The organism is Psychrobacillus sp. PGGUH221 (assembly GCF_042055255.1).
Classification (GTDB): Bacteria; Bacillota; Bacilli; order Bacillales_A; family Planococcaceae; genus Psychrobacillus.
In genome coordinates, this window is the sequence record NZ_JAQMHQ010000005.1 from 57672 (window position 1) to 115342 (window position 57671).

58 protein-coding genes (2 of these 58 cut by a window edge) are annotated in these 57671 nt (G+C 36.1%); 21 read left to right on the forward strand and 37 right to left on the reverse strand.

Annotated features, from left to right (window positions below; translation table 11 throughout):
- The 3 genes from PGC35_RS09435 to PGC35_RS09445 all read right to left on the reverse strand — a co-directional run.
- Window positions 1-17 carry the start of a penicillin acylase family protein gene (locus PGC35_RS09435; protein ID WP_375218964.1) on the reverse strand. The gene continues 2341 nt to the left of window position 1, outside the view, so only the first 17 of its 2358 coding nucleotides appear in the window; the start codon lies at window positions 15-17; its stop codon lies beyond the left edge, outside the window.
- Window positions 18-125: 108 nt separating this feature from the next.
- Window positions 126-1046, reverse strand: a complete 921-nt coding sequence (murB, locus tag PGC35_RS09440) for a UDP-N-acetylmuramate dehydrogenase (RefSeq protein ID WP_375219166.1) — start codon at window positions 1044-1046, stop codon at window positions 126-128.
- A gap of 78 nt (window positions 1047-1124) precedes the next feature.
- Window positions 1125-1430 carry a winged helix-turn-helix transcriptional regulator gene (locus PGC35_RS09445; RefSeq protein ID WP_053592289.1) on the reverse strand — a complete coding sequence of 102 codons (306 nt, stop codon included), beginning with the start codon at window positions 1428-1430 and terminating at the stop codon, window positions 1125-1127.
- Between the two features lie 254 nt (window positions 1431-1684).
- Between PGC35_RS09445 and PGC35_RS09450 the strand changes: the two genes are divergently transcribed.
- The 6 genes from PGC35_RS09450 (at window position 1685) to PGC35_RS09475 (ending at window position 8239) form a co-directional block, all read left to right on the forward strand.
- Window positions 1685-2212 (forward strand): YceI family protein, encoded by a 528-nt coding sequence (locus PGC35_RS09450; protein WP_375218965.1) that lies wholly within the window; start codon window positions 1685-1687, stop codon window positions 2210-2212.
- 196 nt (window positions 2213-2408) lie between these two features.
- Window positions 2409-3596 (forward strand): hypothetical protein, encoded by a 1188-nt coding sequence (locus PGC35_RS09455; RefSeq protein WP_375218966.1) that lies wholly within the window; start codon window positions 2409-2411, stop codon window positions 3594-3596.
- Between the two features lie 16 nt (window positions 3597-3612).
- The gene (locus tag PGC35_RS09460) at window positions 3613-4848 is read left to right on the forward strand and encodes a Zn-dependent hydrolase (RefSeq protein WP_375218967.1); all 1236 of its coding nucleotides are present in this window, start codon (window positions 3613-3615) and stop codon (window positions 4846-4848) included.
- Window positions 4841-6016, forward strand: coding sequence for a M20 metallopeptidase family protein (locus PGC35_RS09465; protein WP_375218968.1), 1176 nt, complete (start codon window positions 4841-4843; stop codon window positions 6014-6016). Before PGC35_RS09460 ends, PGC35_RS09465 begins: the two co-directional genes overlap by 8 nt.
- A gap of 145 nt (window positions 6017-6161) precedes the next feature.
- Window positions 6162-6458, forward strand: coding sequence for a hypothetical protein (locus PGC35_RS09470; protein WP_375218969.1), 297 nt, complete (start codon window positions 6162-6164; stop codon window positions 6456-6458).
- A 59-nt stretch (window positions 6459-6517) separates the two neighbouring features.
- A complete protein-coding gene (locus PGC35_RS09475) occupies window positions 6518-8239 on the forward strand; it encodes an ABC transporter ATP-binding protein (RefSeq protein WP_375218970.1) in 1722 nt (573 codons plus the stop codon).
- A gap of 33 nt (window positions 8240-8272) precedes the next feature.
- On the opposite strand, the gene PGC35_RS09480 is transcribed toward PGC35_RS09475, so the two are convergent.
- Entirely contained in the window at window positions 8273-8515 is a 243-nt protein-coding gene (locus PGC35_RS09480) for a hypothetical protein (protein ID WP_375218971.1), read from the reverse strand.
- Between the two features lie 228 nt (window positions 8516-8743).
- Here PGC35_RS09480 and PGC35_RS09485 point away from each other — a divergent pair, with 228 nt between their 5' ends.
- Together PGC35_RS09485 and PGC35_RS09490 are read left to right on the forward strand one after the other, a co-directional pair.
- Entirely contained in the window at window positions 8744-10033 is a 1290-nt protein-coding gene (locus PGC35_RS09485; protein WP_375218972.1) for a helix-turn-helix domain-containing protein, read from the forward strand.
- On the forward strand, window positions 10030-10152 hold the full coding sequence (locus tag PGC35_RS09490) for a hypothetical protein (RefSeq protein WP_375218973.1): 123 nt from the start codon (window positions 10030-10032) through the stop codon (window positions 10150-10152). The genes PGC35_RS09485 and PGC35_RS09490 overlap by 4 nt, the downstream gene beginning before the upstream one ends.
- Before the next feature lie 39 nt (window positions 10153-10191).
- On the opposite strand, the gene PGC35_RS09495 is transcribed toward PGC35_RS09490, so the two are convergent.
- From PGC35_RS09495 to PGC35_RS09510, 4 genes are all read right to left on the reverse strand, one after another.
- Window positions 10192-10521 (reverse strand): DUF4288 domain-containing protein, encoded by a 330-nt coding sequence (locus tag PGC35_RS09495; protein WP_375218974.1) that lies wholly within the window; start codon window positions 10519-10521, stop codon window positions 10192-10194.
- Between the two features lie 121 nt (window positions 10522-10642).
- On the reverse strand, window positions 10643-12451 hold the full coding sequence (locus PGC35_RS09500) for an ABC transporter ATP-binding protein (RefSeq protein ID WP_375218975.1): 1809 nt from the start codon (window positions 12449-12451) through the stop codon (window positions 10643-10645).
- Window positions 12444-14186: an ABC transporter ATP-binding protein gene (locus PGC35_RS09505; protein ID WP_375218976.1), complete on the reverse strand. Its 1743-nt coding sequence runs from the start codon at window positions 14184-14186 to the stop codon at window positions 12444-12446. The genes PGC35_RS09500 and PGC35_RS09505 overlap by 8 nt, the downstream gene beginning before the upstream one ends.
- 108 nt (window positions 14187-14294) lie before the next feature.
- A complete protein-coding gene (locus PGC35_RS09510; protein WP_375218977.1) occupies window positions 14295-15827 on the reverse strand; it encodes an FAD-dependent oxidoreductase in 1533 nt (510 codons plus the stop codon).
- A gap of 99 nt (window positions 15828-15926) precedes the next feature.
- Between PGC35_RS09510 and PGC35_RS09515 the strand changes: the two genes are divergently transcribed.
- A complete protein-coding gene (locus tag PGC35_RS09515; protein ID WP_375218978.1) occupies window positions 15927-16283 on the forward strand; it encodes a DUF2500 domain-containing protein in 357 nt (118 codons plus the stop codon).
- Between the two features lie 140 nt (window positions 16284-16423).
- On the opposite strand, the gene PGC35_RS09520 is transcribed toward PGC35_RS09515, so the two are convergent.
- The 3 genes from PGC35_RS09520 to PGC35_RS09530 all read right to left on the reverse strand — a co-directional run bounded on the left by PGC35_RS09520 (window position 16424) and on the right by PGC35_RS09530 (window position 18871).
- Window positions 16424-17074, reverse strand: a complete 651-nt coding sequence (locus PGC35_RS09520; RefSeq protein ID WP_375218979.1) for a DsbA family oxidoreductase — start codon at window positions 17072-17074, stop codon at window positions 16424-16426.
- 376 nt (window positions 17075-17450) lie between these two features.
- Window positions 17451-18383 (reverse strand): manganese-dependent inorganic pyrophosphatase, encoded by a 933-nt coding sequence (locus PGC35_RS09525; RefSeq protein WP_375218980.1) that lies wholly within the window; start codon window positions 18381-18383, stop codon window positions 17451-17453.
- A 38-nt stretch (window positions 18384-18421) separates the two neighbouring features.
- On the reverse strand, window positions 18422-18871 hold the full coding sequence (locus PGC35_RS09530) for an Rrf2 family transcriptional regulator (RefSeq protein WP_053591618.1): 450 nt from the start codon (window positions 18869-18871) through the stop codon (window positions 18422-18424).
- 165 nt (window positions 18872-19036) lie between these two features.
- Here PGC35_RS09530 and hmpA point away from each other — a divergent pair, with 165 nt between their 5' ends.
- Together hmpA and PGC35_RS09540 are read left to right on the forward strand one after the other, a co-directional pair.
- Complete coding sequence (gene hmpA / locus PGC35_RS09535) at window positions 19037-20224, forward strand: NO-inducible flavohemoprotein (protein WP_375218981.1); 1188 nt, start codon at window positions 19037-19039, stop codon at window positions 20222-20224.
- 144 nt (window positions 20225-20368) lie between these two features.
- The gene (locus PGC35_RS09540; RefSeq protein WP_053591616.1) at window positions 20369-21169 is read left to right on the forward strand and encodes a GNAT family N-acetyltransferase; all 801 of its coding nucleotides are present in this window, start codon (window positions 20369-20371) and stop codon (window positions 21167-21169) included.
- Between the two features lie 81 nt (window positions 21170-21250).
- Here the strand turns inward: PGC35_RS09540 and PGC35_RS09545 are convergent, their stop codons facing one another.
- The 4 genes from PGC35_RS09545 to PGC35_RS09560 all read right to left on the reverse strand — a co-directional run bounded on the left by PGC35_RS09545 (window position 21251) and on the right by PGC35_RS09560 (window position 24964).
- Window positions 21251-21826, reverse strand: a complete 576-nt coding sequence (locus PGC35_RS09545) for a DNA-3-methyladenine glycosylase (protein ID WP_375219167.1) — start codon at window positions 21824-21826, stop codon at window positions 21251-21253.
- Window positions 21827-21836: 10 nt separating this feature from the next.
- A complete protein-coding gene (locus PGC35_RS09550; protein WP_375218982.1) occupies window positions 21837-23108 on the reverse strand; it encodes an acetyl-CoA hydrolase/transferase family protein in 1272 nt (423 codons plus the stop codon).
- A 17-nt stretch (window positions 23109-23125) separates the two neighbouring features.
- On the reverse strand, window positions 23126-23650 hold the full coding sequence (locus PGC35_RS09555; protein WP_375218983.1) for a DNA topology modulation protein: 525 nt from the start codon (window positions 23648-23650) through the stop codon (window positions 23126-23128).
- A 102-nt stretch (window positions 23651-23752) separates the two neighbouring features.
- The gene (locus tag PGC35_RS09560; RefSeq protein ID WP_375218984.1) at window positions 23753-24964 is read right to left on the reverse strand and encodes an MFS transporter; all 1212 of its coding nucleotides are present in this window, start codon (window positions 24962-24964) and stop codon (window positions 23753-23755) included.
- Window positions 24965-25138: 174 nt separating this feature from the next.
- On the opposite strand from PGC35_RS09560, the gene thrC reads away from it, so the two are divergent.
- Window positions 25139-26194, forward strand: coding sequence for a threonine synthase (gene thrC / locus PGC35_RS09565; RefSeq protein ID WP_375218985.1), 1056 nt, complete (start codon window positions 25139-25141; stop codon window positions 26192-26194).
- Window positions 26191-27114 carry a homoserine kinase gene (thrB, locus tag PGC35_RS09570; RefSeq protein WP_375218986.1) on the forward strand — a complete coding sequence of 308 codons (924 nt, stop codon included), beginning with the start codon at window positions 26191-26193 and terminating at the stop codon, window positions 27112-27114. Before thrC ends, thrB begins: the two co-directional genes overlap by 4 nt.
- 42 nt (window positions 27115-27156) lie before the next feature.
- On the opposite strand, the gene zupT is transcribed toward thrB, so the two are convergent.
- The 10 genes from zupT to PGC35_RS09620 all read right to left on the reverse strand — a co-directional run bounded on the left by zupT (window position 27157) and on the right by PGC35_RS09620 (window position 36456).
- Window positions 27157-27966, reverse strand: a complete 810-nt coding sequence (gene zupT, locus PGC35_RS09575; protein WP_056831147.1) for a zinc transporter ZupT — start codon at window positions 27964-27966, stop codon at window positions 27157-27159.
- An 87-nt stretch (window positions 27967-28053) separates the two neighbouring features.
- Complete coding sequence (locus PGC35_RS09580) at window positions 28054-28707, reverse strand: uracil-DNA glycosylase (protein WP_375218987.1); 654 nt, start codon at window positions 28705-28707, stop codon at window positions 28054-28056.
- A 68-nt stretch (window positions 28708-28775) separates the two neighbouring features.
- Entirely contained in the window at window positions 28776-29381 is a 606-nt protein-coding gene (locus PGC35_RS09585; RefSeq protein WP_375218988.1) for a phosphatase PAP2 family protein, read from the reverse strand.
- Window positions 29382-29552: 171 nt separating this feature from the next.
- Window positions 29553-29861, reverse strand: a complete 309-nt coding sequence (locus PGC35_RS09590) for an antibiotic biosynthesis monooxygenase (protein WP_375218989.1) — start codon at window positions 29859-29861, stop codon at window positions 29553-29555.
- A gap of 1 nt (window position 29862) precedes the next feature.
- Entirely contained in the window at window positions 29863-30852 is a 990-nt protein-coding gene (locus PGC35_RS09595) for a siderophore ABC transporter substrate-binding protein (RefSeq protein WP_053591606.1), read from the reverse strand.
- 21 nt (window positions 30853-30873) lie between these two features.
- Window positions 30874-31635: an iron ABC transporter ATP-binding protein gene (locus PGC35_RS09600; protein WP_375218990.1), complete on the reverse strand. Its 762-nt coding sequence runs from the start codon at window positions 31633-31635 to the stop codon at window positions 30874-30876.
- A complete protein-coding gene (locus PGC35_RS09605; protein ID WP_056830965.1) occupies window positions 31632-32585 on the reverse strand; it encodes an iron chelate uptake ABC transporter family permease subunit in 954 nt (317 codons plus the stop codon). Before PGC35_RS09605 ends, PGC35_RS09600 begins: the two co-directional genes overlap by 4 nt.
- On the reverse strand, window positions 32578-33528 hold the full coding sequence (locus tag PGC35_RS09610) for an ABC transporter permease (RefSeq protein WP_375218991.1): 951 nt from the start codon (window positions 33526-33528) through the stop codon (window positions 32578-32580). Before PGC35_RS09610 ends, PGC35_RS09605 begins: the two co-directional genes overlap by 8 nt.
- A gap of 521 nt (window positions 33529-34049) precedes the next feature.
- On the reverse strand, window positions 34050-34895 hold the full coding sequence (locus PGC35_RS09615; RefSeq protein ID WP_375218992.1) for a DUF6612 family protein: 846 nt from the start codon (window positions 34893-34895) through the stop codon (window positions 34050-34052).
- Between the two features lie 73 nt (window positions 34896-34968).
- Entirely contained in the window at window positions 34969-36456 is a 1488-nt protein-coding gene (locus PGC35_RS09620; protein WP_375218993.1) for a peptide MFS transporter, read from the reverse strand.
- A gap of 197 nt (window positions 36457-36653) precedes the next feature.
- On the opposite strand from PGC35_RS09620, the gene PGC35_RS09625 reads away from it, so the two are divergent.
- Window positions 36654-38372 (forward strand): ABC transporter ATP-binding protein, encoded by a 1719-nt coding sequence (locus tag PGC35_RS09625; protein WP_375218994.1) that lies wholly within the window; start codon window positions 36654-36656, stop codon window positions 38370-38372.
- Window positions 38373-38445: 73 nt separating this feature from the next.
- Here the strand turns inward: PGC35_RS09625 and hflX are convergent, their stop codons facing one another.
- The 4 genes from hflX to PGC35_RS09645 all read right to left on the reverse strand — a co-directional run bounded on the left by hflX (window position 38446) and on the right by PGC35_RS09645 (window position 43084).
- Window positions 38446-39717: a GTPase HflX gene (gene hflX / locus PGC35_RS09630; protein ID WP_375218995.1), complete on the reverse strand. Its 1272-nt coding sequence runs from the start codon at window positions 39715-39717 to the stop codon at window positions 38446-38448.
- Window positions 39718-39728: 11 nt separating this feature from the next.
- A complete protein-coding gene (locus PGC35_RS09635; protein ID WP_053591598.1) occupies window positions 39729-40475 on the reverse strand; it encodes a VOC family protein in 747 nt (248 codons plus the stop codon).
- Window positions 40476-40715: 240 nt separating this feature from the next.
- Window positions 40716-41132 (reverse strand): VOC family protein, encoded by a 417-nt coding sequence (locus PGC35_RS09640; protein ID WP_375218996.1) that lies wholly within the window; start codon window positions 41130-41132, stop codon window positions 40716-40718.
- Window positions 41133-41452: 320 nt separating this feature from the next.
- A complete protein-coding gene (locus PGC35_RS09645) occupies window positions 41453-43084 on the reverse strand; it encodes an AMP-binding protein (protein WP_375218997.1) in 1632 nt (543 codons plus the stop codon).
- Between the two features lie 406 nt (window positions 43085-43490).
- Between PGC35_RS09645 and nhaC the strand changes: the two genes are divergently transcribed.
- The gene (gene nhaC / locus PGC35_RS09650; protein WP_375218998.1) at window positions 43491-44888 is read left to right on the forward strand and encodes a Na+/H+ antiporter NhaC; all 1398 of its coding nucleotides are present in this window, start codon (window positions 43491-43493) and stop codon (window positions 44886-44888) included.
- A gap of 186 nt (window positions 44889-45074) precedes the next feature.
- A complete protein-coding gene (locus PGC35_RS09655; RefSeq protein ID WP_375218999.1) occupies window positions 45075-46238 on the forward strand; it encodes a class I SAM-dependent methyltransferase in 1164 nt (387 codons plus the stop codon).
- Between the two features lie 55 nt (window positions 46239-46293).
- Here the strand turns inward: PGC35_RS09655 and PGC35_RS09660 are convergent, their stop codons facing one another.
- The gene (locus tag PGC35_RS09660; protein WP_375219000.1) at window positions 46294-46473 is read right to left on the reverse strand and encodes a hypothetical protein; all 180 of its coding nucleotides are present in this window, start codon (window positions 46471-46473) and stop codon (window positions 46294-46296) included.
- 362 nt (window positions 46474-46835) lie between these two features.
- Here PGC35_RS09660 and PGC35_RS09665 point away from each other — a divergent pair, with 362 nt between their 5' ends.
- Window positions 46836-47099, forward strand: a complete 264-nt coding sequence (locus tag PGC35_RS09665) for a hypothetical protein (RefSeq protein WP_375219001.1) — start codon at window positions 46836-46838, stop codon at window positions 47097-47099.
- 33 nt (window positions 47100-47132) lie between these two features.
- On the opposite strand, the gene PGC35_RS09670 is transcribed toward PGC35_RS09665, so the two are convergent.
- The gene (locus PGC35_RS09670; protein ID WP_375219002.1) at window positions 47133-48434 is read right to left on the reverse strand and encodes an ABC transporter permease; all 1302 of its coding nucleotides are present in this window, start codon (window positions 48432-48434) and stop codon (window positions 47133-47135) included.
- Window positions 48424-49122 (reverse strand): ABC transporter ATP-binding protein, encoded by a 699-nt coding sequence (locus PGC35_RS09675; RefSeq protein ID WP_375219003.1) that lies wholly within the window; start codon window positions 49120-49122, stop codon window positions 48424-48426. The genes PGC35_RS09670 and PGC35_RS09675 overlap by 11 nt, the downstream gene beginning before the upstream one ends.
- Before the next feature lie 236 nt (window positions 49123-49358).
- Here PGC35_RS09675 and PGC35_RS09680 point away from each other — a divergent pair, with 236 nt between their 5' ends.
- A complete protein-coding gene (locus tag PGC35_RS09680; RefSeq protein WP_375219004.1) occupies window positions 49359-49856 on the forward strand; it encodes an RNA polymerase sigma factor SigV in 498 nt (165 codons plus the stop codon).
- Entirely contained in the window at window positions 49853-50725 is an 873-nt protein-coding gene (gene rsiV, locus PGC35_RS09685) for an anti-sigma-V factor RsiV (RefSeq protein ID WP_375219005.1), read from the forward strand. The genes PGC35_RS09680 and rsiV overlap by 4 nt, the downstream gene beginning before the upstream one ends.
- Window positions 50726-50925: 200 nt before the next feature.
- Here the strand turns inward: rsiV and PGC35_RS09690 are convergent, their stop codons facing one another.
- From PGC35_RS09690 to PGC35_RS09710, 5 genes are all read right to left on the reverse strand, one after another.
- Entirely contained in the window at window positions 50926-51417 is a 492-nt protein-coding gene (locus PGC35_RS09690; protein ID WP_375219006.1) for a PCYCGC motif-containing (lipo)protein, read from the reverse strand.
- A gap of 68 nt (window positions 51418-51485) precedes the next feature.
- Window positions 51486-52862, reverse strand: a complete 1377-nt coding sequence (fumC, locus tag PGC35_RS09695; protein ID WP_053591587.1) for a class II fumarate hydratase — start codon at window positions 52860-52862, stop codon at window positions 51486-51488.
- Window positions 52863-52878: 16 nt separating this feature from the next.
- Complete coding sequence (locus PGC35_RS09700) at window positions 52879-53814, reverse strand: HD domain-containing phosphohydrolase (protein ID WP_056830990.1); 936 nt, start codon at window positions 53812-53814, stop codon at window positions 52879-52881.
- Window positions 53815-54254: 440 nt separating this feature from the next.
- Window positions 54255-55808, reverse strand: coding sequence for a flotillin lipid rafts scaffold protein FloT (locus PGC35_RS09705; protein WP_371256544.1), 1554 nt, complete (start codon window positions 55806-55808; stop codon window positions 54255-54257).
- An 11-nt stretch (window positions 55809-55819) separates the two neighbouring features.
- On the reverse strand, window positions 55820-56338 hold the full coding sequence (locus PGC35_RS09710) for an NfeD family membrane protein (protein ID WP_375219007.1): 519 nt from the start codon (window positions 56336-56338) through the stop codon (window positions 55820-55822).
- Window positions 56339-56646: 308 nt separating this feature from the next.
- Between PGC35_RS09710 and PGC35_RS09715 the strand changes: the two genes are divergently transcribed.
- Entirely contained in the window at window positions 56647-57267 is a 621-nt protein-coding gene (locus PGC35_RS09715) for a DUF47 domain-containing protein (protein ID WP_053591585.1), read from the forward strand.
- Between the two features lie 12 nt (window positions 57268-57279).
- A protein-coding gene (locus PGC35_RS09720; protein WP_375219008.1) for an inorganic phosphate transporter crosses the window boundary here: on the forward strand, window positions 57280-57671 show its 5' end (the start). It continues 607 nt past the right edge of the window; 392 of the gene's 999 nt are visible here — the first part of the coding sequence; it begins with the start codon at window positions 57280-57282; the stop codon falls past the right edge of the window.

The window sequence follows — 57671 nt, forward strand, 5'->3', positions numbered from 1 at the left end:
TTCCACCTTTTCTTCACATTCGTACCCCCTTTTATTACATTACATTCATCGACATCCGTATTAAATTACCTTTATAACATAAAAAAAGACCCATGAATAAATATATTCATAGGTCACTATTTATATTATGCTTGTTTGTTTTCACCAACAATTTTTACTTCTAATTCTAACTCGACTCCAAAGTTCTCTTTTACCGCTTTCTTAACCATTTCAATTGTGCTTATATAGTCAGTAGCGGTTGCATTGTTCTTATTGACTATAAAACCAGCATGCTTTGTTGAAACTTCTGCCCCGCCGAAGCCTTTTCCTTGTAATCCGCTATCTTGGATAAGCTTTCCTGCGAAATAACCGGGAGGACGTTTGAATACACTTCCCGCAGAAGGATACTCAAGCGGTTGTTTGGATTCCCTTTGATATGTTAGGTCAGCTATTTTAGCATCAATTTCTTCTTGATTACCGGGTTTTAATTCAAATTCAGCCGATAAAACATAGTATCCTTTTTTTGTGATGATACTTTTACGGTAGCCAAGCTCTAATGCTTCTTTAGAAAGAACAAGTTTTTCTCCGGTAGGTGTGAGGACTGTAGATTGAACAATTACATCCTGAACTTCTCCACCGTAAGCACCAGCATTCATTGCCATTGCACCGCCAATCGATCCAGGAATTCCACAGGCAAACTCTAATCCTGTTAGTGATTCTTTGGCCACAGCTCTTGAAACGTCAATAATGTCCGCTCCACTTTCTGCAATTACTCTATTTCCATTAATCGTAATCTTATTTAGTTTTTCTAAGCGAAGAACAATCCCTCTAACTCCACCATCCCGGACGACCATGTTTGATCCGTTTCCAAGAAGTAATAAAGGGATATCATTTTTGAACGCATATTGAACAACAAATGCTGCTTGGTCTTCCGTTTCGGGAGTGACGAATAAGTCCGCAACCCCACCCATCCGTGTCATTGTATGCAAATTTAGTGCTTCATCTATTTTTACAGTTCTTGCATCTAGTTGTGTAGTTAAATCTTGAAACCATTTTTGTTTACTCAAAAAAGACAATCCTTTCTTCATATACAATTCACCTTTACATAGTATGCGTTTTAGCCACTAATATATCAAGCAAAATTGTTATAACCATTCTTTAGACCAGGTTTCTATTCCGCCAACTACATCTTTTAGGGCAAGACCTTTGTCTGTTAAGTTATATTCGACCCGCACTGGGACTTCTGAAAAGACAGTTCTTTCTACTATACCTTCTTTTTCAAGTTCTTTTAAACGCTCAGAAAGTAACCGCCCACTTATAGGAAGAGAAGATTCAATTTCATTAAATCGTTTCGCTCCATCTATTAGCTGGTAAACAATCAAAGCTGTCCATCTTTTCCCTATCAATTCCATTGCCTTCGATAATCGAGGGCATAATAATGATTCTTTCATCTGTTTCACCTCTATCATTTTCTATTATATTCTCCTCTAAGTAATTTGTAAAACAAAGTAATTTAATTACTTGACGTAACCATGGTATTATTTTAAAGTTAGTTACATAAAGTAACTTGTAGTTTAATTAACTTTTTAATGGGAACAGAATAATGTTGAATTTTTTGTTTATCTTGAAATAAAACATCTTGATTTCAAAACAAGTTTGTTTTATAATAAGTTTATCAAAAAACATTCCAAGGAGGAAATTTATAATGACAAAATTTAATCTTGACGCTGCACACTCTAGTATCGACTTTTCTGTGAAACACATGATGGTTTCCAAAGTAAAAGGTTCTTTCACAAATTTCACAGCTGACCTAGAAGGTACTGTTGAAGATTTAACTGGTGCAACTATCAGCTTCGATATCGATGTAAAATCAATTAACACAAATAACGAAGATCGTGATAACCACTTACGTTCAGGTGACTTCTTTGATACAGAAAAATACCCAAGTATTAAATTCGTTGCTACAGACATTAAAAAAACGGATGATGGTGAATATGACGTAACTGGTGATATGACAATTAAAGGTGTAACAAAACCAGTGACTTTCGAAGTAGAATACGGCGGTAAAGGAACTAACCCATGGGGCCAAGAAGTAGTAGCATTTTCTGCGGATACAAAAATTAACCGTAAAGATTTTGACCTAGTATGGAACCAAGCACTTGAAACTGGTGGCGTTCTTGTTGGTGAAGACATCAAAATCACTGTGGAACTAGAGTTAAACCCAGCTCAATAATCTATATACATCTTAAGCTATCCTAAAAAAACTAGGATAGCTTTTTTTGTTTCTTATAAAAACACTATAAATATGAAAACACATACATTTCCAAATTAAAAAACTGACTATTTTGGAATATATTATATACTTTATACTACAGTGATTATGTGCTATTGTATGGAGTATTCTATATTGTCAGAAAGGAAAGTTTATTATGCCTCAAATGCTAGCTTTAGTTTTGGTTGTCGGAATTTTATTTATCGGAGATCTTGTCTCTAATAGAACGAAGGCATGGATCCCTTCCGTTTTCGTTTCCGCCGTTCTATTTATTATTGGTTATTGGACTTTCTTTCCAAAAGAGATTGTTTCCATTGCTGGGGTACCTCCTGTAGTAGCAACAATGATGATTTATTTACTTATTACTAATATGGGTACTTTACTTTCCATTCAACAATTAAAGGAACAGTGGAAAACGATCTTAATTTCACTAGCTGGAATATTAGGTATTATCGCTGTTCTATTTAGTATAGGAACTTTATTATTTGATATTGAAACGGTTATTGTTGCAATCCCCCCTCTTGTTGGAGGATTGGTCTCCGCATTGATCATGTCCGAGGGAGCAGCAAATGCTGGATTAACAACATTATCTGTATTTGCAATTGTTATTTACGTTATGCAAGGCTTTGCTGGTTATCCACTTACATCTATCGCACTTAAGAAAGAAGGGAAATCACTTCTTGAAAAATTCCGTAAAGGAGAACTTACAATACAAGGACAAACCAACACTTCTTCAGATGAACCACAAGAAGAGCTGAAAATGTTCCGCAAAATGCCTGCAAAATATAACACAGATTACTTTAAGTTTTTCCGTTTAGCTTTGGTAGGTTTTCTTGCCTATCTTGTTTCAACTGTTTTAGAACCTATTGTATCCATTAGTCCGTATGTTCTTTGCTTATTATTCGGTATTATCGCATCAAGTATTGGTTTCTTAGAACGCCAAGTATTACAAAAAGCAAATGGTTTCGGCTTATGTATCATGGTTCTGATGCTTTTCGTTTTTGATGCTTTAAAGACAGCAACACCTTCGATGATTATGCAAATTTTATATCCACTTATTGGAACAATTATCCTTGGAGTAATCGGTATGTATATTTTCTCTTTACTTATGGGAAAAGTTCTAAAAGTGAGCAAAAATATGGCTTTTGCCATTTCGTTAACTGCACTTTACGGATTCCCTGCTGATTACATCATTACAAACGAAGTAATTAATTCTTTAACCCAGGATGAAAAAGAACGAGAAGCTTTAACTGCACATATGCTGCCACCTATGCTAGTCGGAGGATTCATCAGTGTTACCATCGTTTCTGTTATTCTCGCAGGTATTTTCGTAGGATTCTTATAAGATTAGGAGAGATAATATGGCAAATCAAGCTAGAATAGAAGAACATATTAAGCTACTAAGTCAATTTACGGCTACTCCAGGCGCAGGAGTCACAAGGCTTACCTATTCTAAAGAAGATCAAGAAGCTAGAAAATACATCATAGAGAAAATGACTGAATATGGGCTTATTGTTTCTGAAGACGGATTTGGTAACATTTTTGGAAAACTCGAAGGAACTCAGCCAGATGCCCCATCTATTATTGTCGGTTCCCATTTTGACTCTGTCCCAAATGGCGGAGCTTATGATGGTGCTGCAGGAGTGGTGGTCGGCTTAGAGGTAGCCGCACTCTTTCAAGAAACCGGTTGTAAGCCAGCCTATCCTCTCGAAATTATTGCTCTTGTCGAAGAAGAAGGCTCCCGTTTTGGTGGAGGGTTAATGGGTTCGAGAGGAATGATGGGTTTATTGACTAACGAAGAGTTTAAAAGTCTTGCTGATAAAGATGGGATACTTGCCGAAGATGCGATGATGAGCATTGGATTAGATCCTTCGAACGATAAAACTCGTGATCCAAAAACGATTAAAGCATTCTTAGAGCTTCATATCGAACAAGGTCCAATTTTAGAAGAAAAAAATATTCCAATTGGTATTGTGGAAGCAATCGTTGGTTTAACTCAATTAGAAGTTACCATCCAAGGGCAAGCAGGACATGCTGGTACAACACCGATGGAACGACGATCAGATGCACTTGTCACTGCCGCAGAAATCATTGCAGCTTTCCCTCAGCTTGCCTTCGAGGAAGGAAACGGTACGGTTATTACAACCGGGCAGTTACATGTATTTCCTAATGGATCAAATGTCATCCCAAACAAAGTAATTTTTTCGGTAGATATACGTTCAGCTAAAGAAGAACATGTTCATAGCGCAATGCAAAAAGTAGAGCAATTAATTGCCTCCAAAAATAGGATGGGTATCCTTACTTCCACTGAACAATTGCTTTATATTGCACCGAAAGAAATGAATGAAACAATTCAATCCACTTTTAAAGAAGTGAGCGACAAATTAGACATTCCTTATTGCACAATTAATAGCGGTGCTGGTCATGATGCGATGGTTTTATCTGATTTCACCGCTTGTGGGATGGTGTTTGTTCCAAGTAAAGATGGTCTAAGTCATTGCCCCGAGGAATGGTCTGATTCAAGCCACCTGGCTGCAGGAGCTAATATTTTGTTCCAAACAGCTTTACAATTAACGGAGGGAAATAATAATGATTAATTTAAAATTGAAAGACTCTATTACTAATTCTAAAGATGAATTAACTGCTCTACGCCGTAAATTACATAGTGAGCCAGAGTTATCTTTTGAAGAATTTAAAACGACAGCTTTCGTGTGTGAGTACTTAGATAAACTCGGAATTTCATATCGAAAAACTGAGCCTACAGGAGTTATTGCCGAAATTCAAGGAACTCCAGGCGGAAAAACCGTTGCTCTTCGCGGTGATATGGATGCACTCCCGGTTCAACAGCTTAATATCCATGTACCTTATGCTTCTAAAGTCGAAGGAAAAATGCATGCATGTGGACATGATGCGCACACTTCTATGCTACTAATCGCTGCAAAGGCTTTATCTCAAGTGAAAGATGAACTTCCTGGAAATGTACGCTTCCTATTCCAACCAGCTGAAGAAGCAGCTGCCGGAGCTAAAGCAATGGTTGACCAAGGCGCAATGGATGGAGTAGACAATGTTTTTGGTATTCATATTTGGTCTCAAATGCCAACAAACAAAGTTTCTTGTACACCAGGGCCTTCCTTTGCTGCTGCTGATATTTTTAAAGTGAAGTTTAAAGGACGCGGTGGGCATGGCGCTATACCAGAAGCTTGTATTGACGCGGCACTTGTTGCCTCATCATTTGTCATGAATGTGCAAACCGTTGTTTCTCGAACAATTGATCCACAAAGTCCAGCGGTTCTCACGGTAGGAAAAATGGTAGTAGGAACAAGATTTAACGTAATTGCTGAAAATGCTGAAATTGAAGGAACTGTACGTACGTTTCATCCAGATACTCGTAATCATATCGAAAAAAGCATTACACAATACGCTGAGAGTGTAGCTTCTATATACGGTGCTTCTGCTGAAGTAGAGTATATCCGAGGTACAGATGCCGTAGACAACGACAAAGAAAGCGCAGAACTTGTTCAACAGGTAGCTACTGAAGCTTTCGGTTCAGAAGTTATTTATAACGAAAAACCTACAATGGGTGGCGAGGATTTTTCTGCATTCCTTACAAAGGCTCCTGGTAGCTTTGCTCTTATAGGAAGTGGTAATCCAGAAAAAGATACAGAATGGGCTCATCACCATGGGAACTTTGATATCGATGAAGATGCACTCGTCACTGGTGCAGAACTATACGCTCAGTATGCTTGGGCTTTTTTAAAAAAGTAAGAAAATGTAAAACCAACATTCTAACTCAACTAAATTTCGTTCATTTTCCACTACTCTGAAATTATTCAGAGTAGTTTTTTAAATTTTGAAACTATCTTTTGAGATTTTCGTATATACTAAAGAAAATGGAAATGGAGTGATAATAATGGAAGATATTATTGGACTTGGAATTGGACTTATTGCAGTGGTGATGATTTTCTCGATACCACTTTCCGCAATATGGTCAACTCATTTACGCAAATCACAAAACATACGTGCACAAATTGTAAAAGACGAAATAGAGTTAGAGAAGATCAGATATGATAATTTTTTACTTGAAACGGAAAGAATGCGAATAGATTTACAGCAAAAACAAGCAAGTCTACTCGAAACTTCAGCGGATCCTTTAATCATAGAGTTACAAAAGCGTGCTCAAACCGAGTCAAAAGTTATATCTTCATAAAAATCGTGTCGAGATTATTTCGCACGTTTTTTTAATTGTTTAATGAAATGGAGCATACAATGCAAACATCTACAAAGGGATTTTTTCTACTTCTTAAAAGCCTTAGATGGCCAGTCAAAATAACAATTATAGCAGTGATCTTATCACTCATAAGTACCATTGTTGGGTTAATTGTACCTCTTGTGACGAAAAATCTAGTTGATACGCTAACTACAACCACTTTCAACTGGAAAATGATTGTCGGATTACTTGTAGTCTTTTTACTACAGGCTATTTCAGGTGGGTTCTCATTTTATTTGTTGTCCTATATAGGAGAATTTATCGTTGCGGATCTTCGAAAAAAGTTATGGAGTAAAGTACTTCATCTACCTGTCCCCTACTATGATCAAAATGAGAGTGGCGAAACGATGAGTCGTATTACGCAAGATACGTCTACTTTAAAGTCACTCATTACCGATCATTTGGTTAATTTTATAACAGGGATAATTACAATCATTGGCTCTATCATTATCTTGTTTTTTATTGATTGGAAAATGACGCTAATTATGCTTATTAGTGTTCCACTTAGCCTTGGCATTATCATGCCACTTGGCTCAATGATGCATAAGGTTTCCAAAGCTACACAAAAAGAGATGGCATCCTTTTCTGGCCTTCTCGGCCGAGTTCTCTCTGAAATTCGGCTAGTAAAATCCTATCGTGCCGAGAAAACAGAAACTACGAATGGAAATAATGCCATTCAAAATTTATATCAATTTGGTTTAAAGGAAGCAAAAATACAAGCATTCATCGCTCCGTTTATGACACTCATTATGATGGGAATATTAGTCGTTATTCTAGGCTATGGCGGAGTACAAGTATCTAAAGGAAGTTTGTCTGCAGGGGATTTAGTAGCCATCATCTTTTATTTAGTACAAATAATTGTTCCTTTTGCTCAAATGGCAACATTTTTCACCTCTTTCCAAAAAGCTGTCGGTGCTACCGATCGAATTCAAGAGATATCACAGATGAAAAGTGAAGCAGTTGAACAAGAGGCAAAACAACCGTTACAGGATGGTATAGTGGCATTTGAGGATGTACACTTTTCATATGGATTAGATAATAAAGTGATTAATGGCATTTCATTTGAAGCACGGCCCGGAACTGTAACTGCTTTTGTCGGTCCAAGTGGCGGTGGGAAAACTACTATATTTTCATTGTTAGAAAGGTTTTACGAGCCTACTTCAGGCACAATTTTGTTCAATCAGACACCTATAACCGACTTATCTTTGAATGCTTGGCGATCTAAAATTGGTTATGTATCACAGGAAAGCCCATTGATGAGCGGTACTATACTTTCAAACATAACGTACGGAATGACTATAGTTCCTTCAATGGATAAAATAATGGAAGCATCGGAAGCAGCAAACGCCTCCCTATTTATCGAAGAGCTTCCGGACAAATACGAGACACTTGTAGGAGAACGAGGCATGAAACTTTCAGGTGGCCAACGTCAACGAATTGCGATTGCCCGAGCACTTTTACATGATCCGAAAATATTATTACTAGACGAAGCAACCTCTAATTTGGATAGCGGCTCCGAAACTTTTGTACAAGAAGCTTTAGAACGTCTCATGGAAGGTCGAACTACTCTTATTATTGCGCACAGACTAGCAACCATCATGCATGCAGACCAAATATTCTTCCTAGAGCAAGGAAAAATTACTGGAGCAGGTACACATGAAGAGTTAATCGCTAAACATGATCTATACAAGGATTTCACTCATGGACAGGGGTTATCGTAAAATAGAAAGTCAATGAAGTCTATTTTGGATTTTTCACCATAGTTCCTTTGCTTTGGAGTAGAAAACCTCTAACGCTGTTTTAAATTCTTCCATCTTTTTAGCAGTTAGTGCTTCTCTACTTTTATTTTCTTCGAATTTTACTTGAATTGTATCGTTATTAAGATTATGTTCAGTCATATTATATGGTAGAGTTGTTAATAGAAACCAACACATGATGGAAAAAAGAAGCAAGAAAAATAGAAGTTTGCGAATCGAGATACTTAAATTTTTTCTCAAAAATTCACCGCCCATTTACTTTTATAATTTAAGTATTAACTAAAAACCCAAATAATTCCACAACAACTATTTGGGAAAGTTGATATGAAAATAGGGCGTTATTTGGTGTTTTTTATTCGCACTTTCCTATTCTCTAATTCTTCTGATTTCCAAATAATATTATGTTATTATTTATATTGTATTGGTTTTCTTTTTTCTTACTAGGTCCTATTGAGGAGGTGCTTGTGTATGGAAATAGGACAATTGATTAAATTAGAACGCCAAAGACAGAATATGAAGCAAGAATACTTAGCTTCTGGTATTTGTGTTCCTTCATACTTAAGTCGAATAGAAAATGGTTTAGTAATACCGAGTGAAGATATTCAGCAGCTCATCCTTATGCGTTTAAATATCCCGTTGGACTCTTTAAAGAGTGAAGTTAACCAAGAGAAATTGATACAATTTAAATCTCAATTTAAAACTGTCATTAACACTAGGAATAAGCAAAAAGCTCTAACTCTACAACAAGATATACATAACTATGTCGAGATTCATCCTTTCGAACCCAATAGATTGACACTTCTATTACTGGAAACTAGATTAATGCTTATGCTGCCAGATCAAACGAGCATAATCAAAAAGAACCTGGTTATATTAACTGGGTTTAAAAAGGAAATGGATCCCGAACAGTTATTTTATCTATATACGATTCAAGGAATAGTAGCTTATCAAAACAATCAATTCAGTCAAGCATCGGAGTTTTTCGCACAAGTATTTACTTTTATAAAAAGTTATCGTATGGAAGACTGGGAAATGGCCGAACTTTATTATATATCGAGCTTGTCGCTTCTATCTGAATCTCGATATATAATGGCAATTGATTATGTGAAGTCAGCCCTTTCCTATTTCAATCAAGAAATATTAATAGAACGTTCGATTGAATGCTTAATTATTTTAGGTATTGCTCAAAAAGATACTGGTGCCTTAAAAGAAGCATTAGCTACTTTTGAAAAAGCGAAAGAAATTAGTTTTAAAATAGATTCTTCTAGATTTACTGGTATGATCGAGCATAATTTAGGAACTTATCATTCCATATTGAAAAATCAAAAACAAGCACTATTTCATTTTCATAATAGTTTGGATGCGAAAATTAAACCAAATGACAAAATAGTTACTATTTTCTCCTTATTAATTGAGTATTTCAAAATAAATGATTTAGAAAATGCGAAAATTTGGTTAGAAAAAGGTATCAATTTATTAAATCTATTATCTGAAGAGAATAGAATTTTCTATTCGATGCATTTTGAATTATTTAGAGCACTAATTTTCAATACAGAAGATATTATAACTATTTTCAAAGGTGCTCTAGCCTATTTTGAAGATAATCAAGATTACAAGCATTGTTCTATCTATTGTAATGTTTTAGCAAAAAAATTAGCTAATGACAAACAATATAAACTAGCTACTATTTATTATGAACAAGGATTTAATTTTCATATAAAACAATCAAAAGTATCGAGTTGGGAGGAATTATTTTGAAAAAATTTATTTTAGGTGTGCTTTGCTGTATAGGTTTATTAACATTAACAGTTGGAAATGGTGATTATTTGGCATTAAAAGACAAACCGGAAATTACATCTATTAATCTTTACGTCTAATGTATAAAGGACCCAAGACTATTAAATCTTGGGTCCTTTCTAATTTCCATAATTACGTTCTAGACAAACTTCTTCATCCAGAATTATATGATGACTATATACTTCTCCAAACTCTAAACATTCTTCTATATTATCTACAAGTTCAAATACATCAAGAATCATTATTAACTTTATAGTGGTGGTTTCCCCAAATGCATTGGCATATGTCACGTCTTTAAAGTGTTGCTTCACTAATCCATCTACGTCCTCTAATTTATCCGCTCGGACAATATTGATCGTTTCTTCAAATGTTTTATTAGGCATCGATTCTGGTGAGGAGATATGTTCAAATAAAAGTTTTACAGAGTAAATGTTTGACAATAGAATCACCTCTTCTTTTAATTCTATTATTCTTTAATTTGAGCCAGAATGCCACAACTTTCATGTGGGAAAGTCACCTTCAAAAATGGTGTTTAAGTACCGGTTTACGTTACTACTTTCATGCACAATTTTACCTATTTAACTGACTTTCATAGAGTTCGTTATAAAAGCCTTTCTTTTGAAGTAACGCTTCATGGGTGCCATATTCTATGAGCTCCCCTTCATGGATAACGAGAATTTGGTTAGCATTTTCAATGGTTTTTAATCGGTGTGCGATAACAAAGCTAGTTCTCCCTTCCGATAAACGACTTAGTCCTTGCTGAATCGCAATTTCTGTACGTGTATCAATGCTAGAAGTTGCTTCATCTAGAATTAGAATATCCGAATCCGCTAGAATCGCACGAGCGATAGATAACAATTGACGTTGCCCCTGGCTTAAGCTTGAACCACCCGAAGTGATTTCCGTTTCATATTGGTCAGGTAAATGTTTTATAAATCCATGTGCAGATGCCATCTTAGCCGCATTTACGACTTCTTCATCAGTTGCTTCTAATCGACCATACCGAATATTTTCCATGATTGTGCCAGAAAATAGAAAAGTGTCCTGTAATACGATGCCAATTTTTTCACGTAGTGAACTAATTTTATAATCTTGAATTTTACGACCATCAATTTTAATTTCACCTGAATTTATATCATAAAATCGCATTAACAGATTGATAACAGTTGTTTTCCCTGAACCCGTTGGACCTACCAAAGCAATTTTCTCTCCTGCCCTTGCCCGAAAACTAATTTCCTTTAAAATTGGCTTTCCGTCCTCATAAGAAAAGTTCACATTCGAAAACTCGACCTCGCCTCTAAAGGAATTTACTTCAATAGCATCATTTTTGTCCGTTAGATCAGGTGCCTCATCCATAATTTCAAAAACTCGCTCTGCTCCTGCTATTGCAGACTGGAAAGTGTTTAATAGACTTGATAATTGATTGATAGGTCGAAAAAATTGACGAGAATATGTAACGAAAGCAGCAATTATCCCTACGGTTGCCATTTCTTGGACTGTCATTAAAGCTCCGATTCCAATGATTAACGCTAGTCCTAAGTTGTTTATAAAGTTATTAATTGGGCCGAGAAAGCCAGATACAGTATCCGCTGCTGTTGCAGACTGACGTAATCTTTCATTTACTAGTGCAAACTTTGTGAATGTTTTCTCCTCTTGTCCAAAGATGGTAATTACTTCATTTCCCGAAATAGCTTCTTCAACAAACCCGTTTAATTCACCCAAGTCTCGTTGTCTTCTAATGAAATTACTACCACTATACGTAATTATTTTTTTCGTCGTAATAATGATTAAAGGAATAATTGTTAGAGACACTAAGGCAAGCATCCAATTGAGCATAAACATGGCAATGGCAACACCCGACACCATTAATATCGATGAAAATATTTGTATAACGCTTTGGCTCAGTGCATTGTTTAAGCTTTCAATATCATTTGTAACTCGGCTCATTAAGTCACCATGTGTCCGTTTATCAAAAAAACGTAAAGACAGTGTTTGAAATTTCTCAAATAAATGTTGACGTAAAATTCGAATTGTCTTAAGAGACACTCGAACCATTAAGAATGTTTGTAGCCAAGTGAAGATAGATGCAGCAATATAAATCAATGCTAATAATAATAAAACACGAAGAGTCCCTTCCATATCCTTAGGAATGATATAGTCATCTATGGTGATTCCAATTAAATATGGAACGAGTAAATTCAAAATAGTTGAGATAATAACAAATATAATAGAAGCAATCATCGCAATCTTTTGCTTCTCCATATAGTTCCATATACGCTTAATGGTTCCCTTTTTATCCTTTGCTTTTTCTACTGGCCCGCTAAACCCTCTTGGACCACGTGCTCGGCCAATCGCGTCGTTTGGAGAAGCTTTATTCATAGGAAAGAACCTCCTTCCCATTTTGTGTTTCATAAATCCCTCTATAGACGTCGCTACTTGCTAACAATTCTTCATGTGTCCCACACGCCTCAATCGCTCCTTCATCAATCACCAGAATTTGATTTGCGTTGATAATGGAAGATACTTTCGAAGAAATGATGAACACAGTCGTATTGGAAAGATTTTGGTTTAATGCGTGTTGAACAGACGCTTCCGATAAAGCATCTATTGCGGATGTAGAATCATCTAATATCAATATTTTAGGCTTCCGAATGAAAGCACGTGTCATTGAAAGACGTTGCTTTTGTCCTCCTGATAAATTAGTCGCTCCTTGCATGAGCTCATAAGTAAACTGACCATCGAGTTTTTCAATAAACTCAGTAGCAGCTGCAGACCTTGCTGCTTCCTTCATCTCTTCTAGATTTGCTTCCTCTTTACCAAAGCGAAGATTTTCCTCAATTGTTCCAGAAAATAATGTTGCCTTTTGCTGCACAAAACCTATAGATTCTCTCAGTTTTCTAAGAGGATATTCTTTTATGTTTATTCCATCAATCAAAATCTCCCCAGAATCCGGATCATACAACCGTGGTATCAGTTTGACAAGTGTTGTTTTTCCGCTACCAGTAGAGCCAATAATACCAATTGTCTCCCCTGCCTTCGCTTGAAAGGAAATGTTTTTTAAAACATACTCACCGTTTTTACTATAACTAAAATTAACATGTCGGAACTCCACTTTTCCTTCCATTTCTAATAGCGAAGCAGGATTTACAGGCTCCCTAATATCTATTTCAGTATCAAGTACTTGTTGAATTCTATTTGATGAAGTAAAAGATTTCGTAATTTGCATCAAAACATGACTACTCGTCATTAGTCCGTTCATTATAATATTCAAGTAGTTAATAAAAGCTAGAATGACACCGACTTGGAGCGTACCTTCATTTACTTTAATTGCTCCCATCCACATCCCGAAAACGACACCGATATTTACTACAAAAAGCATAATAGGCATGAGTGTTAAAATTACTTGCTCAGCAGCCATGTTTCGCTTCGTTAATGTATCATTTACCTGTTTAAACGTGTTTGTTTCAAATTCTGATCGGCCAAATGCTTTAATTACCCTAATACCTGCGAAATTTTCTTGTAACTTCGTATTTACCGTGTCCATTGCTCTCTGTACTCTTACAAATAATTGACCAGATTTTGAAGAAAACCAATAAATTAAAACCATTAATATTGGTATTGCAACTAACAGCACCGGAAACAGTTCTCGAGCAGTAAACCATACAATAACGACTGCTCCGATGAACAGTAAGGGTCCACGCACAAAGATTCTTAACGTCATCATTAATGCTTGTTGAACTGCTGCCACATCATTCGTAACAATAGTTATTAATTTACCGGCACCAAATGAATCCATATTTTCACTTGAAAACTGCTCCGTTTTTTTGAATACATCTCGGCGAATGTCGGTTGCAAAATTTACAGATGCTTTAGCACTGTAAACCGTACTACCCACACCACCCATTAATCCTATAAATGCTGTAAACAGCATAAAGAATCCAAGTTTCATGACATATGCGTTGTCATTATTTGCAATTCCAACGTCAATAATATGTTGCATAATGGTAGGTTGTAATAAATCCATAGCTACTTCAATACACATTAAAAGTGGTCCAAGAACCGCAAACAGTGTATATGGCTTCACATATGGAAGTAATTTCATTAGGGATTTCATTCATTTTCTCTCCTTAACTATATCCCAATTTTAATAAAGATATCGCAGGAGAACAATCGTTTGTTTTAATAGAATTAAAAAAGCCTAGAGATTTTTCTCTAAGCTCGGTTATTCAATATTTTCTATTTTCTCTAACGGCTCGAATGCGGGACCTTCAATCACGTCACCCTTAAATGTGTATCGTGACCCATGACATGGACAGTCCCATGAAGTCTCTGCATTATTGAATACGACATCACAACCCATATGTGTGCATACTGGTTTAACTAAATATATCTCACCAGTGACATCCTTAAATGCTCCAACCTTCTTTCCGTCTAGTTTTACGATGTCTCCAGTACCAAGTTGTAAATCTTTAAATAAGACATCTATTTTTTCAGTCTTTCCTTTTACTAATTCTTTTGCGACGGCTGCATTATACTTGGCAAAACTAGCTATATCTTCTTTTTTCATTTTGGAACGGATTGGATTGTAAAGTTCCGCGTATCGATTTTCTTTTTCCATGACATTGTCCGCCATTATTTGGGCAGCTACCGTACTATTCGTCATACCCCATTTTGCGTAACCAGTTGCAACCAATACATCAGGAAGACCTGACGTCATGATTCCTACATACGGCACTTGATCTAGGGTCACTAAATCCTGAGCAGACCAGCGATTCGTAAACTGCTTTATATTAAATTTCTCTCTACCAAATGCAGCTAGTGCATCATAATTATCCATCATATCACCTTCATATCTACCGGTAACATGACCTTCTCCACCTAGTATTAAATATCTTTTTCCATCTTTACCTAGCGCTGTACGTACGGATCTTGTTGGCTTTTCTACATTAATATAAATGCCTTTTGGATAATTAGACTCGGCTGGCGCAGCTAACGCATAAGATCTTTCTGGGGACATTCTTGAAAAATACAGACCATTTCCATCATTAAATGGGAAGTGGCTACAAACTAATATTTTCTTTGCACGTATTTTATGACCATTCATCATTTCTACTATATTTTTTGATATAGTTTTTGCTCGCGATTTTTCAAAAAACTGCACACCATTCTCAATTGCTTTATTCATTAATCCAGTGGCATACTTTAACGGATGGAATTGTCCTTGATTTTCTAACTTCAATGACTCCATTACATCATAAGGAAGACCGGTATTTGTTGTAAGAGTTGCCCCCTCAATACCTAGCTTATTATAGGCGTCCATTTCTTTCCTTACTGTTTGTACTCCTTCTTTAGTATCAGCATATATATAAGCATCTACCTTCTCAAAATCACATTTAATTCCCAATTCTTTGGCTGTTTCCTCTATAAAGTTTTTAGCCTCTGTATTGGCATCATAATATAGTCTCGCTTTTTCTTCACCGAATATGGAAATTAGCTTTTGGTAAATAGGCCCATGCTGCGCTGTCACCTTTGCAGTAGTGAAACCAGTTGTACCTTTTAATATTCTGCTTCCTTCCAAAACCATTACACTTTTTCCGCTCTTGCTAAGTAAATACGCAGCAGTAATCCCTGTAAGACCTGCTCCCACAATTAAAATATCGGTTTCTATATTTTCTCTTATTTCAGGAAACATTGGAAAGTCTTCTGTGGCACGCCAATAAGATTGTGATTCAGTTGGTAGTATTTGATCGTTCATTTGATTTCCTCCTTTTCTTCTAGTGTCTATCTATAAACGAAACTTTATTCAATTATTTACGTATAAGAAAAAAACAGTTTTTTTATTAGGGGGTTTAAAATGGATAGCTTAGGCTTTTTCTTTGGGGGTATACCCATATTCATCGGTCTATTTTTCATTTTGGTATTTGGTCTTATTATTTTCACTATCATAAAAAGCATATCCCAGTGGAATAAAAACAATAACTCTCCAAAGCTTTCTGTCCCAACTCAGGTAGTAGCAAAACGTTCCGATACACGCGGTGGTTCTGGAAATAGTTCTGCTTCTACTTCGTATTACGTAACATTTCAAGTAGAAAGCGGGGATCGAATGGAGCTTCACGTTAGCGGGCAAGACTATGGTATGCTCGCTGAAGATGATTTAGGTGTTCTTACTTTTCAAGGCACTAGATTTTTGAGTTTTGAGAGAAGAAGTTAAGGAAAAACGTGCAAGCGCATTTGCTGCACGTTTTTTTATCTTATCCCCTCAATTTTACATAAATTGTTATACCCCATTCCATTAAAAAACTAACGCAAAATAAAAAACCAGCAGAATTTCTCCTACTGATTTTTTGTATATTATTTAGCCTGTAATCCTTCTTCTTCCGCAACTTTATTCAATGCACCAACAAACGTTTCAAGTGGTTGTGCACCAGAAATGGCATACTTATCATTTAAAACAAAAAATGGAACACCGCGCACGCCAATTTGTCCAGCTTTAGCGATATCAAGACGAACCTCTGTCAAATACTTATTGGAATTCAACACTTCTTCCGCTTCATCTCTAGGTAATCCAAGAGAATCAATTAAATCAAGGAGAACCTCGTGTTTGCCAATCTCTTTACCTTCAATAAAATAAGAGTGCAGTAACAATTCATTGGCTTCTGCAGCCTTCCCTTGTTCGGTTGCCCACTTCACCAGACGGTGTGCATCTAACGTATTTGCAGGTTTCATTTTGTCAAAATTGTAATCGAGACCAACTGTTTTTGCTTGCTCCACTACTTGTGACGTCATTCCTTTAGCTGCTTCCACAGTAGATCCATACTTTTCAGCAAGCACTTCATACATGCTTTGGTCCGATATTTTAGGAGAATTCGGATCCAACTCAAAGCTCTTAAATTCAACCTCTGCTTGACTTGCATACCCAGCCTGCTCTAAAGCTTCTTCCAAACGTCTTTTTCCTATATAACAAAAAGGACAAACAAAATCTGACCATACTTCAATTTTCATTATTCTCACCTCCATTACATTGTAAAGACTTCTTAAGTATTCAACAATTTTAATGCTCTCTAAAAATTTGAAATCTTAGATTCTCGGGGATACCTGGGGTTTTCTGAGATACTCCATGATTTTCTGAGATACCTCCAGGATTTTCTGAGATACCTCCAGGATTTTCTGAGATACCTCCGGGATTTTCGAGATCCACCGAGATTTTGTGAGATACCTCCAGGATTTTCTGAGATTACTCGGGATTTTCTGAGATACACACGAGATTTTCTGAGATACCTCCGGGATTTTCTGAGATCCACTCGAGATTTTCTGAGATGCACTTCGTTTCCAAATAAAAAAGCTATCTCTTTATCCAAGAGATAGCCATTTTCTACAATTATAATGCTAGCGCTTCTGTCAAGGCTGGTACTACTTGTTTTTTACGAGATACTACGCCTTTCAGTAATGCGATATTGTTATCATCGAATTTTACATTAAAGGCAGCTTCTGCTTTTAACGCCAATTTACCAAGCGCTAGTGCTACGGAATCATTGTTTAGAATATCCGTTACTACAAAGAAAAATAAATCCAATTCTTTTTCTTGAATTTCAAGATTAATTAAGTCTTCCAGCTCTGCTCTTCTGTTCATTACATCATTAACATCCACTGCGTTTACTTGAGCTATTACTACTTTGTACTCACCCATAACGAATTCTTTTGCGTCTAATGAAAGAAGGTCCTCCAGGCTCTTATCGCTTAAATCAGCACCTGCTTTCAACATAGCTAGTCCATACTCTTCCGCGTTTACACCAGCAATTGCTTCTAGTTCACGAGCAGCAGCAATGTCTTCTTCCGTGCATGTTGGTGATTTAAATAATAAAGAATCTGAAACGATTGCAGAAAGCATTAATCCAGCAATGTTTGCAGGGATTTCTACACCTTTTTCTTTAAAAATTTTATTTAATATAGTTGCAGTACATCCTACTGGTTCTGCACGATAGTATAATGGATCTGCTGTTTCAAAGTTTGCAATACGGTGATGGTCGATAACTTCCGTTACTTGCACATTTTCAATACCATCTGCACTTTGTTGTTTTTCATTGTGGTCTACCAAAATTACTTTCTTCGCTTCATTTGAAACATCCCCAATAATTCGAGGTGCTTCAAATCCGAATTTTTCAAGAGCAAATTTTGTTTCATTGTTCACTTCACCTAAAGCAACCGCTTCTGCTTCTACCCCAATGGCATTTTTTAAATATGCATATACGATTGCTGATGTGATTGTGTCTGTGTCAGGGTTTTTATGACCAAAAACTAATACTTTTTCCATGAATAATCCTCCTAATAATCAATTCCGAACTTATTTTATCATATATCCTGTTGCTCTTTAAAAAGTAAATTTGCTAACAAATGTTTTTGAAGTAAAAAATCTGCCAATGTATATTCGTCTAGCACTTTAAAATAAGCTTGCAAAGCCCTATTTAGTGCACCTTTTAGTCCACAAACCGGTGTAATTACGCAGGAGTTCGAATGACAATCGAAGCATTCAACGAGATGGAAATCATCTTCTGTATTCCTTACAACTTGTCCTATATTGATATTTTCCGGCTCCATTGCCAAACGAATTCCACCACCTCGGCCACGGATTGTTTCTATATAACCAAGTTTCCCTAATTCATAAGTCACCTTCATCAAGTGATTCTTTGATATTCCATAAGCAGTGGATATTTCTTGTATTGTAGAAAGTTCATCTCTATTTTTGGTTCCCAAGTATATTAACACTCGAAGTGAGAAATCTGTATACATAGTCAATCTCATTTTTCCACCGCCATTCTACTAATCATTATAAACGACTATGTCTGAATCGTGAAAGAAATGTGTCTGAAATATTACATCTACTTTAAAGAAGTATTTTAAATATTGCTTTAAAAAATGGCTAGGAGTATTCTGTATTTGTAAATAAAATAAAAGGACGTGTAAATTATGTTATCTCAAAAAACAATTGATATCGTAAAATCAACTGCACCTGTATTAGAAGTTCACGGAGTTGCAATAACCACAGCTTTTTATAAAAATATGTTTAACGCACACCCAGAGCTTTTAAATATTTTCAATCATGCTAACCAAGCAAAAGGTCGTCAACAAACTGCGCTAGCGAACACTGTATACGCAGCAGCAACCCATATTGATAATTTAGCGGCAATTATTCCAGTGGTGAAACAAATAGGACAAAAACACGTAAGTTTAGGCATTAAACCCGAACATTATCCAATTGTAGGTGAGCATCTACTTGGCGCAATCAAAGAAGTATTAGGAGATACTGCTACTGACGATATCATTAATGCTTGGGCAGAAGCATATGGAGTTATCGCAGATGCTTTTATAGGCATCGAAGAAGAAATGTATGTAGCAGCAGAGTCAAAAGATGGCGGTTGGAGATTCTTTAAAGACTTCGTTATTGCAGATAAAGTAAAAGAAAGTGAAAACATTACTTCATTTTATTTAAAACCTGCAGATGGTTCTACGGTTCCTTCTTATGAGCCTGGACAATTCATTACGATTCGTGTGAGCATTCCAGGCGAAACGTATTTGATGAACAGACAGTATAGCTTATCTAAAGCAGCTGATTCAGAATCATTTCGTATTTCTGTGAAAAAAGAAGATGAAAATAATCCAGAAGGAAAAGTTTCTGTTCACCTCCACAATAATGTTAATGTTGGAGATATAGTTGAACTTACTGCTCCAGCTGGTGAATTCGTTTTAGATCCAGAAAAAACAACTCCTGTAACTTTCTTAAGTGGAGGAGTTGGTATCACACCAATGATGAGTATGTTCGAAACAGTAGCTAAGACTCAACCAAATCGACCAGTATCCTTCCTTTATAGTGCTCGGAATGAAAACTTACATCCATTCGACCAAGATATTCGTTCTTTAATGGAAACAATGGATGATGCAAAATATGTTACTCTATATTCTGATAGTGGGGATGGCTTCATAACGAAGGATGTATTAAAAGAACATGCACGTAAAGATGGAGATGTCTATGTTTGTGGCCCAGTTGGATTTATGGAAGCAATGATCAATCATTTACTAGAGTTAGGCTTTGTAAATGAACAAATTCACTATGAATTCTTTGGACCTGCTTTACAGCTAGATTTAGTACAAGCATAATATTCTTAAAAAGAAGTGTTACTTCGTTATGAAGTAACACTTCTTTTTATAGGAATAAATTGACGTTAAAATAAGCTTTTAGTAGTGCGCATGTCTTACAATTGATGCTATACTTAGCCTATAAATTATGAAATGAGTGAAATAATGCCTAAAATATTTGAAAGCAAATATATTCCCCTTTCCACTTTCTTTCAACAATCGACGAACAAAGAGATTAGATTAACATATGCAGAAATTGAAGCAATCATCGGACAAGTACTACCTAACGCAGCTTATTTAAGTAGTAGTTGGTGGAAAAAAACAAAGCCTCCTGCATTACATTATTTCGCTTGGACAGACCATGGTTACTCAGTAAAAAAAGTAGACCTAGGAAAATCTGTTTTATTTCATAGTACGGTTCTCGAAACCGATTCGATAATGGATGATGTAAATAACCACCAGGACATTCTGATCATACGAGAAGCAGAGTTAGATGATGCCCGTTCATTTATTCGTTTGCAAGAAACCATATTTTCGGAAACTGATTTTATGTTGTATGGAAAATCTGATATTCAAATGACAGTACAGAGTATCCGAAAAGAGATGACAGCATGGAAAAATATCGAAAACTCTAATTTACTTTTAGCTATTATGAACGGGCAGTTCGCTGGATATGTATTGTTTACGGGTGGACCAGCACCACGTGCTTTGCATCGAGCTTCTGTAGTAATCGGTGTGAAACAAGAATTCTCTAAAAAGGGAATTGCCTCTTCCTTAATGGTACATGGAGAAAAATGGGCTAAAGAAGTAGGAATATCCAAGCTTGAACTGTCTGTTATTAAAGAAAATATAGGTGCTCAAAAACTATATAAAAAGCTTGGTTTCGAAAAAGAAGGCGACCGTAAAAATGCACTTATCATTAATGGACATTTCGTAGATGAATATTATATGGGAAAACTTATCTAATTCATATAAAATACCGATCATTTCTGGTCGGTATTTTTTCTTGTACTTTCGATATGACGCTATCTTTTGATTTCAGTAGGTTCATCTCATTTTAGATACAAAAGGATTGTCCGTTTCCCAAAAACGATAAGGGTAATGCACAGCTTCCCCACTGTTTTCTATACCAATCCGAGGACCTGTTGATATGAACGACACCTCACTACCTTCTGCAATATATAAAGGCTTTTCCGTCCAATGTTTACCGTAATATTCCATAGTGATTCCCATAGCTTTCGTTAATTTCCCGGGGCCATTTGTCCACTGCTTCATTGGTAGATCGTTACGAAATTCTTTCATTAGCGCTAATCCTTCTACAGGTTCTACAGCTCGAATTAATATTGCATTGGGGATGCCCTCCATACCTGCTACAACATTAATCAGTGTATGTGTATGCATTTGATACGTATATATAAGCCCTGGCCCACCAAACATTACTTCTGTTCGTTTTGTTCTTCTGTTTCCAAAGCTGTGCGCTGCACGATCTTCAGGTCCCATATAAGCTTCCGTCTCAACTATTTTACCTACAATTAGCCCTCTTCCATGCTCATGAACTATATTCTTTCCTATTAAGTTTCTAGCTAGTTCTAATGTTGGTTGATGAAAAAATGATGCGTCCATTGGTTTCACTTTAAATAAACCCCATTTTCTTCGCTTCAAAAGTTAGTTCTTCTCTAAATTTAGGATGCGCTATTGATATGAGTTGTTTTGCACGCTCAGAAATTGGCTTACCAAACATTTTCGCTACTCCATATTCTGTAACAATTGTATCAATATCATTCTTAGACGTTGTAACGACTGACCCAGGTGAAAGACTTAGTTTTATACGAGAGATCTCATCATTTTTTGCAGTAGATGTCATACATACAAAGCCTTTTCCTTCCTTTGCAAAACGCACCCCTCTTGCAAAGTCAGCTTGTCCTCCCGTCGAGGAGTAATATTTTCCGGCAACCGTTTCCGATGCACATTGACCAAATAAGTCAACTTCTGTCGTAGCATTAATAGAAACGATTCGTTCTTCCTTTGCAATTTCCCTAGGATCATTTACTATACTTACTGGCAAAAATTGAACAGCAGGATTGTTATGCAAGAAGTTATAGATTTTATTGGATCCATGTGCAAAGGTCGCTATTATCTTCCCTTTATTTGTAAACTTTTGCGTCCCATCTATTGCACCAGCTTCCACAAGATCCACTATTCCATCTACAAACATTTCTGTATGAATGCCCAAATGTCTATGATCTTTCAGTAAACTTACTACTGCGTTAGGAATGGAGCCGATTCCGATTTGTAAAGTGTCCCCATTTTGAATACTTTCTGCTACATAAGAAGCTATTCTCATATCCTTATCACCAATTGGCGGTGAAATATCTTCAAAAAGAGGACGATCGTTTTCAACAAAACCTTCAATTTGGCTTATATGTATTTGATTTTCACCAAATGTACGAGGCATATGTTTATTTACTTCTAATAGGAAAGGAACCTTTCCAATAAATTCAGACACAATGTCCGCTTGAGTACCTAGTGAAAAGTATCCATATTCATCCATCGGAGAAGCTACTGCCATAATCATCGATAAATTGGTCGATTGTCTTAAAATCTTCGGCATTTCGTGAAAATTATTTGGCACTAGGTCTACTAATCCTTGGTGAAACATATTCCGAGTAGCACCACTTAAAAAATAGGATAAATGACTAAGCTTTCCAGGGAATGCACCTTCCATATACTTTCGATGCTTTAATGCGAGTAACTGATGAATTTTCACATTAGTTAAAGCATCCCCATTTTCTTCCAAAATATCAAGTAATTTATGTGGCTCTCCATTTGTTAACGGGAGAATGATATCGGCATCCTTTTCAATTAGTTCGATAATTTGCCTCTCCGATAGTTGTTTGTCTCTCATAGCTGTTCCTCCTACATTTATCTACTTGGGGCAGTATCAATAAAGGCTTTCACTTCCACCGGATTTCTTAATATACATATATCAACGTTACTTGCTTCTCTTAATACTTTTAATATACCTGGGCGGACATCTTTTGGAAAACGCCATACCCATTGAGCAAACTCTAAATCTATTTTTTCTTCACACCCGGCACCCATATCAGGACGTGTTTTACCTCTGTACTCCCATGCTCTCTTGAAAACTCGATACGTACAGAGGTACCGAGGAAAATCTAAGAAGATAATTAAATCTGCGTATTTAGCTCTTAATGCCAAAGTAGAGTCAAAATTGCCATCGATAATCCACTCATTTCCCTCTAGTTTCGTCTGAATTTTTTCGCGAAATGCTTGTTTTGGTGTAGGTACCCATCCGGGATTCCAAAAAAGGGCATCCAGATGGACAATTGGTAATTTCCATTGTTCAGCAAGCTTTCTTGATAAGGTTGATTTGCCTGCACCACTTGAACCGATAATAAGAATTCGTTTATGACGTAGATCTCCCAAGTCCTGCACCTCCCGTATTTCCATTCTTTCATTTTACTATGTTATTGGGAATGAAACAAAATAAAACCTGCTCCCTTTAAGGAACAGGTTTTATATATTTAGTTAGTCTAATTCCACTTGTTTTGTTTCTGTACCAAGGAAGAGTACTGCTAAAACGCCAATTACTATGGCCACACAGAAAATGCCAAAAATATAACCAATTTCGTAGCCAGCAGTTACAAGAGAACCAACCAACAAAGGTCCTAAAATCCCACCAATACGCCCAACGGATGCAGCCATTCCGGAACCAGTTCCGCGTATTACTGTAGGATACTGTTCTGGTGAATAAGCATACAAAGCACCCCAAGCTCCTAAGTTAAAAAATGAAAGGAGCATACCTGAAATGATTAATACAGCTGTTGAATCAGCGGAACCAAAAACTAGTGCACTCGCTGCTGTTCCAAGTAAAAACGTTATCAATACAAATTTACGACCTGCCTTTTCAATTAACCAAGCAGCTGTAAAGTAGCCAGGTAATTGAGCAAGAGTCATTATTAATACATATTCAAAACTTTTTATCAAATCGAATCCCTTCATTACCATTACACTTGGTAACCATAAGAACATTCCATAATACGAAAAGACTACCATAAACCAGACAATCCAAAGCATAAGTGTTCTTTTTGCATATTTCTTCGACCATACATCTTTCATATTTTGCATAATTGATCTTGATTGTGTTTCATTGGATACAAAACGCGGAGAGTCTGGTAACTTTAAACGTAAATAAATTGCATAAAACGCTGGTAGTGCCGTAATAATTAAACCTATTCTCCAGCCGTAATTTAAAATTATAAAATATGAAATTAGTGCTGATAAAAGCCAGCCCGCTGCCCAAAAACTTTCAAGTAATACTACTACTCTACCTCTTTCTTTTGCTTCGACACTTTCAGAAACAAGTGTGGATGCAACCGGTAATTCTCCTCCTAGCCCCATTCCAACAAAAAATCGTAGAATTAAAAATGCAGCCAATGTAGTGGTGAGAGCTGATAAACCCCCTGCCACAGAGAACAAGACCAATGTAATCATAAATACTTTTTTACGACCTACTTTATCTGCAAGTACTCCAAATACCAATGCACCAACAGCCATCCCGATTGAATTTATACTTCCAATCCAGCCCATCTCACCAGGAGTCAAGCTCCATTCGGTAGCAAGCGCTGCGATCACAAAGGATAGAATTCCTACATCCATTGCATCGAACATCCAAGCTAGACCCGCAATGCCTAGTAATTTATTTTTTGATAGGGGTTTGTTTTCCTTTATAGTAGCCATTTCCTTCTCCTGTCTTTACACCTGTAATGTTTTTTGTTTACATGATTAGTATAATGCTCGTTTAGCAAACTTTCAATAGAAAGTTTATCTTGTTTTTTAAGTATTATTAAGGTAAAATGTCCTTTATACAAATACATATGTTTATTCAAGAAGAACAGAGAGGCGGAACACAACATGGCTTGGCAAGGTTTAATCGAAGAGTACAAAGATTTTTTACCTGTAACAGATAAAACACCAAATTTAACATTACACGAGGGAAATACGCCTCTTATAAAATTAAATAACTTGTCCAAAGAACTCGGTATTGAACTTTACGGAAAAGTAGAAGGTGCAAATCCTACTGGATCATTTAAGGACCGAGGAATGGTTTTCGCTGTTGCTAAAGCAATCGAAGATGGCAGTGAATGTGTCATTTGTGCATCTACAGGAAATACTTCGGCAGCTGCATCAGCATACGCTGCTCGTGCAGGAATAAAATCGATTGTCGTCATCCCAAAAGGGAAAGTCGCGCTTGGTAAATTAGCTCAGGCATGTATGTATGGAGCTAAAATAATTGAAATTGACGGGAACTTTGATGATGCACTACAAATTGTTAGGAAAGTTAGTGAAACATCACCCGTTGCTTTAGTTAACTCTGTGAATCCATATAGAATAGAAGGTCAAAAAACAGCTGCTTTTGAAATTGTCGACACTTTAGGCTCTTCACCTGACTTTTTGTGCATTCCAGTTGGAAATGCTGGTAACATAAGCGCTTATTGGAAAGGCTTCAAAGAATATAATGAAGTAAAACAATCAGGTCTACCTAAAATGTTCGGTTTTGAAGCTGAAGGCTCTGCTGCAATCGTTCAAGGTGCTCCAATTGCTAATCCAGAAACGGTTGCAACAGCGATTCGTATTGGGAATCCTGCAAGTTGGTCTTTAGCTGAAGCGGCACGGGACGAATCAGGTGGTATTATTGATTCTGTCACAGACGAAGAAATTCTAAACGCTTATCAATTAATCGCTAATCGCGAAGGGATATTTGTAGAGCCTGGATCTGCTGCTTCTTTAGCAGGAGTTATTAAATCAGTGAAAAGTGGAAAAATCTCCGCAGGAAGTAAAGTGGTTACTGTTTTTACTGGTAACGGTTTAAAAGATCCAGATACAGCGATGAATGTATCTACAGTTGAGTTAGTTTCATTAAAAAATGACGAGGAAGAAATTCGTCAATACATTGAGGGAGTTTTATGAGTAACAAATGGTCCATTTTAATACCTGCAAGCACCGCTAACTTAGGCCCTGGTTTTGATTCAATCGGAATAGCATTGGATAAATACTTAGAAGTTGACGTGGAAGTTTCTGAGAAATGGAAGATTGATAATTTAACAGATAATCTTCCAGAAGTACCAGATCCACAAAATCATTTAATCGTGCAAGCTGCACAAAAAACTGCACAAATACACGGATTAGAATTACCTGCCTGCCACTTAGAAGTCAAAAGTGAAATCCCCCTCGCTCGCGGGATGGGGAGTAGTGCTTCTGCGATTGTGGCTGGAATAGAAGTCGCTAACCAAGTGCTTGATCTTCAGCTTACTTCACAAGACAAGCTAAAAGTAGCAACGTCAATGGAAGGACATCCTGACAATGCAGCTGCCTCTATTTTCGGTGGCTTTACTATTTCATCTTGTGCTGAAAATGGAGAAATTCACGTATTTCATACAGCTAATATTGGTGCTGCTTTTGTTTTGTTCATTCCAAACTTTGAATTAAAAACAGAAAAAGCAAGAAATGCCTTACCTGAAACCTATACACGTAAAATTGCCGCACAAGCAAGTGCTGCTGCAAATTTATTAATAGCCGCTCTTCTATCTCAGTCGTTTGAACAAGCTGGTGTGTATATGGAACAGGATTTATTCCACGAACCATACCGTCTAAACCTTATTCCAGAAAGCAAAGAGATTAAAATTGCTGCGAAAAGAGCCGGTGCATACGGAACCTGTATAAGTGGAGCTGGACCTACCCTTCTCTCTTTGGTGGAAAGAGGAACAGAAGAAGATTTTATCTCTAAGTTAAGTGGTATATTCCCTAACTTCCAACTTGTACCTGTGTCAATCAATCGGACAGGAATTGTTGCATTAAAAAATAAAAAAGGCAGTGCGGTTCTCTCTTAATGAGAACTGCACTGCCTTTATACATTTGAAACATATTCTTTTCTATGCCATTAAAACTAGACTAAGTGCCATTACAAGCATTCCAGCTACGACACCGTAAATAGAAGAATGCGCTTCATCGTATTTTCTTGCAGCTGGTAATAGTTCATCTAACGAAATAAACACCATAATTCCTGCAACAGCGGCAAATACTACACCGAAAACTACACCGTTTAAGAATGGCATTAATATTAAGTATGCAACAAACGCACCCACAGGCTCTGCAAGTCCCGAAAGAAATGATAATTTAAATGCTTTTTTACGATTTCCAGTCGCATAATAAATAGGAACAGCAACCGCAATCCCTTCTGGAATATTATGAATAGCTACAGCTATCGCTATGGCAATCCCTAGATTTGGATCTTGCAACGCAGAAGCAAATGTTGCAATTCCCTCTGGAAAGTTGTGTATTCCGATGGCGAGTGCAGTAAACATACCCATTTTCATTAGTTTTGTGTATTCAGCATTAGTTGGTGTCACATCCATATCTTCTACACTTTTAGCGTCATGTGGGTTGCCAAGGGAAGGTAATAAACGGTCAATAATCGCAATAAAAATCATCCCACCAAAAAAACCAACAATGGTCATCCAATAACCATTTTTCTCGCCTAGCTCCGCTACTAATGAAACTTTTGCTTTCACAAATATTTCAACTAAAGATACATATATCATTACACCTGCCGAGAATCCTAACGCAACAGATAAAAATTTAGTATTTGTTCGAGAAGTTAACAAAGATAGCAAACTGCCTATTCCTGTTGCTAATCCCGCAAACAATGTAAGTAATAGTGCAAAAACAACATTGCCTTCCATTGTACCAACTTCTTTCTTATCAATGATTTCCACTTTATTATACGCATTAAGTTTCCTCGACGCAACATTTTTCAATTGAAGAAAGTATTAAAATGCAGTAGATTTTTTAATATACTCTCCAATATTTAACCAATCCTTTTCTAATATATCTCGATTAGACGGGCGGTAAAAAACTGCGGCAGGATGATACGTAGGCATTATAATATATTCCTCTGTAGACCATTTATATACACTTTCTTTTAGTGAAGCAAGGTGTTGAACGGGATGTTTTATGATTTGGCCATGCATCTCTGACACCGTTGCTTCCTTTCCTAATAGACGCTGGAGTCCTACATTGCCTAAAGTTACAATAACGAGTGGGGAAATATTTTTTAATTCAAAATCGAGAAGTGGTGCGTGAGCAATTATTTCCTGCTGAGTAGGTGGCCTATTATATTTTCTTTTCGTTATTTCCCCATTTCTCATTTTCTTCTCTTTCCACAAATATGGTCTGCTTCTTACAGCACTCGTCATATATACTTCATCTCTCGATAGGTTGATTGTGGCAAGTGATTTTGCTAATTCATTGCCTGCTCTTCCTATGAAAGGTATACCTTCAACTGCCTCATTTTCTCCTGGCGCTTCCCCAATTAACATAATTGTAGGGGTTTGCGGCCCTCTCCCCTTAACAAAACCTTCTACAGGAAAACCTTCTATTCTCTTTTTACCAAGTTTAACTAGTTCATCTGGTAGCTCAAACATATACATTTGCTCCTTTTTTTATTCTACAAGTTAAAAAATCCTCTCCATAAAGGAAAGGACCTTTGTTTCTATTCTTTTTTAAAACTCTTTTTTCTCCATTCGTACCATAAGGCAACCACTACAAACCATGTATACCCTACCATCCATCCAGCAAACACATCTGAAGCAAAATGACGACTCTCTGCAATACGGGATAGACCAATCATCATTGCAAGAAGAACAGCCAAAATCCACGTAAAAATTTTGATTTTATTATTTGACTGATGCTCTGTCAATAAATAGGTAATGGTAAATACATAAAGTAAACCAACCATTGCATGGCCGGAAGGAAAACTAAAGGTCTCTAATTGATGAGGAACATCTGGTCGTTCTCTTTGAATCCACTTTTTTAATAATTGATTTAGCACATTTCCTACACCTACTGAAAATAAAACAAAGAGCATAGCTCTATAATTTCTTGAATGTAACCACAAATAGATAATTAATAGAAGCATAGCTACTAAAATAAACTTTGTTTCGCCAATATAATGAAATAAAGTTATAAAAGCATTTCCTGCAAGAAGTTCGGACATTGTATGATCAATTGCTATAATTTCTTCTTTTGAAACTTTTAGAAACAACATGACAAATCCTACCAAAGTAACTACTCCGAGTGGATAAAACCATTTTTTCACAAAATCCCCTCCTAACAAAAAGTATAAGCTAGATAATATATTATGTACAATCAAAATATAAGCATCCAATTAATAGAGCGATTCGGTTCGTTTATGGAGCGACTTAACATGAAGATTGATCGATTCTGCCGAAAAAAATCCACAAGGTACGTGTACCTTGTGGATTTCAAATTATTTACTTACTTTTACTTCATATACATTTTGGCTGGATTCAATAATATAATCGGGCTTTGGCTTTCCTATATTCGCTTTGTGACCAGCTATATGCTCGGGACTCTTCTCCCAATTCTTCCAGTCTTCTTCTGATGTCCAACCTACTACTACAAGGACTTCTTCTTCCCCACGGCGAACTTTTTTCACTAGAACTTCTAACTTTTCAAAGCCCGGTTGCTTTTCAAGTTTTCCTTCTCCTTGAAAACGTTCTACCACACTAGACGAAAAACCTTCTTTTATAACCATCCGTTTTATTTGATAAAACATATTATTTAATTGCCTCTAGGACTGCATCAATTTTTGCATTTTCCGATTCAATACCGCCACCTGCTAAGTACCAAGCTTCTGGATCCAAATAATATACTTTACCGTTTTTAACAGCATTTGTTTTGCTTACGATTTCATTTTCAATCGCCGCTTTTGTGCCAGACTCACCCTCAGAGGCAACTGCATCACGGTCTACTACGAATAGGATATCTGGATTTTTCTCTAACACATATTCATATGAAACATTTTGACCATGTGTAGAAACTTCTAAATTTTCATCAACTGCTTTAAAGCCGTACACGTCATGTACTATTCCAAAACGTGAACCTGGACCATATGCACTTAGTTCACCTTCAGATGCAAGAACTACTAAAGCCTTTTCTTCAATGCTTTTTGTTTTCTCTGACATTTCTGCAACCTTTGCATCAATTTCTTCTAATGCCTTTGTTGCTTCTGCTTCTTTACCGAAAATTTTACCAGCTAACTCAGTATTAGCTTTGAATGAATTCATGTAGTCAGTAGTATCAACTCCAACATAAACAGTAGGAGCAATTTTACTTAATTCTTCATAAGCGTCTGCTTGACGACCAGAAATGAAAATTACATCCGGATTCATCGTGCTGATTGCTTCAAAGTCTGGCTCTTTAAGTGCGCCAGCATTTTTATATGCAGCTTCATCTGCATATTTGCTTAAATATTTTGGAAGGCTGCTTTGAGATACAGCTGTTACATCAACGCCTAGTGCATCTAATGTATCAAGAAAACCATAGTCAAAAACAACAACATTTTCTGGTTTTTTATCTAGTGTTACTTCTTTATATCCCTCTGGTTGAGGAATAGTTAATGGGAAAACTGATGATGCTTCGTTTGATCCTGTTTTTTCTTCTGAAGTACCTTCTTCTTTAGTTGACGCATCTTCGTTTGATCCACACGCTGCAAGTAATAGAACTAGCATGGCGAAAATCACCGCTAAAAATTTCTTGTTTTTCATCTATATAAACGCTCCTTTTTCTTATGAATTAAAATAAACACAAATTCGACAGCTATTCATTTCTTGTATTGGAATATCCATGTCATAAATTTCTTTTAGTGCATCAGAGTTAATAATTTCATGAGTAGGACCGTCTTTGATCACACGACCGTCCTTCAATGCGACAATATAATCTGAATACACGGATGCAAAGTTAATATCGTGCAATACGATGACAACCGTTTTACCTAGATCTTCCACAAGCTTGCGAAGAATCTTCATAATTTGTACAGAATGCTTCATGTCCAAATTATTTAATGGCTCATCTAGCAAGATGTATTCCGTATCTTGAGCAATAACCATTGCGATAAAAGCGCGTTGGCGTTGACCACCAGAAAGTTCATCTAAATAGCTATCCTCGATATCAGCTAAATTCATATATTCAATAGCCTGGTCGACCATTTTCATGTCTTCTGCATTTAAACGTCCTTTAGAATAAGGAAATCGGCCGAATGACACTAGTTCACGAATCGTTAAGCGTACATTCATATAGTTTGATTGTTTTAATATGGATACGCGTTTAGAAAAATCATCGGATTTCCATTTACTAACATTCGATTTATCCAGTAGAACTTCACCTGTGTCTGCATCCAATAAGCGGCTAACCATTGATAAAAGTGTAGATTTTCCAGCACCATTAGGTCCGATAAAGGATGTAATTTTTCCTGACTGGATATTAACACTTACGTTATCCACTACTGGCTTTTTAGAAAAATACTTTGTTACTTCTTTAACTTGTATCATGATGTAGCTCGACTCTCCTTTAGTAATAAATAAATGAAGTAAATTCCTCCGAGAAAGTTAATTATCACGCTCAGTGTTGTATCAAATGTAAATATACGTTCTACAATCCACTGTCCTCCAATTAGAGCTATTAAACTCATTATGCTAGCTCCAGTAATTAATACCGAATGCTTGTATGTGTTGAAGAATTGGTACGATAAGTTTGCGACGATTAAGCCAAAGAATGTAATAGGACCAACCAGCGCTGTAGAAGTAGCAATTAAAACAGCTGATAGTACGAGCATCGTTTTAACTATTTTGTCATAATCCACACCGAGATTAATAGCATTATCGCGTCCTAGCGACATTACATCCAACTCTCTAATCGTGCGCCAACCATATAGGATGGCTAAGACAATAATAACCATCGCTAACCAAACTAAATCACCGTTTACGTTGTTAAAACTTGCAAACATCTTATTTTGTAAACTTGTAAACTCGTTTGGATCAATAAGTACTTGAAGGAAAGTTGTAATACTTCCTAAAAATGTTCCTAATATAATCCCTACAAGTAGCAAGAAATAGATTGGGCGTTTCCCTGCGTTGAACAAAAAGCGATAAAGTAACAGAGCAAATCCGATCATTGCTATAACAGAAATAAAGAAATTATAGTTTTTGTTTATAACTAAAATCGACATTGAACCAAAGAAGTAATAAATACATGTCTGTACTAACATGTATAACGAATCCAGACCCATTACACTTGGAGTTAATATTCGATTATGTGTAATAGTTTGGAAAATTACCGTAGAATAAGCAATCGCTACCCCAGTAAGTCCCATCGCCAATACCTTTATGGCTCGACGTGGCAATGCATAATCATAGCTTCCATTCAACCCTTGAAACAAATAAAGTACTATAAAAACTATTGCCAAAGCTAGTAATATAATCATTTTTGTTTTGTTACGCATATGCTTTCCCCCTAAACAGCAAGAATAGGAAGATTGCACTTCCGATTACACCAACTGTCATACTAATCGGGATTTCATAAGGAAAGATTAATACCCTACCTAGAATATCGCATATCAACAAGAAAATGACTCCTAGCAACGCAGTATGTGGTAATGTTTTTTCTAAATGATCTCCTTTAAATATGGATACTATATTTGGGATGATTAATCCTAAAAAAGGAATCATTCCAACTGTCAAAACAACAGTTGTAGAGATCAAAGCAACTAGCACTAAACCTAAATTTAATACTCTTTTGTAGGAAAGACCGAGATTTTTTGCAAAATCCTCTCCCATTCCTGCTACAGTAAAGCGATTAGCGTAAATATAGGCAATAATAAGTACTGGTACGCTTATGTAAAGCAATTCATATCTACCTTTTAAAATTAAAGAGAAGTCTCCTTGTAACCAAACGGTGATATTTTGAATTATATTTGATTTGTAAGCGAAAAACGTCGTTATAGAGGCTAAAATATTTCCGAACATCAGACCTACAAGCGGAACAAAAATTGCATCCTTAAATTTAATCCGATTTAGTATTTGCATGAAGAGCAATGTACCTGCTAGTGCGAATATAAATGCAAAAGCGATTTTTTGCATATACGTTGCATTTGTAAATACAAGCATCGAGATTAAAATACCTAAGCGGGTAGCATCAAGCGTACCAGCTGTGGTCGGTGATACAAATTTATTTCTACTAAGACTCTGCATTATTAAACCTGCGATACTCATCCCTGCTCCTGCAAGTATTATGGCGATAAGTCTAGGTAAGCGACTAATGAGAAATATTTGTGTCTCTTCCGAAGTTATATCTAACAAATCCATTGGTGAGATTCTAGTTACACCAACAAAGAGAGATAAGAGAGAAAGTGCGACTAGTGCAATTACAAGATATCTTTTTTTCATAACTATCCTCAACATTTCTATTTGTGAAAGGGCGATAGTGAAAATCATTATCATTTACTCACAGTTTTTATTATAGCACCTTGACAAAACAAGTCAACGCTTAAATGAAAATGATTTTCAATTGATAATACACGTATATGCCAGTTCATCCTATTTTATTTATATGAAGCAATTTCATTTAAAGGAAACTAAATAAATATATTTTAGTTGATTTCCGCTGTAGGCGAACGCTTTCCGCGGGGTGAGCGATAAGTCATCACCGTCGCTATGCGCCGTTTGTGATGACTTATCTGTCTCACTCATCCCGCTGGAGTCGTCGCCTGTAGCTCCAATCAACAAAGTGATATATGTTAGTGTATTTATGAAAAAATACTTTTTGAAATTAACTCATAGTTAATTTTACTATAAAAAATATGTAAAACAAAAAGACTGCCTGTAATTGTCGCTTTTTCGCAACAATTACAGCAGTCTTTTTCGCTATTTTTAATATCGACTTGACGCTTCGCATATACAGTTAAAGCTTAAATTTCTACCGCATTATCAATTACTTCTTGAGGAATAACAATTTCTTCTACTTGATTGAAATTAGAGAAGTCGGATTTCATATCTTGTTTCATATTCATTGTTTCTCCGTCGATTGTCATATCCATATCAAGAATCATATCTACTTTATTTGTTTGGAATGTCTCTTTATCAATATGAATTAAGTAGTTTACGGAATTAATAATCATATCCATTTCAATTTCTTCCACACCAACCATGTTTTGAAGAGCCTCATCCACTTGTTCTTTTACTAACTCGGTGAATTTTTCTCCAGACGCTTCTAAAGTAAGAATATAGTTGTCGTTATCTTGCTCAAAGGTGAAGTCTTCTAAATATCCTTCAATTTGTTTTAATTGATTTGATGGATTAGATTGATCTGTTGTGCTCATTAACTGATTCATCATTTCTTGAGGAAACTTCATCCATTGACCAGATTCTCCCTCATACGTATAAAAAGCATCCTTCGTTATATAGCTCTCCATCTTCATCTCTTGATTTCCCATATTTTCATCAGTAGATTTCATAGATGTTGTTCCTGTTTGGTGAATTTGTAATGGATCAATTATATAATCCATATCCATTAATGAATTAATGTCTAAATTTACGTCTTGTCCAGGCAATTGCATCGTTTGCTTCATATCAATTTTTGCTTTTACACTCTTTAATTCTTCTGAAGCTGCCATTGACTTATCATATACTTCTTGTAAAGTTAACTCACTTTTCTCAGTTACATCCTTCTCATTTGCCGGGGCAGCTGTTTCATTACACGCTGCTAAACCTAATGTTAATGTGGCTACAGCTAAAAGTATCGACCATTTCTTCATATCGTTTATCATCCCTTCCCTATTGATAATAACTTTACGAGGAAAGTTAAGGAAAGGTTTCATTTATTTTCTATTAGTTTACTCCACGCATGTATCTTTGAATAAGTGGTGTTAAGAAGAATAGTAAAAATCCTATTCCAATTGCTACCGCACCTATGACCCCGAAGTAAAGAATTTCATTCTCTGGAGAATAAAATTTAACGACTTGTGCATTGATCGCTTGAGCAGAAGCACTTGTCATAAACCACAAACTCATCGTTTGTGCAGCAAATGCAGTTGGCGCAAGCTTAGTAGTTGTAGATAGACCAACTGGCGAAAGTAATAATTCACCAAGAACAACTAAAAAGAAACTCAATACTAGCCACCATGGACTAACAAGTGATTCAGTCCCATTTACATACGCTGGGATAATCATGACGATAAACGACAGACCACCAAATAATAGGCCGTATGCGAATTTTTTCGGTGTAGATGGTTGTCGATCCCCTAGTTTTACCCAAAGCCAAGCAAACACTGGAGCAAACCCAATGATAAATAACGGATTCAATGATTGGAACCATGCAGGAGATATCTCAAAAGAACCGATCGTTAAATCTACACGTTCGTCTGCATATACCGCCAAGATGCTTGATCCTTGTTCTTGAATTGCCCAAAACATCATCGCTGAGACAAATAACGGAATATACGCAAGTAATCTAGATTTTTCATCTACCGTTGTCTTTTCACTTCTATACATAACGATAAAGTAAAGCGTTGGAATAACAATCCCTAAGATAGATACGGTCATTGTAAATGCATCAAATGTCATAATACCTTGTTCAATTAAAAAGTATCCGATGATTAGAAGTAGTAATACTCCAACCCCAATTCTAGTGAATACTTTTTTGCGCTCTTCTCTTCCCATTGGATTTGGAGCATAAGAGCCGGCTAAACCTAAATACTTTTTCTTTGTAATTAGGAATACTATTAAACCAATTGCCATACCTATAGCTGCAATTCCAAATCCTAAGTGGAAATTATACTCTAGTCCAATTGTTCCGACAATTAAAGGTGCAATAAATGCCCCCATGTTAATACCCATATAGAAAATACTAAAGCCAGAGTCACGACGAGGATCAGTTTCTAAATACAAATCTCCGACGACACTAGAAACATTCGGTTTTAATAAACCCGTACCGACAATGATTAAAGCCATTGAAATAAATAATGGTGTCGTTCCACCAGGAAACGATAACACTATATGTCCAAACATAATGAGGACACCACCGTAAAATACGGTTTTAGTAGTACCAAAAAGTCTATCAGCAATCCAACCACCAATAATTCCAGACATATAAACTAATGAACCGTAGATAGCCATTATCGAGTTAGCTGTAGTACGATCCATCCCTAGTCCGCCTGCTGTTACTTCGTAGTACATATAATAAATTAATATCGCTCGCATTCCGTAGTAAGAAAAGCGCTCCCAAAACTCCGTAAAAAATAGAGACAATAAACCTTTTGGATGCCCAAAAAACCCTTTCTGCGGTACCGACTGAACTATTTCTTCTTTTGTAGCCATGTTTTATACCTCTCTTCTAATTTAGAAAACTCAAAGTAATCAAAAAGTTGTACAGATGTCTGACCTTTGAGCGTTGCTTATAAAAAACATATTATAAACTTCCCTTTTTTTATTGTCAAAAAACATTTACTTATTTCGAATTCTGAAATTATTCTATATAATAGTCGTTATGACATAGGAAAGGAGAGTAGATTTCTGTGCTTAAAAAGTTTTTTGCCTTTTACAAACCGCATAGACGATTATTCATTATCGACTTTAGCAGTGCAGTGTTCGTAGCTATTTTAGAACTTGCATTTCCGGTAGCAGTTCAATGGTTCATTGATGACCTTTTACCAGGTGGAGATTGGAATATGATAGTAAGGGTGAGTATTTTACTATTTATCGTATATATAATAAGTACATTTCTTCAATTTATCGTTAGTTATTTAGGTCATAAACTCGGTATAAATATTGAAACGGATATGAGACAGCAATTATTTAACCATGTACAACGGCAATCATTCCGCTTCTTTGACAATACAAAAACCGGGCATATTATGAGCCGGATTACAAATGACTTATTTGATATTGGTGAGCTTGCCCATCATGGTCCCGAAGATTTATTTATCGCCATTATGACATTGATCGGTGCCTTTGCAATTATGTTCAACATTAATCCAGAGCTCGCAGTGATCGCCATCATTATGGTCCCGTTCTTATCTATTGTTGCTACATACGGAAATATTATGATGAACAAAGCATGGAAGAACATGTACGGTAAAATTGCAGACGTAAATGCTCGCGTTGAAGATAGTGTATCCGGTGTTAGAGTAGTACAATCTTTTACAAATGAAAACTTTGAAATTGCTCGCTTTAAAGAAGATAACGGTCAATTTCGACTAGCAAAACTTATTGCTTATAAAGTGATGGCTGGAACACATTCCAGCATCTATATGATGACTCGCCTTGTAACATTGGTCGTCTTGGTTGTAGGAGCATGGTTCACATACAAAGGGACGCTATCCTACGGACAGCTAGTAAGTTTTGTCCTTTATGTAAACGTGTTAATAAAACCAGTAGATAAAATTACTGCACTTTTAGAACTGTATCCAAAAGGAATGGCCGGATTTAAACGCTTTTTAGAACTTGTTGAGCAGGATCCTGAGGTTCAAGACCGATCGAATGCATTAAATGTATCTCATTTGAATGGAGACATTGAGTTTGAAAATGTCAGCTTTCGCTATGATGAGCATAAATCAGTGCTCGAGAATATTAATTTATCGATAAAAGCTGGAGAAACCGTTGCATTTGTTGGTCCCTCTGGAGCTGGTAAAACAACTATATGCTCGCTCATTCCTCGTTTTTATGATGTGAATGAAGGTGCAATCTCTATTGATGGTTTAAACATCCAGGATGTTACGATGCAATCTTTACGTTCTCAAATTGGTATCGTTCAACAAGATGTATTTTTATTTACTGGTACAATTCGAGAGAATATTGCGTACGGTAAAAAAGAAGCAACGGAAGAAGAAATTCGAGATGCAGCGAGAAAAGCACATTTAGAAGATTTTATCAGTTCTCTTCCAGACGGATATGACACACAAATCGGTGAGCGTGGACTTAAATTATCAGGAGGACAAAAACAACGTCTAGCAATAGCCCGCATGTTCCTTAAAAATCCTCCAATTTTAATTTTGGACGAGGCAACTTCTGCCCTTGATACAGAGACAGAAAAAATCATCCAAAAATCTTTAATGGAGCTTGCAGAAAATCGTACAACCCTTATTATTGCCCATCGTCTTGCAACCATCCGTGATGCGGATCGAGTAATTGTTGTAACCGATGACGGAATTGCAGAAGATGGTTCGTATAGTGAATTAGTAGCGCAGGATGGAATTTTTGCCAGACTTCATAATATTCAGTTTCAAGAAGTATAAGATTCTAATTACCAATAGAAAAAGGTTGCTCGCAAGTAAAAATCCTACTTGTGAGCAACCTTTTTTTTAATCACTACTCGGCATATACAAACTCTACAAAACGGTTGTAATCGGATTGTTTTAATTCTACTTTTACAAGAGTACCCTCTTCTTCATAAGAGGTGGACATAATAGAGGCATGCTCATTTAAATATGACACGATATCTCCTCGATCAAATGGTACGAGTAAAGAACATTGTACATAATTAGAAAAAATATGCTTTTTAATCAATTCGAGCAGCTCGTCTAAACCCGTTCCTTCTTTTGCAGAAATCCAAATATTATTGCCGGATACATGAGGATACTTTAATTCTGCCAAATCTGATTTGTTATATACATAGATAGTTGGTACATCTTCTACCCCGACAGCATGTAAGGTTTCGTTTGTAACCTCCATCATATAGCGGTGCTCTTCATTCGAAACATCTACCACATGGAGAAGTAAATTTGCATTTCGAGCTTCTTCTAACGTTGAGCGGAAAGCTTTGACAAGATGATGAGGAAGCTTACTAACAAATCCTACCGTGTCAGTTAATAAAAACTCTTTCTGATCCTGCAATTTTATTTGCCGAACAGAAGTTTCTAATGTCGCGAAAAGCATATCCTTTTCAAATACTTGCTTCGATTCTTCTTGACCAATTTTATGAAGAAGTTGATTCATAATAGTGGATTTACCAGCATTTGTATATCCAACTAGTGACACAACTGGTATGGCATTTTTCTTCCGTTGCTTTCTTTGTGTTTCTCGTTGGTCCTTTACATGCTCTAGCTCACGTTTTAACTTAGCAATTTGGTCTTCAATTTTACGTCTATCTAGCTCCAACTTCGTTTCCCCAGCACCACGGTTTTTAAATCCGCCGCCAGTTCCCCCACCCTGTCTACCAAGTGATGCTCTTAGTCCTACTAAACGTGGTAACATATATTGGAGCTGGGCAAGCTCTACTTGCATTTGTGCTTCATTCGATTTAGCTCGACGTGCAAAAATATCTAAAATAAGCATCGTACGATCGATTACCTTACATTCTAATTCTTTTTCTAAGTTACGAATTTGGGACGGTGAAAGTTCATCATTAAAAATGACAAGATTTGCTCCTGCTTCTTCATAGAAGTTTTTAATCTCTTCCACTTTACCTGTACCAACATAATGGGATGACGTAACTCTTTCAAGATTTTGTGTCACTTCTCCTACAACTTCCACATTTAACGCTTTAGCTAAGTTGTGTAACTCCTCTAATTCATATTCAAAATGCTCGTCACTTTGCAAATTGACAGCGACGACAATCGCCTTTTCTAATAATTCATCCAAACTGATTCCCCCTATTCGCAAAAACAATAAGTCCCTTGCTCATAATAAATCGGCTCCTGCTTTCCGTGGCCATTTACATATATACAAGCAAGTCTTTCCTGTTCTCCTGTCTCAAGCTTTTTAAAAACTAAATTTGTATTAGCTAGTAGTAATGTTTGGTTATCTTGTTCTTTTATCTCAAAGTAGTTTTTCCATTTATCCATTACTTCCCGAGGATTCCTCACATGAAACTCACAAGTTGAAATAGTCAACTCTAAATTACTATCCACTATTGTTCCGTCCTCTTGTAATAATTGATAGCGTTCTTCATCATCTTCCTGCCATTCAATGAAGAACGGACTCGGTAAATCGTTACTTATTTCTTCCTTTACGAAAAGCATTTTCCACTTACGAACCAACCCACTTGTCGTTTTTCTTTCAGCATGTAAAACTCCGGAGGTTTCTATACCTTTTCGTTCGAGTTGATTAAATAGACTCTCAATGTTTTCAGTTCGAATACAAACTGTTCCAAAACCTGGTTTCGTTTTCAAATCATGTAGTAGAAGATTGATTAATGGATGATTTGCATTTAATGCAATTTCTTCATTTTCTAGTGCAAGCCATTCAATATAACTAGTTTTTGTATAAAGAAGCGCATTATACGTACCCCATCGCGTATGCTGTCCTCCTATAACAGCATGAAACCCATTACCTTTCCACTCTTCTACAACTTCTGTTGGTTTTTTTGTTACAAGATGAACAATGTGATCTAAATACATGAATACACCTCTAATTCTATAAATTTCCTTTGTAATAGTATACAACAAATCCAAAAAGCATCGCTTATAAAAATGATGGTCTATAAGGTCTTTTCAAATCTCTTCGTTGATTTCCACTTCCAGCGACTAGTAATAAAATAACCGTTCTACCTACTGCTAAAGTTATAATAAAAATCATTACAAAAAGCGTCAATCCTCTTGGATCAACGCCTGCTAGTTATTAGAATTTAACTTTAATCTTTAATTTTGAGTGGCTCCCTTTTCATCGTAAAACATTATCTCCCATTGATGACCATCTATATCTTGGAAACTCCAAACATACATAAAACCATGATCAACAGGCTCATAGGATTCTTTCCCACCGGCTTCCAATGCTTTATTTACAATTTCATCTACTTTTTCTTTACTATCTGCCGATAATGCCAAAATCACTTCAGCACTGTTCTTTGTATCTGAAATTTCTTTTTTCGTAAATGTTTTAAAATAATCTTTAACTAACAACATAACATAAATATTTTTATTTATGATCATACACGTTGCATTGTCATCGGTCATATTTGCATCAAATTCAAATCCAATCTTCGAAAAAAATTCAACTGACTTTTTAAGATCTTCTACAGGTAAATTAACAAATATATTGTCTGCTTTTAAACTCAATCTCTGTCACCTCATAATAATTTTTTTATTTATATATGGACCATTCAGACTCCTAATTTTTCACCTAACTATTCATTACCCTTCTAGACCCCAATTATTCAATCATCCTATCCAACAAGTAAGCGGTATTTTCACATCACCTAAACACATTAGACGATAAATGAGAAAATGTGACATTTCTCCACGGTAAAATCTTTAGATAGTACGTAAAATAATATGTGCTACCGATAGATTCCCCACTTTTATTTGTCTCTACTATTATTGAATATGCATCTATACTTTTTATGTCTATTTCCCAGGAAATATGTCGGTAATTATTATTACACTTCAATTTTCTCGTTCGACATTTCTCTTAAAAGGAACTTTTGAATTTTACCAGAAGCTGTCATTGGGTATGAATTGATAAACTCCACATACTTTGGTATTTTATGAAACGATATTTTCCCTTTACAGTACTCTTTTAAATCCTCTGAAGTTAAGCTTTCACCAGCCTTCAAAATGACCCAAGCCATTAGCTCTTCTCCGTATTTGGCATCAGGCACGCCGACTACTTGCACATCTTGAATAGCAGGATGCTGATATAGAAATTCCTCTACTTCTTTTGGATAAATATTTTCTCCACCACGGATCACCATATCTTTGATGCGCCCTGTAATATCGATGTAACCATCTTCATCCATTACAGCAATATCTCCTGTGTGAAGCCAGCCATTCGAATCAATAACAGATTTTGTTGCTTCTTCATTTTTATAATAGCCTTTCATTACAAGGTAACCTCTTGTACAAAGTTCTCCTGGAACTCCTGCCGGTGCTTCTTCTCCTGTCACCGGATCGATAATTTTAACTTCAACTCCAGGGTGTGCTTTACCGACAGAGGAAACCCGTTTTTCAATTGCATCGTCTGTTTTTGTTTGTGTAATAACTGGGGATGATTCTGTTTGTCCATATGCAATTGTAATTTCGGATGCCCCCATATCTTCCATCACTTTTTTCATGACTTCTATTGGACAAATGGAGCCTGCCATAATCCCGGTACGGAGTGTAGATAAATCAAACTGAGTAAATTTTGGATGGTTTAGCTCTGCTATAAACATCGTTGGTACACCGTGTAAGGCTGTACACTTTTCATCTTGTACAATTTGCAGGACTTTTCCCGCCTCGAATTGTTCCGCAATGACCATTGTAGTACCATGAGTAATCGATGCAATTGTCCCCATCACACAGCCGAAACAATGAAAGAATGGAACGGGAATACATAGACGATCATGTTCCGAAAGATGAATATAATCTCCGACAAGTTGTCCGTTATTGACTACATTTTTGTGTGAAAGCATTACACCTTTTGGAAAGCCTGTTGTTCCAGAAGTATATTGAATGTTAATCACTTCTTCATTATTAAGTGATTTAAACGTTTCATCTAAAGTTTCATCAGATACTCCTTTTCCATGAGCAAGTAATTCCGACCAAGTATAGATTCCAGGATACTGATTTCCGCTCATCACAATGACACGTTTAAAATGAGGAAGTTTTTCGGATTGAATATTCCCTTTTTCAGAGTGATAAATCTCAGGACATACCGATCTCAAAATATCTAAATAGGAAGTACCTTTAAAAGACTCACATAAAATTAGGGTAGTAGAATCAGATTGTTGTAATAAATATTCTAACTCTTTTTCTTGATAGTTCGTGTTCACAGTAACGAGTACTGCCCCCATTTTTCCAGTCGCAAACTGACTTAGTAGCCACTCTCTTTTGTTGTCTGACCAAATTGCAACATGTTCCCCTTTTTGTATCCCCATTCCAATAAAAGCTTTTGCTAGCTCGTCAGTTTCTTCATCGAATTCCTTATAAGTTTTTCGGATACCGTGCTCTGGGTAAACATATGCTTCTGTTTCCGGATACTTTCTCGCTGCTTCTTTAACAATTTCTCCTACTGTTTTTTCATTTAACAAACAAATCTCCCCTTTGATTGTTTATATGCAGTATCATTTTATCATAAAATTCTGAATAAATAATAGTGTTAAAAAATTACTAGTTTACTTGACAGGTCGCTGAAAAGTGGTAAAATCCTAATTACTTCAGTGATTGAAAGCGTTGAATCGCGAAAGTGAATTATATAAGAGTGATTGTCATAGTAGTCTGCATGTTTACAGAAAAAAGAGACTGAACGGTTGGTGAAAGTTCAGGTAGAATGACAGATGAATTACAACAATTTTTAAAGCTCTTTTTGAAATGAAGTGGTTGGGTATGTATGGCCCAACAAATAGGGTGGTACCGCGGAGATTCCTTCGTCCCTAACAAATAGGGATATAGAAGGTTTTTTTAATGTCTAATATTAATCACCTTGGAGGTTATACAATGTTTCGTATTCAATCAAAAATCACTCCATCATTTTGGGAGTCAATACTGATTACTTTATCAATTATCTCTATAATGGCCATTTGCATTATAAAATTTGATACAGTTCCACATATGCCTATTTTACTCGCTATTCTTTTACTCATTACGTACGGACTCATAAAAAGAGTACCTTACAAACAATTAGAAGATGGACTTGTAGAAGGTTCAAAGGCGGGGCTTGGAGCTATTTTCATCTTTTTCTTTATTGGCATTTTAATTAGTAGCTGGATGATAGGTGGAACCATCCCTACACTTATATATCTTGGTTTTCAGTTCATTTCGCCCCACTTTTTCTATGCCATCGTATTTATCATTACATGTATAATTGGTTTGTCTATCGGAAGCTCCCTAACTACTGTCGCAACAGTTGGAGTTGCCTTTATCGGAATGGCAGATGCGATGGATATTTCTTTAGCAATTACAGCTGGCGCAATAGTCTCCGGTGCTTTTTTTGGAGATAAAATGTCTCCGTTATCAGATACTACAAATCTTGCTTCTGCAATTGTTCATGTGGATTTATTCGAGCATATAAAGAATATGGGATGGACAACCATTCCAGCATTTGTTATTTCTCTAATAGGCTACGGTATGTTATCGCCAAATAAAGATTTTCAAAATTTGGAGCAGATTTCAAGCTTTCAAGAAGGTCTTCTTCAAACAGGTATGATTCATTGGTACACATTATTACCACTTGTTTTACTTATTGTACTTTCCATAAAAAAAGTGCCTGCAATATTATCTCTTGCTCTAACTTCTATTGCAGGGATTGTCGTTTCTTACTTCCATCAATACCTTACAGCTGGAGAAATATTAAACATATTATTCACTGGCTATTCATCTCAAACAGGTATTGAAGTTGTAGACTCCCTGTTATCCAGAGGCGGTATGAATAGCATGATGTTCACTATTGGTCTCGTTTTACTTGCCTTAAGTATGGGGGGGCTCTTATTCACTCTTGGTATCGTACAAAGTTTATTACTAAAAATAGAGAGTTCATTAAAAACTGTCGGATCCGTTATTTCGGCAGCCGCTTTTACCGCAATTGGAGTAAACACATTAATCGGAGAGCAATACTTATCGATTTTATTGACCGGAGAGGCGTTCCAAGCTCCATTCCAAAAGGTCGGTTTAGCCAATAAGAACTTGGCAAGAGTAATGGAAGATGCAGGTACTGTCGTTAATCCTCTTGTTCCGTGGAGTGTGTGCGGTATATTTATCACGAATGTATTAGCTGTTTCTACTCTCGACTATTTGCCGTTTGCGTTTTTCTGCTTGCTTAGCCCGATGTTAACTATAATATTTGGAATTTCAGGTAAAACACTAACTTATATTAAAGACAATCCCCTTCAAGACTGAAGGGGATTTCTTTTATATTCCAACTAAAGGTCCTATAATTCCAACTAAACTTGCTTATTTTCCAACTAGTCGACCTAAAATTCCAACTAATATATTCATTTTTCCAACTAACCCATCCTTCTACCCTAGAATCTCCTTGTTGTGATACACTATTGCCAAGGATCCTACTAAAAGAAGGCGGTTTTTATGGAATTTCAAGAAATGAAAGATTATCTGCTAGAGCAAATAGAGAAAAAGCAGTTGGTTGCTGCTACAGTCAGTCAGCCTCGTGCCAAGTCAAATGAAATTAAACGAGTAAAACTAAAACCGATTGAAATAAAAAATGTATATCATATTCAGCTAGAGTATCAATATGAACGTATTTTGAAGCATGAAAATATTACAATAGAGGCATTTGAAACAACACTGACCGAACTATTGGAACAATTTCGTCAAATCCATGCTGATTTCACAATGGAAAAAGTACAAATCCAACTCTCCAAGAAAAACAAAGTAATGTGGAAGTCCGAGAAATTAGGTACAGCAAAACCAGTAAACCTATCACATAATCGAAAAAAAAATTATTTGCTAGATGAAAATACACCGTATCCATTCCTTATACATTTAGGCGTCCAAACCGCTGAAGGAAAAGTAAAAAAACAAAAGTACGATAAATTTAAACAAATCAATCGTTTTGTTGAATTTATCGATGATACCCTTGTTCACTTACCAAAGGACAAAACCGTTCGAATTCTGGATTTTGGATCAGGTAAATCTTACTTAACATTTGCCCTCTATCATTATTTAAAAATTGAAAAGGGTCTCGACATTCGAGTAACAGGCTTAGATTTGAAAAAAGAAGTTATTGAAGAATGCGCGAAAATTGCTGAGGACTTAGGCTATGATCAGTTAGAGTTTTTAGTAGGAGATATTAATGATTACAACGAGGAAACTGCTGTGGATATGGTAGTCACGCTCCATGCTTGCGATGTTGCAACAGATATGGCTCTTGCCCGCGCTGTCAAATGGGGTGCTAGCGTTATTTTAAGTGTTCCTTGCTGTCAGCACGAACTGAATAGACAGCTAGATGCACCAGGTCTAGATATTATGTTGAAACACGGTCTTATAAAAGAACGTTTTGCAGCACTTGCAACAGATTCTATTCGAGCTGAAATCTTAAATATGGTTGGTTACGAAGCACAACTTGTCGAATTTATCGATTTAGAAAACACTCCTAAAAACATCTTAATACGCGCATATAAAACAGGGAAAAAGGCAACACCTGAACAACTGATAGAATATAAGCAGTTTAAACAAATGCTCCATGCGAATCCTTTCTTAGAGAATGAACTAAAAGAGTATTTTAATTGAAAAAAGCCGGTTCTCCTTACTTCTGAGAACCGACTTTTCCCTATATAGCTCCTTACTAGGAGTTATTTCCTTCCATTTTCCTTTTTCTATAAAAAATAACTATTAACAGGGCGATGGCCACTATAAATATGCCGATATACACGAATCCTAGCGGAATTTCGATAACACCAAATAGAGATAAAGCTAGGACGATGCCTAGCACAATTAGGATTAATGACAATGTATTACTTAGCATTTCAAAACCTCCTATTAATTGTTTTATGCTCTAGCCATTCCTATGCAGGCAAATCCTCAGTCTCCAAAGAGTGCAGTATTAGCCCAGGCTACATTTCCTTTACTTGCTAAACAGGCATTAAAATTACTCACCAACCAGCTTCTGCAACTCGGGGTTATAATAAGGTTAACATAGAGTTACTCGGGTTAACACTTTTTGAGGCGATATAATGAAATCCCCATTGCGATGTCCTTGAAAATAAAGAATTAAAACAAAAAATTCAAAGTGAAATGAAATACTTAAATACAATAGTAAAGGAATTACCTTAAAAAGAAGTTATACTTATACAATAAGTTATTTTTAAAAGAAATGGAGCAGAATCAGTGAAAGAACCAACCTTAAAGAAAGTTGCTTACGGTATTGCCATGGCTATTGCAATCATTATCGTTCATTTTGTCGATGTACATGTATATCCAATATCACCAATTCTCGCTTTGGTTTTAGCAATTATCATTACTTACTTAGGAGTTAAATTCATTAACAAATCTGATCGATTCGATAAAAAGATTTCTCGTTCAAAATACAATTTAATAAATGCACTCGTTGTATTTGTTCTATTCATTGCTTATTTTACAATCGCACAATAAACAAGGTCGTCCCAATGAAGGACGACCTTTCTTTTATAATTCCTGTCTTAAAGCATTGATTACATCAATATTCGTTGCCTTTCGTGCGGGTCTCCAACCAGAAATCATTGCAACCCCTATGCTAATGATTGATGCAATAACAACAAGCTGCCATGGAATCAACGAAAAAGTAATGGATAGATTTTGAATATCTTCATCCCCTAACGCTGCTCCTACTACCATTGGCAATACTAAATTTGCCAGGAAACTCACTGCATATGAAATAATCACAGCTAAAACTGTTCCAATAATACCGATCCATGCACTTTCCATTAAGAATAACCTTTGAATAAGTTTGGGACTTGCTCCTATCGCCTTCATGACTCCTATTTCTCGAGTTCTTTCAGTTACAGCCATAGTCATTGTGTTAAAGATTCCAATGGATGAAATCAATACTGCAATTGTGCCTACAAATATAAGGCCAATTTTAAATGCCATGAAAAAAACATCTATTTGTTCCAACTGTTCAGAGACCGAATAGACATTATAGCCTTTTTCCTTTAGATCTTCTGTAACTGATTTTACATGCTCTAAACTAGAGGTAAATACTTTCGTTTGTGCATAAAATAAATCTGCTTCTACTACTTCTATTTCTGAATTCGCAACAATTACTTCTTTAAACTTGTCCTTCCAAGATTCGTTTACCAACACATTTGTATCTATAATCCAATCTCTTGCTGGATTTTCTGTAACTCCAACAATTGTAAAATTCCATTTCTCCTGAAAAGCTTCCTCTGCTTCATAAGACTGAAGTGATAAAGAAATTGTTTTTCCAATTATAGAGTCCTTGTATCCTCCGATTTGTTCTGCATTTTCTTCTGCATTTTGTTCCATTTCTTTACGTTCTGCATCCGTTAACAAACTTTCCGCAAACTGATAGCCAACTATTATTTCATTATCCTTTTCGGGCATTCTGCCTTCTGATAATTGTAGATTTGATTTTTGTTCTTCGTCAAAGTTTGTAAGAATTAAATTTCCTTGAAGGCTACGGTCCTCTATTTGAGAATTAACCATAGCATTTAAATTTAACCTTTGTACAATTGCATCTACATGCTCAATAGATCTTATTTGTGAAATATCCAGTTCCTCGTCAGCATTTGGATACACTTCTACTTCTGTAATCGCTTGATCTTGCAATATTTCTTTCCGCATTGTATCTTGAATCCCGAACCCGATGGAGGCAAGCACGATTAAAAATGCACATCCCATTGTGGCTGCTAGAACCGTCATAAATACTCTCAGTTTATTCTTCTTAATATGTTGACGTACAAAATCAACTTGGTCTTTAAATAGCATATGGAGCACCTCCTTTTACTAGTTCCCCGTCATGCATTTTAAATTTACGATGTGCAATACTTGCAACCTCTTCATCATGGGTAATAATGACAAACGTTACACCTAATCCTTGATTAAGATCCTGTATAAGCAATAAAATGTCTTGCTCAGTTTCCGAGTCTAAGCTACCAGTAGGTTCATCTGCAAAGATAATCGGTGGATTAGTTATGAGCGCACGTGCAATACTTACACGCTGTTGCTGACCCCCTGATAATTCATTTGGATAATGATCCGCTACTTCTTGTAGTCCAACCTTTTGTAGCAATTGTTTTACATTTGCTTTTCTTTTTTTAGAAGATACTCCCTTTAATTTAAGCGGAAGCTCTATATTTTCTGATGCTGTTAGTCCCGGCATCAATTGAAAGTTTTGAAAGATGAATCCAAAATTATTTAATCGGAACTGTGCTCTTTCTGCTTCATTTAAATAAGCAGTTTCCTTACCATTCACAGTAATGGATCCTTGTTCAGGACTCATAAAACCTGCTATTGTGTGAAGCAAAGTAGACTTACCTGAGCCGCTTTTTCCAACTATCGCAACAATCTCTCCTTGCTCCACTTCAAAAGATAGCCCTTTTAAAACAGGCACTTTCTTTTCCTTTCCTTTTTTCCCGATTAAAAATGTATGATTTACATCCTGTACTTGTATCATTTTATTTCTCCTTCCGTTTACTATGAACATAGTATATCGATTGTTTCTTAACATTTTAGAAGGATAAATATGAAGAATTTCTTAAGAAAAAGGGACATCGCCATTCATATTTACATTTGAAGGATTGTTGCTGGGGAAAATATTCTTTATATAAGGCAAACTTTCCACTCCAGTCCTCCGTCTAATTTTTGTTACATAATTATGTTACTGAAATGAAAAAGGAGTACAAAGATGTCATGACAAAAAAAGAAAAGTTTCAGCTAGTTGAAAACTATATTATTGAAAATCAACATGCGCATTATCGTCTTGCTTTTAGCTATGTTAAAAGTAAGGAATCTGCATTAGATATAATACAGGAAAGTATTATGAAGTCTCTACGATCCATTGATTCCTTAGACCATATTCATTATTTAAAAACGTGGTTTTATAGAATTTTAATCAATACCTCGATTGATTATATTCACAAAAATAAAAGAATCACCTTAGTTGAGGATGATATGTTAGACTTTCACCTACCAATTCAAGAGGACGAAATTCGAGATATTGATTTGTATGAAGCAATAGACCATTTATCGGCGCAGCACAAAACCATAATTATTCTTCGATTCTTTGAAGATATGAAAATCGAGGATATTGCCACCATGCTAGGAGAAAACACTAATACTATTAAGACGAGATTATATGCTGCCTTGCGAAAATTACGAACAAATATGGAAGAGAAGGTGCATGCATGAGTAAGTTACATGATTCTAAAAAACAATACGATAATATTGAAATACCAACTGAGCTAAAACATGTTGTAAAGGACACCATTCGTGAGTCAAAAGGAAAGAGGAAAAAAAGTATGCCATTTAAAAAATGGGGCATCGGAATGGTAGCAGCGGCCGCTATCTTTGTGGCAAGTGTAAATGTAAGTCCCGCATTGGCCCAAACGCTATCATCTGTACCCTTGCTAGGTTCTATTGTTCAAGTAGTGACAGTACAAGAAATTCAAGTATCTGAGGACACATACAACGCTGATATAAAAACTCCTAACGTCACTGGACTAGAAAATGAAGAATTAGAAAATAGTTTAAATGAAAAATATATTGCTGAAAACGAAGCACTTTACGAAAGCTTCCTAATTGAAATGGAAGCATTAAAAGAAGCTGGTGGGGGCCATCTTGGTGTAGCATCTACGTATGAAGTGGTCACCGATACAGAGGAAATTCTATCGATAAGTCGTTATGAAGTGAACCTTGTAGGATCCTCATCTACTACGCTAAGAACAGATACAATAGATAAGAAAAATGAAGTTCTTATTACGTTACCGAGCTTGTTTAAAGATGATGCATATATAGAAGTAATTTCCTCCTATATCAAGGAAGAAATGATAAAACAAATGGAATCGGATGAAAGTATTGTGTATTGGATTGCGAGCGAAGAGGAAATAGGCTTTGAAGCAATTCGCCCGGATCAAACGTTCTCTATTACAGCAGACCATAAACTAACCATTTCTTTCGATAAATATGAAGTAGCACCGGGTTCAATGGGTCTCGTAACATTTGAAATTCCAACGGATGTCATACAAGAATCATTAGTGAGTAATGTATATATAAAATGAGGGCTCTGCAGTTTTTCAAAACCGAGCAGTCACTTCTCCAGAGCAATATGCAACCTTCCTTCTATAGGAGTTTATGTTTCAACAGGAAGTGTCTGTGATGTAAATAGCTCTCTGGTACAAAATTTACAAGTTGCGGAGGAATCTTCTTCTTAAAAGAAAACAGCCCATTCTCACTAAATTAGTGAAAACGGGCTGTTTTTTTATGATGGCATCGGTGTATCTGTTGGTGTTGCATAGCCTTCTTTATAAGCTTCATCGATTGCATTTCGAATTTCTACAAGTGACTTACCCTCTTGTGTCATATTGATCGACATAACTGCAATTTCTAAACATGCTGCACAACGTGTACCATGATCATCCCATACTACTTCTCCATTTTCTTTAATCTCCTGTACGAAGCAGTTAAAGTTACTCATGTGACCAGCACTGTCACCACATCCACAATAGCAAGGCATCCATTTTAGGATGTCATTTGCTTTTGCTGCTGCTTGATACACAAGCTTCATATCCTCCGATTGACTGTCTAAAAATGTTGGTAAAACATCAGCTGATGCAGTTGTTTCTTGTATATCGCCATTTTCTGAATGAGCAATATGCTCAGCATGTTCTTCATGGCCTACTTCCGCCTCTTTCTGACCACACGCAGAAAGCACTAATATAGAACTTAGTAGTATAAACAATATCTTTTTCATTCTGATAGATAACCTCTTTATATTCAAATTTCACCTTAAGAAGATTTGCATCCACCAATGATTTTTGGTTAAATCATTTTTTCGGGACGTACAATTTCATCGAATTTTTCAGAAGTCAATAAGTCTAATTCAATTGCAGCTTCTTTTAATGTCGTTCCATTTTTATGTGCATGCTTTGCAATTTTCGCTGCATTTTCATATCCAATATAAGGATTTAAAGCAGTTACAAGCATTAATGAATTGTTCACATGATGTTTAATTGTTTCCAGGTTTGGTTCGATTCCCACTGCACAATTGTTGTTAAAGCTAATGATTGCATCACTTAGTAAACGAGTAGACTGAAGGAAATTGTGAATAATTACTGGCTTAAATACATTCAATTGATAATTCCCTTGGCTAGCTGCAAAAGAAATTGTCGTGTCATTCCCCATCACTTGAGCAACAACCATTGTCATCGCTTCACTTTGTGTTGGGTTTACTTTTCCAGGCATAATAGAGCTTCCTGGTTCATTTTCTGGAATAGTAATTTCTCCAATTCCGGAACGTGGACCACTTGCAAGCAAGCGAATGTCATTTGCAATTTTCATCAAGTCAGCAGCAAGTGCTTTTACTGCTCCGTGCACATATACAACATCATCATAGCTAGTTAAGGAATGGAATTTGTTTTTAGCCGAAGTGAATTCAATACCTAGTTCTTTAGATATTTCCGAAGCAACTAAATCACCAAATCCCTTCGGTGCATTTAGCCCTGTTCCTACAGCAGTACCACCGATTGCAAGTTCCTTCATGTCTTGAACTGCCTGTGTAATCATTTTTGCTGATTTCTCTAACATTCTGTGCCAACCACTAAACTCTTGTCCCAGAGAAAGCGGAGTTGCATCTTGTAAATGAGTACGACCAATTTTCACGATATCCATGAATTGTTCTGATTTTTTCCCAAGCGTTTCTTTTAAGACCTCAATAGCAGGCAAAAGTTGTTTTTCAACTGCTAGAACTCCTGCAATATGTAGTGCTGTTGGAAACGTATCGTTAGAGCTCTGAGATTTATTAACATCATCGTTTGGATGAAGACGCTCTTCGCTACCTTTTTCTTCAAGGATTTGATTACCTCGATGAGCTATTACTTCATTTACATTCATATTAGATTGTGTACCACTACCAGTTTGCCAAACAACTAATGGAAAGTGATGATCTAGTTTGCCAGCAAGAATTTCATCGGCAGCTACGGAAATGGCATCTTTTTTGGCTTCAGATAAATTCCCAAGAGAATGACTAACAATTGCTGCAGATTTTTTTAATAGGGCAAGGCCGTGTACAACACCAATCGGCATTTTTTCTGTACCGATTTTAAAGTTTTCTTTCGATCTTTGTGTTTGTGCTCCCCAAAGACTTTCTTGCGGAACTTTTATCTCTCCCATAGAGTCATGCTCAATACGATAAGTCATTTTTCTTCTCTCCTTTTTAATTCCATTCATAATTCTTTTCTTTTAACATTTTTAGAAATTCATCTACTACTAATGGGTTAAATTGGGTGCCTCTACCATTTTTAATTTCTTTTATCGCTTCTTCGAATGTCATCGCACCTCTGTATACACGATTTGTCGTCATTGCATCAAAAGCGTCAACTACCGCAACAATGGAAGCTTCTAAGGAAATTTCTTCGCCGATTAACCCAAAGGGATATCCCTTTCCATCATACCTTTCATGATGCTCCTCTACAATAAAAGCGGCTTGACGTAATCGCTCAATTTCATGATTTCTCATCATTTCTGCACCTAACGTTGTATGCATTTTAATGATTTTCCATTCATCATCTGTAAGCTTCCCAGACTTATTTAATATTTCAATTGGAACTGCTAGCTTTCCTATGTCATGAAAATACGATCCTGTACTTATGACCTTAATACTTTCACCAGGTTTTATACGCTTCCATAGTTCAATGGAATAATCTCTTATTCTTGCACAATGATGATATGTATATCCATCTACTTCTTGTATCCTTCTCGCATCGCGGTGCAAAATTTCTCGTTCTGTAAAATCTCTCTCAAAAAAAGGAGTTGTCATTTCCAATAATATCTCTACTTCTTTCTGTGCATAACAGGTTACAACGGACGGTTCCATACTAGCATTGATGACGTCTCCTGCTTGTAAAATAACCTTTTCACCTTTCCGTTTAACTTCTAATTCTCCATCAACAATGGTATAGCGCTCTACATAATTGTTATATTCTTTTGAATAAAAATTAATCCAAGAAGTGCTGTTCGGTAGCAAAGTATATAAAGAATAAGAAATGTTATTAGCGCTTCCGATATACGTAGTGATAGTCTTATCTGTCACGACTTTAGATAAAGAATATTTAGTTTTGATATCCAGGATCTGCTCTTTAGTAAGTATCATTTGGCCTCCATGCGTTCTGACAGCATTTTAAACTATTTTTTCTTCCATTATACCTTTAACTACTCATTTACAAAATATAAATCTGATTATTCTGCCTATTTTTAAGAGAGTCTTATTTTGTTGGAATTTGACGAAATATTTATATTTATTATAACAATTAGCAAAAGCTTTTACACTAACATTTATGAAAGAAGCGTATATAGAAAAAAGCTACTCGATCCCTTTAATGACATAACTCGAAATCGTTACGGAGAGTTTTGGACAGATGGTGTCTTGTGAGACATCCCTTATATATAGGATGTATCATACAGCTTTGAGTGCACGGTTACCGCATGCTCGCGTGAGCATCCGCCGGATTAGTCTCTCCTTGGCCATCTTCACAGAGTTTTTCTTTACAAAAAAAGACCGACTCACTATTAAAGCGATCGGTCTGCATCTTTTTATTTAACTAGTGCTTCTTCTAAATCTTCTACCGACTGTGATTCACTTTTAGCAGTTACAGCATGAGTAAGCTGCTCAATGCTCGGACGAATATTTCCTTTTCCTGCGTAATTTTCAAGCATTTCTTTTACATCAATTCCGGAGGAAGCCTTTAATGTTTCCTGAAGAGTGGACATTAAATTGGTTGCATAAGAAGTAACTTTGTTTGCACCTCCACCTTCACCACTGCCTGTATCGACTACTGTAATCTTGTCAATATTTGAAAGCGGGCTTGCAATTTCCTTTGCGTACTCAGGCAACATCCTTACAATCATGTCTAGAACTGCAGCTTGCCCGTACATTTCAAACGCTTCTGCAATTTTACGTTTTGCTTCCGCTTCGGCAAGACCTTTTAGACGAATAATATCTGCTTCAGATTCTCCTTGTGCTCTTTGAGAATCTGCTTTAGCAACACCATCTAATCGAACTTTTTCTGCCTCAGCCTTTGCTTTCGCTTCAATTCTGTATTTTTCCGCATCTGCTTCCGCTATCTCTCGAGACTTAGCTGCTGCTGCATTTTGTTCAATAGCATAACGATCGGCATCCGCTTTTTTCTTCACTTCCGAATCATATTGTTTCTCACGACGAAGAATCTCTTTCTCTTCCAATTCAATTTGCTTTTGACGTTCTATGATTTGAATTTGCATTTCTTGCTCTGTTACTTCTTGCTTCGATCTAGCAGTTTCCAACTCATACGCTTGGTCCGCACGTGCTTTAGCAATATCTTGTTCACGACGGTACTCTGCTACTTTCAGTTGGTTCTCTTTTTCCGCTTCCGCAATTTCTGTAGCTCGCTCTAACTCAGCACGTTGTGCATCTTTTGAAGCTTCCGCACGTTTAATACGTGTTTCTTTTTCAGCCTCTGCAGTAGCAATATCTGCATCTCTTTTCACCTGTGCAATTCTTGGTTTACCTAGAGAGTCTAGGTATCCGTTCTTATCTCGAACATCCTTAATTGTAAATGAAACAATTATAAGACCCATCTTAGCCAAATCTTGCGAAGCAACACGTTGTACTTCCTGCGAAAACTTGTCACGATTCTTATAAATTTCTTCAACTGTCATCGATCCTAATATAGAACGTAAGTGACCTTCCAATACTTCCTTCGCTTCGTTTTCACGATCTTCTTTTGATTTCCCTAAAAATTGCTCCGCCGCTGTTGCAATTTCCGAAATCGAACCACCTATTTTAATAATAGCTGTTCCATCTGCCATAACTGGAACTCCTTGTTCCGTGTACACTTCAGGTGTTGTAACCTCTAATTTACTTGACAATAAGCTTAGTGGTTGGCCTTGTTGAAATACTGGAAATACAAAAGTACCTCCACCACGAATAATTTTAATGCGATTGCCAGAGTCGTCTGTATGTACATTTTTCGACCCTAAATAACTCCCCGTTACGATTAGCGCTTCATCCGGTCCAACTGTTCGGTATTTTGTAATGTAAACTGCTAGGATAACAACTATCACAAATACAACAGCCCCAATTACTATTAAAAGTCCCATATCCAACATTTCATTTCCCCCTACCCCTTATATTTTAATGGCTCATATTCTTTCACTAAAAAAGTACCCGCATCTACATCAATGATTAATACTTGTTTACCGTAGTCAATCTCTTCATTGTCATACTCAGTTGCCCTTTTGGATATCAATCCATTAACTGTCTCAATAACAATTTCGCCAAAACCGTCCTTTGGAATAGGAACAATTACTTTTCCAACCTGTCCTTGAAGTGATTCATCCGTATAAGCTGTTGATACTTCTGATGAAGCCAACGGAACTAAAATAAAGTAATACATTAAAAAGGACAAAATACTAGAAATTATTAGTGCAGCTACGATAATAATCGTATTACTCCAGTCTGTAATTTTAAATAATATAAAGCCTGAAGCACATACAAATAAAACAAAAGATAAAATAACAGTAGGATTAAAAATTCCGGCATCTAGACCGTCAATCGCATCCGCAAACAAAACATATAAAATAGTTACAAGACCAACAATGATTAAACCGTATAAAAAGATTTGATCGATTTTTATCACCCCTTTTTCCAACTACTTATATATACGGAAACACTTTCTGAAAGTTTCATATTTTTACTTTTTTTCAAAAATAGTTTTTTCTATCTTTTTGCTTAAATCGACAAATTTTTTCCTCGGAAACAATATTTACTGTAAATTCAAATATGTAAACGTTTTCAATATGTTTTATCACCCTTATTTTAGGGAACAATGTTACAGCATTGTAAATTTCACAGTTTTTAAGTAAAAAGTGTGTAGATTTTGTAATTTTTTTGTTATGATATTTGAGATTAATCGACAAAAAAAATTCTAAAGTCCAGGAGGCTTTTATGATTAGTTCAAAAAAACAAGATCCATTTTTTACATCTTTACTTAAGGTAGCTCAGAACGTCCAAGAAGCAGCTCATTACGCTGACGACTTCCGTATCAACACTGTTGCTGATTTAAAAGAAATCAGTGTGCATGTAAAAAATTATGAGACTGCAGGGGACAAACTAATACACGATTTAATCGTGATGCTTAACAAATCCTTCATGACTCCTATTGAACGCGAAGATATTTTGTCATTAGCTGTTAGAATGGATGATATTTTAGACGGAATTGACGATTTCACTGCTAATCTAGAAATGTTCTCGCTCATTGAAATCGATGATTCTATGCGTACGTTTTTAGGTTATATCGTTAAAAGTACGGATGAAATTGTAAAAGCTATGGAGCTTCTTGCAAATAAGAAGTTACTTCAAATGCATGAACATGCTATTCTTATAAAAGATTATGAACGTAAGTGTGACGATGTACTTCGTTCGTCGATTAAACAATTATTCCTAAAAGAAAAAGATCCAGTTCGAATTATACAATTTAAAGATATATATGAAAAATTAGAAGAAGTCGCGGATTATTGTCAAAACGTAGCAACTACGATTGAAGCAATTATCATGCGAAATGCGTAGGAGTGCTTTAAAATGGAAACTATTTTCATTCTTACGATTCTAGTAGTATTTTTTGCTTTAGCCTTTGACTTTATCAATGGATTTCATGATACTGCTAATGCAATTGCAACATCCGTTTCAACAAGAGCTTTAAAACCAAGAGTAGCTGTTATGATGGCTGCAATTATGAACTTTATTGGTGCCCTTACTTTCACAGGTGTTGCCAAAACAATCACAAAAGATATTGTGGATCCTTTTGCACTGCAAAACGGCTCACTCATTATCTTAGCAGCACTTCTTTCAGCTATTATTTGGAACTTAGTTACTTGGTATTTTGGAATTCCATCAAGTTCTTCACATGCGCTGATTGGATCAATTGCAGGAGCTGCAGTATCCGCTGCTGGCTTTGCTATTTTAAATTGGGC

Excerpts from the sequence above, each read along its gene's own strand:
- PGC35_RS09445 (WP_053592289.1), bottom strand. The coding sequence starts at position 1,430 with ATGAAAGAATCATTATTATGCCCTCGATTATCGAAGGCAATGGAATTG.
- PGC35_RS09450 (WP_375218965.1), top strand. The coding sequence starts at position 1,685 with ATGACAAAATTTAATCTTGACGCTGCACACTCTAGTATCGACTTTTCT.
- PGC35_RS09455 (WP_375218966.1), top strand. The coding sequence starts at position 2,409 with ATGCCTCAAATGCTAGCTTTAGTTTTGGTTGTCGGAATTTTATTTATC.
- PGC35_RS09460 (WP_375218967.1), top strand. The coding sequence starts at position 3,613 with ATGGCAAATCAAGCTAGAATAGAAGAACATATTAAGCTACTAAGTCAA.
- PGC35_RS09465 (WP_375218968.1), top strand. The coding sequence starts at position 4,841 with ATGATTAATTTAAAATTGAAAGACTCTATTACTAATTCTAAAGATGAA.
- PGC35_RS09470 (WP_375218969.1), top strand. The coding sequence starts at position 6,162 with ATGGAAGATATTATTGGACTTGGAATTGGACTTATTGCAGTGGTGATG.
- PGC35_RS09475 (WP_375218970.1), top strand. The coding sequence starts at position 6,518 with ATGCAAACATCTACAAAGGGATTTTTTCTACTTCTTAAAAGCCTTAGA.
- PGC35_RS09485 (WP_375218972.1), top strand. The coding sequence starts at position 8,744 with ATGGAAATAGGACAATTGATTAAATTAGAACGCCAAAGACAGAATATG.
- PGC35_RS09500 (WP_375218975.1), bottom strand. The coding sequence starts at position 12,451 with ATGAATAAAGCTTCTCCAAACGACGCGATTGGCCGAGCACGTGGTCCA.
- PGC35_RS09505 (WP_375218976.1), bottom strand. The coding sequence starts at position 14,186 with ATGAAATCCCTAATGAAATTACTTCCATATGTGAAGCCATATACACTG.
- PGC35_RS09510 (WP_375218977.1), bottom strand. The coding sequence starts at position 15,827 with ATGAACGATCAAATACTACCAACTGAATCACAATCTTATTGGCGTGCC.
- PGC35_RS09515 (WP_375218978.1), top strand. The coding sequence starts at position 15,927 with ATGGATAGCTTAGGCTTTTTCTTTGGGGGTATACCCATATTCATCGGT.
- PGC35_RS09520 (WP_375218979.1), bottom strand. The coding sequence starts at position 17,074 with ATGAAAATTGAAGTATGGTCAGATTTTGTTTGTCCTTTTTGTTATATA.
- PGC35_RS09525 (WP_375218980.1), bottom strand. The coding sequence starts at position 18,383 with ATGGAAAAAGTATTAGTTTTTGGTCATAAAAACCCTGACACAGACACA.
- PGC35_RS09530 (WP_053591618.1), bottom strand. The coding sequence starts at position 18,871 with ATGAGATTGACTATGTATACAGATTTCTCACTTCGAGTGTTAATATAC.
- hmpA (WP_375218981.1), top strand. The coding sequence starts at position 19,037 with ATGTTATCTCAAAAAACAATTGATATCGTAAAATCAACTGCACCTGTA.
- PGC35_RS09540 (WP_053591616.1), top strand. The coding sequence starts at position 20,369 with ATGCCTAAAATATTTGAAAGCAAATATATTCCCCTTTCCACTTTCTTT.
- PGC35_RS09545 (WP_375219167.1), bottom strand. The coding sequence starts at position 21,826 with ATGGACGCATCATTTTTTCATCAACCAACATTAGAACTAGCTAGAAAC.
- PGC35_RS09550 (WP_375218982.1), bottom strand. The coding sequence starts at position 23,108 with ATGAGAGACAAACAACTATCGGAGAGGCAAATTATCGAACTAATTGAA.
- PGC35_RS09560 (WP_375218984.1), bottom strand. The coding sequence starts at position 24,964 with ATGGCTACTATAAAGGAAAACAAACCCCTATCAAAAAATAAATTACTA.
- thrC (WP_375218985.1), top strand. The coding sequence starts at position 25,139 with ATGGCTTGGCAAGGTTTAATCGAAGAGTACAAAGATTTTTTACCTGTA.
- thrB (WP_375218986.1), top strand. The coding sequence starts at position 26,191 with ATGAGTAACAAATGGTCCATTTTAATACCTGCAAGCACCGCTAACTTA.
- zupT (WP_056831147.1), bottom strand. The coding sequence starts at position 27,966 with ATGGAAGGCAATGTTGTTTTTGCACTATTACTTACATTGTTTGCGGGA.
- PGC35_RS09580 (WP_375218987.1), bottom strand. The coding sequence starts at position 28,707 with ATGTTTGAGCTACCAGATGAACTAGTTAAACTTGGTAAAAAGAGAATA.
- PGC35_RS09590 (WP_375218989.1), bottom strand. The coding sequence starts at position 29,861 with ATGTTTTATCAAATAAAACGGATGGTTATAAAAGAAGGTTTTTCGTCT.
- PGC35_RS09595 (WP_053591606.1), bottom strand. The coding sequence starts at position 30,852 with ATGAAAAACAAGAAATTTTTAGCGGTGATTTTCGCCATGCTAGTTCTA.
- PGC35_RS09600 (WP_375218990.1), bottom strand. The coding sequence starts at position 31,635 with ATGATACAAGTTAAAGAAGTAACAAAGTATTTTTCTAAAAAGCCAGTA.
- PGC35_RS09605 (WP_056830965.1), bottom strand. The coding sequence starts at position 32,585 with ATGCGTAACAAAACAAAAATGATTATATTACTAGCTTTGGCAATAGTT.
- PGC35_RS09610 (WP_375218991.1), bottom strand. The coding sequence starts at position 33,528 with ATGAAAAAAAGATATCTTGTAATTGCACTAGTCGCACTTTCTCTCTTA.
- PGC35_RS09615 (WP_375218992.1), bottom strand. The coding sequence starts at position 34,895 with ATGAAGAAATGGTCGATACTTTTAGCTGTAGCCACATTAACATTAGGT.
- PGC35_RS09620 (WP_375218993.1), bottom strand. The coding sequence starts at position 36,456 with ATGGCTACAAAAGAAGAAATAGTTCAGTCGGTACCGCAGAAAGGGTTT.
- PGC35_RS09635 (WP_053591598.1), bottom strand. The coding sequence starts at position 40,475 with ATGTATTTAGATCACATTGTTCATCTTGTAACAAAAAAACCAACAGAA.
- nhaC (WP_375218998.1), top strand. The coding sequence starts at position 43,491 with ATGTTTCGTATTCAATCAAAAATCACTCCATCATTTTGGGAGTCAATA.
- PGC35_RS09655 (WP_375218999.1), top strand. The coding sequence starts at position 45,075 with ATGGAATTTCAAGAAATGAAAGATTATCTGCTAGAGCAAATAGAGAAA.
- PGC35_RS09660 (WP_375219000.1), bottom strand. The coding sequence starts at position 46,473 with ATGCTAAGTAATACATTGTCATTAATCCTAATTGTGCTAGGCATCGTC.
- PGC35_RS09670 (WP_375219002.1), bottom strand. The coding sequence starts at position 48,434 with ATGCTATTTAAAGACCAAGTTGATTTTGTACGTCAACATATTAAGAAG.
- PGC35_RS09675 (WP_375219003.1), bottom strand. The coding sequence starts at position 49,122 with ATGATACAAGTACAGGATGTAAATCATACATTTTTAATCGGGAAAAAA.
- PGC35_RS09680 (WP_375219004.1), top strand. The coding sequence starts at position 49,359 with ATGACAAAAAAAGAAAAGTTTCAGCTAGTTGAAAACTATATTATTGAA.
- rsiV (WP_375219005.1), top strand. The coding sequence starts at position 49,853 with ATGAGTAAGTTACATGATTCTAAAAAACAATACGATAATATTGAAATA.
- PGC35_RS09690 (WP_375219006.1), bottom strand. The coding sequence starts at position 51,417 with ATGAAAAAGATATTGTTTATACTACTAAGTTCTATATTAGTGCTTTCT.
- fumC (WP_053591587.1), bottom strand. The coding sequence starts at position 52,862 with ATGACTTATCGTATTGAGCATGACTCTATGGGAGAGATAAAAGTTCCG.
- PGC35_RS09700 (WP_056830990.1), bottom strand. The coding sequence starts at position 53,814 with ATGATACTTACTAAAGAGCAGATCCTGGATATCAAAACTAAATATTCT.
- PGC35_RS09705 (WP_371256544.1), bottom strand. The coding sequence starts at position 55,808 with ATGTTGGATATGGGACTTTTAATAGTAATTGGGGCTGTTGTATTTGTG.
- PGC35_RS09715 (WP_053591585.1), top strand. The coding sequence starts at position 56,647 with ATGATTAGTTCAAAAAAACAAGATCCATTTTTTACATCTTTACTTAAG.